The sequence below is a fragment of the Dolichospermum compactum NIES-806 genome (assembly GCF_002368115.1).
GTDB classification, from domain to species: domain Bacteria; phylum Cyanobacteriota; class Cyanobacteriia; order Cyanobacteriales; family Nostocaceae; genus Dolichospermum; species Dolichospermum compactum.
In genome coordinates this window covers 790486-848156 of the sequence record NZ_AP018316.1, presented here as the reverse complement: position 1 = coordinate 848156, position 57671 = coordinate 790486, and the positions used below count along the sequence as shown (strand labels likewise).

Sequence of the window (57671 nt, the reverse complement as noted above, 5' to 3'; positions counted from 1 at the left end):
CGCTCTAGCCGCTTCTACATAATCAGCTTTTAAGGTTTGTTTTAAATTAACTCTGACAATGCGTTCAAAAATGCCACTTAACAAAATTCCTAAAGTTAAACTTGGTAAAGCTAAATGATGTAAAGATGTGAAAAATTGACTTAAATTCCCACTTAATAAGCTATCAATTGTATATAAACCAGTAATATTTGTAGGTGCAGGAAGATTGGGTGGAAACCGATTGGAATTAGGAAACCAACCCAATTGAACTGAGAAAACTAATTGTAATAACATACCCGCCCAAAACATTGGTAGTGCGTAGGTAATAATCCCAAATAAACGCCCACCAATATCAAAACCAGTTCCCGGACGAGAGGCGGAAATAGTTCCCACTAAAACGCCGACAATCAGCGCCACAGCCATACTCGCAAATGCTAATTCTACTGTGGCTGGAAAATATTGACTAATTATTTCACCTATATTTTGCCCGCGACTGGTTAAGGAAGTTCCTAAATCAAAGCGTAGTAAATTACCTAAATAATTGAGATATTGTAACCAAATTGGTAAGTCTAAACCAAGTTGTTTTCTTAATTCTTCTTTGGCACTTTCTGGCGCTCTTCCTCCCAGAATTGCATCTGCTGGATCTCCTGGGGTGGCTCTAAGTAAAATAAAGACAATGGTGATAATAGTTAATAGTTGCAGTGGCGCAAATAGTAACCGGGAAACAATGTAATACTGTAATGCTTTAGAACGGGACATATTTTATGAGGAGTGCAGGAGTTCAGGAGTCAGGAGTCAGGAGTCAGGAGTCAGGAGTTAGGAGTTAGTATGAGGAATGAAAGAAGAAAACTTCTCCCTATCTCCTCTTAACTATCACCTGTCACCTGTCACCTAATTCCCTACTTTTTAATTGTTTTATAAATCAGGTTTTGGGTGGGATCAAGATTGACATTGGCTACGCCTTTTTGAGCAAATACAAAATCTTTATTTTGCCATAAGGGGATGTAGGGAACATCAGTTAATACTTGAGTTTGAATGTCGGCAAATATTTTTTTCCGGGCTTCAGGATTTTGTTCTTTGCGTTGTTGATCTATGAGTTTATTCATGGATTCACTATAATAAAATGCCCCCTGAGTTTGACTACCGCCGGTTTCGCAACCTTTAGCAACTGAACCTTTTTCACAGGCTAAAAATGGCTGCACGTAGTTGTCTGGATCTAAAAAGTCTGGATACCAATTAGTTAAGGTACTGGGATATAAACCTTTGGAAATTTCTTTATAGAAAGTTGCACCTTCGACGGTTTTAACTTCAAATTGCAACATCCCATCCATTTTAGTATCAGCGAGGGATTTTAAGGTTTGGGCAACTAAACTCCGAGTCATTGAACTTGCAGGATACCAAATTTGCACTTTTGCTGGATTTTCTTTGGAGAAACCAGCAGCGACTAAGGATTTTTTGGCTTCTTCAAATTTACCATCACCATATTTATCTTGAAACAGTGGTTGGGAAACGTTGAAGGTGGTGGGAATCATGCTGTAAAGAGGATCAGCCTGTGATAATAATACCCGATCATTTAATAGTTTACGATCAATTAATGATGCGATCGCTTGTCTCACCTCTACTTTATCTAAAGGTTTTTGATTGCGATTTAATGTCATATAAGTAACTACACTACCTTGAGCAGATATAGCTTGCCAATCTCCCTTTTTCGCACTTGCTTCTAAACTCTGAATTTGATCTGGTTGTAAGGATAGATAAGCCACGTCTATCGCACCAGTTTTAAAGGCATTAAATAAGTTGACTGGACTGGTTTGAATTTGGACATTTATACCTTTGTTTTCTGGTTTTGTTCCCCAATATTTATCAAATACATCAAACTTTAAGGAATCAGTTCCATATTTGGCTAATTTGTAAGCACCAGTCCCTACAAAAATATTTGGTTTAAACTTTCCAGCCCCAATTTCATAGGATTTTGGTGAAACCGCACAGACTCCAGAAAATGCTAATAATGAAGGAAAAGCTGCAAAGGGTTTTTTCAGTTTAATTGTTAATTCATACTCTCCTGTGGCTTTAACTGAAGCTACGGTATCAGAAAGTAGGAAAGATGGTTTACCTTTGTTTTCGATGAAGCGTTGCAGACTAAACTCCATTGCTTTGGCATTGAAGGGAGTATCATCATGAAATAGGACTCCTTGGCGAATAGGAATAATATAAGTTAAACCATCTGCACTCACTTTTGGTAATGCTGTTGCCAATTGTGGTTTAATTTCTGTACTACCTGGTTCATAAGTGTACAGGCGATCGCTCATATTAAATATTAAACTCAAAGACCCCAATTCATACGCATCAGCAGGATCAAGAGTTCTTGGCTTTTCCGTTGTCCCTACGGTAATCCGACCGTCACCCGCAGAATTATTCACAGCACTAGACTGTGGTGCGTTTGTTTGCTGTTTAGGAGTACAACTAACGACCAATAATAGACAAAGACAGAATAAAGATAGGAATTTTGTCATCCTACCCCATTGCTTCATTAGCAAGGAACACCAAGTGATCATTATTAAAATTTTTTCAATCAACGGTCAGTCATTATAGCAGGGAACAGGTAATATTGATCTTTTTCCCATAATTTAATTAAATAATTCATAATCTACTTAAATTTTCTAATAAGTTATGTATGTGAATTTGGTAATTTTCCTAAATCAAGATGGATTATTCTATTATTAGAAAAAATCCTGATCAAAACATTAAAAAAATTATGGTTTTAACCGCTTCCACCATGCTGCCTCTAGGCACGAAAGCACCAGATTTTCATCTACCAGAAGTAGTATCTGGAAAAACAATTTCTCTTGATAATTTTGCCAATAAAAAGGCATTGTTAATTATGTTTATTTGTCGGCACTGTCCATTTGTTAAGCATATTCAACAAGAATTAGCCAGATTAGATCAAGATTACAGCAATAGTGATTTAGGGATTATTGCCATTAGTGCTAATGATGCTAAAAATTACCCTAATGATGCCCCAGAATCATTAAAAGAAATGTGTATAGAATTGGGGTTTGATTTTACTTTCTGTTACGACGAAACTCAAGCAACAGCAAAAGCCTATACGGCAGCTTGTACACCGGATTTCTTTCTATTTGATGGCGACAGAACACTCGTTTATCGCGGACAATTAGATGATAGTCGTCCTAGCAATGATCAACCTGTAACAGGTAAAGATTTAAGAGCAGCTATTACCGCAGTTTTAAATAATCAACCTGTGACAAGTGAACAAAAACCTAGTATTGGTTGCAATATCAAATGGAAAGTAGGTAATGAACCTAATTATTAGTTATTGGTCATTGGTCATTGGTCATTGGTCATTGGTCATTGGTCATTGGTCATTGGTCATTGGTCATTGGTCATTGGTCATTGGTCATTCGTCATTCGTCATTCGTCATTCGTCATTCGTCATTCGTCATTCGTCATTCGTCATTCGTCATTCGTCAGTTGTTATTGGGAAGAAATATTTCCTTTGTTCCCTATTCCTTTTAATGCTGAATTTCTAAATTGAGAATATAATGACCTAATTGGACTTTTCCTGTCCAGAATTCGTATTCTAAACGGAGATGTTCTGGAAAAGGATTTCCGCTGAAAGTGAAACTTTTGGTAAAATTACGCAAACGAATGGGTTGATGGGGTTGTAATGATTCATTTGGCAACCAAAAACGACTAATGCCATATACACCTAACTCCCAAAAGTGACGGTAACTGACTTGTGCATTACCTTGCATGGTCATAATTAACCGCCGAGATGAAATTTCTAGCCATAAAATTCTGGGACTACTAGGAGGAGAAAAATTGTTTTTACTTGGGTAAATTGTATCTTCTGGATTGAAATAACTGCCTACCTCACAACTAATCAGAGGTGGTGCAGTTAATAGTAAATGAAATTTATCTGTATCCTTTTGAATTAAAGTTCCAGCAGTGTCAACCACAGACCAAATCGGTAAGTCAGTGGAAATCATTGATAAACATACGGGTTTGCGGTGGTGAGTTAGCATGAGAGTGTGAGAGGTTACAAATAAAGAATAAAAGTTGAGCGATTTTCTAAATTGCTGATTCTGCCTACTATTTAACGTTACGGCTGAAGTTTTTGGTGGTTGGAAGCAACAAAAAACAAGACATTCAAGCAAGATGTCTAATAAATAGTAAAACCTGGTTCATCGTCAGCAAATATTTTGATTTGTTAATCTAGACAATTCAATATGGTATTACCTGTCACCTGTTATCTACCAGAAGAAAGATTATAGTTGGCAAAAAGCGGTAGGATACTAAATTGGAAGTGAATAGTGATAAACAAGTCGCTGTTTAGCTTTTATTCTATTCAAAAGTCATTGTATCCTAATGTCGGCTATTGTTATTACTTTAGAAACTCAAGCAAACTCTTCGGATCACTTAATTATTCAGCGCCCTGCGGCTGGACTGTCTTTGCAGGGACGTATCCGAGTTCCTGGTGATAAGTCTATTTCCCATCGCGCTTTGATGTTGGGGGCGATCGCTGAAGGTGAAACTCAAATTCAAGGACTGCTGTTAGGTGAAGACCCCCGTAGCACTGCTGCCTGTTTTCGGGCGCTAGGGGCGGAAATTTCGGAATTAAATACAGAATTAGTCACAGTCAAAGGCATCGGTTTGGGAAATTTTCAAGAGCCTATAGATGTCTTGGACGCTGGTAATTCTGGGACAACGATGAGGTTGATGTTGGGCTTATTAGCATCCCATCCAGGGCGATTTTTCACGGTGACAGGTGATAGTTCTCTGCGATCGCGTCCCATGTCCCGTGTTGTCAAGCCTTTGCAACAAATGGGGGCGCAAATTTGGGGACGTAAGGGTAATACCTTAGCACCTCTAGCCATTCAAGGACAAGCCCTCCAACCCATTCATTATCATTCTCCCATTGCTTCGGCGCAAGTTAAATCCTGTATCCTCCTGGCGGGTTTAAACACCGAAGGACAAACCACCGTCACCGAACCTGCTTTATCACGGGATCACAGTGAACGAATGTTAAGGGCTTATGGCGCAGAATTAAGTATAGATCCAGACACAAATAGCGTCACGATCACAGGTGGGGCGAAACTCTACGGACAAACCGTAATTGTTCCCGGTGACATCAGTTCAGCGGCTTTTTGGTTAGTTGCGGGGGCGATCGTTCCCGGTTCAGATTTGGTAGTGGAAAATGTCGGTGTCAATCCTACCCGCACGGGGATTTTAGAAGCTTTGGCACTGATGGGGGCAGATATTCAACTAGAGAACCAGCGGGAAGTAGCGGGAGAACCTGTGGCTGATATTCGCGTGCGTTCCGGTGGTTTAAAAAGCTGTACCATCGCTGGTGATATTATTCCCAGATTAATTGATGAAATTCCCATTTTGGCAGTTGCAGCGGCTTTTGCTGAGGGGACAACAATTATTCGGGATGCGGAGGAGTTAAGAGTCAAAGAGAGCGATCGCATTACCGTGATGGCACAACAACTCAATAAAATGGGGGCAAAAATCAGCGAATTACCCGACGGAATGGAAATCACCGGCGGTACTCCCTTAGTCGGTGCGGCAGTAGATAGCCATACAGATCATCGCATTGCCATGAGTTTAGCGATCGCCGCCCTCAACGCCATCGGTACAACCACCATTCACCGCGCTGAAGCTGCTGCTATTTCTTATCCCAACTTCACAAACACATTACGGGAAATTTGTCAATAATTTTTAGGGACAGGGAATAGAGGACTGGGGTATAATTGATAAACAACAAATATTCTTAATCAGCATTATGACTACAGTTGCCATTTTACCTATATCAAATGCCCGTGGTGAAAGGTCTTATCGTGCCATTGCTGGAGATAAACAGTCTGTTGGCAAAACTGCCGGTCAAGCTTTAGATGCTTTGACTACACAGTTAGGTGAAGTTGAATTTCGGGCATTATTAATTATTGATAATTTTCATCCCGATCAATTCTTCACTGAAGATCAACAACAACGTTTATCCGAACTAATGACTATGTGGAGAATAGCACGAGATCAAGAACAGAAACTTCCGCCAGAAATACAAATTGAGTTAGATAATCTTGTTAATCTTGAACTCAATGCTGCTACTGCTAGAACCGCATCCTTAGCACAACAATGGAGTCAATGAATCAATTTTATCATCTTGTAGCAGATCGCGCCATTCATCGTTGTGAATATTGTCATGCACCTGAATTAGTATTTAATTTTCCCTTTGAAGTTGAACACATAGTTCCTACTTGTCGCGGAGGTACTAATGCTGAAATTAATCTAGCTCTTTCTTGTCGTTCTTGTAATCTTCGTAAAGGTTCTCGTATTAGTGAAATAGATCCTGAATCTAATATTGAAGTTCGTCTTTTTAATCCTAGAGAAGACCTATGGGAAGAGCATTTTCAAGTTAATTCTGAAACTGGTTTGATTACAGGTATAAAACCTATCGGCAGAGTAACTGTAAAGTGTTTAGAGTTAAATAGTCAATCACAAGTGATAGCAAGACAATTATGGATTCGTTTGGGACTATTTCCGTAAAATAAACAGAGTTAATAGTCATTGAAGAAAACGTTTAATCACTATTCAAGAGAAAATTATGCTAGATGTAACTATCACTAATGGTAATAAAAATCTAAGTACAGGACAAAAAATTGAGAGAGAGAAGAAAGTCGTCATATTTCAAATCTAAATCAGTAACAAGAGAACGCAGATAATCTAAACCGTAACGAAAAACACTTTTAGCAAAAGGTCCATGTTTCTTGATTTTGATAGGTTGGTGTTGATGCAACCATTCTCCAGTCTTGACAGCCCAACACATAGCTAATGACAGTAAAGCTAAGAGCTTACTCAATCGGTTAGAATCAATAAAATGTGTAGATTCCAAGCAAAAACCACGAGTTTTAAACATACCGAACAAAGTTTCAATCCCCCAAGGACGGCCATAGTCAGCAATCATGGTTTGGGGAGAAGTATCAGAAATCACGATTAATAACTTGCCATCATCAAGACGTAAACCAGCTACATAAACTGAACGACCCCAGACCCAACGACGAGTAGATAAAACCTGAGATTCACCCGCAGCCAGATGAGCAAAAATGACGCTACCTGGAAGAGTCTTTTCTGTATCACTAATTAAATCAGTGTGACGAATCCTGATTCGGAATGGAATATTTGGTTCAAGCAGTAAATAACTTAACCATTCTGCCCCCACGAATTCTCTGTCAGCACTGATATAGTCAACTTGTGCATCTGGGAACAGTTGTCCAAATCGGTCAAGTAAATCCATTCGTTCATCCGTGTTGGAGTTACCTTTCTTCTCCAATATCTGCCAAACTAGGGGGTAAGCGACACCATTATGTACTACTCCCAACATGAGGATATTTAACCATATTTGACCAAAACGCCATTCAGTCCGGTCAATACTTAACACCCAAGGCTGGGGAATGTTCATGATTTTTACAATCATTTTCGCTATGACTGCATAATCTATATCAAAATCTCGGAAAAATCTTTGCAACCGTTTGTAATTGGATTCGTTTTTAGCACAGTTGCGAAAACCAGTTGCTAATTCTACCAAGTTCACTGTCTTTACTCTTAATAAAGATATTAAAAATAACGCTAAAAAGCTTAGACGCGCTCCATGCCATTCCAAATGTGGTTTTAGTGTGTCTCGTAATAGGTTAATCTGGTTCATAGGGGTTTCTTTGATTGTGTGGTAACTTTCTATGAAACCCTTTCTCTGTTTCCTTTGCAAGCTTTTTCTCTATTTTTTGTCCTGTACAGAGTACAATCCTTACAACAACGGTATTTAATCACGAAAATCAAAGAAGATAAGATTCTGTTTAAATTGGCTCCAGTTTTTCAAGAATATGTGAGAACTTGTTGTTAATACGAAAATGTTAGCATCATAGGGAGAGCGATCGCATTACCGTGATGGCATAACAACTCAATAAAATGGGGGCAAAAATCACCGAACTACCCGACGGGATGGAAATCACTTGCGGTACTCCCTTAGTCGGTGCGGAAATTGACAATTAATAATCTTCTTTGACATTTACAGGTATCAAGACGAGAATCTGATTATACCTTTTTTTTGTTGGTTATCTCAACCCAAGTTACAAGTATTGCTCATTTTAGGCTAGACTGTACTTTGATGAAAATTTAATATAAATGTTGGGTTTCGTTACCTCAACTCAACCTACCATATAACGAATATGTTGCCAACGATTCCTATTTTTAATAAAATATTCTTAGTCTGAATGCTTACTATCGGAAACAGATGCTAAGGTAACATCAGTTGTAGTAATTGGAATAACTAGTCCTTCCTTCGCCATAATTGCACCGGGAAAACTCGCATAAGCATCTTCACCCACACGATCTAAATAATCATCATTGTGGGCTGGATCATGATGGTAAATTACTAAGGTTTTCACATTAGCAGCTTTAGCAACTTTTATAGCCTCTTGCCAAGTGGAATGTCCCCAACCAATTTTTGGGAATTTGGGGTTACTGTATTCTTCATCAGAATAGGTAGAATCATAAATGAGTACGTCAGCATTGCGAGCTAACCACAAGACATTTTCATCTAAATGATCAGGATAATGTTCAGTATCAGTGATATAAACAGCAGCACCACCTCGCCAATTAACTCGATATCCTACTGCTTCACCGGGATGATTTAAATGAGCGGTTTCTATAATAATGTCATCAATACTGATGGACTGTCCGATTTGCACGTTGTGAAAGGTCAAATTAGACTGCATAATCTGTAATGGTACAGGGAAGTTAGGATGCAGCATTTGGTCATTTAATCGCTGTTCTATGGTAGAACCATCTGGGGCGATCGCTCCATAAATATCAAATTTATTACCACTAATAAAAGCCGGGGTAAAAAAGGGAAATCCTTGAATATGATCCCAGTGGGAATGGGTAAAAAATAAATGCCCTTCTACTGGCATTTGGGACAATAAGGATTTACCTAAAATGTGCAATCCTGTCCCCGCATCAAAAATTAGTCGTTTACCGCCCACCTGCATGGAGACACAAGGAGTATTACCTCCGTAGCGGACGGTATCTAGCCCTGGACTTGGGATGCTGCCCCTAACGCCCCAAAACTGCACATTAAATTGGTTCTCTATCCTATACATGGGTTGGGTATTGTTGGCTGGCTGGACTGAGCAAAAGGATAATGAAAACACACGACTACTTATTTATTTAAGTGTATGCTGTTTTACAAATTTTGTTGCTGAAAACAACAGAGTCAGCTTTGAGACTTACAAACACTTTGGCGTAAGATGCAGCTAGTTTTAGCAGAGTTTAGTGAGAATCAGCAATCTAGGAATTATTATATATAGCAACCGTCAAGGTAGTTAGGACATGAATTGATAAGAAAATTCCTTCCACAACAGGTTTTTACTCCTGACTCGGTGACTCCTGCTATAACTGTTTTTTCATCAATGTCATTATATGTTACTACACTTACTTAAGTAATAGCTAGTCAAAATCCAGTAAAGTGACTGAAAATAATTTTTTCTAGCTGAGATGAAGATGCCTAAATCTACGGAAATTCAAATTCCCATCCAGATAGCTGATTAAGTCCATGCCCATAAGTCAAATTATATTGCAATGGAGTAATACTGATATATTTTTTTTGAATGGCATGAACATCAAGGGGAACGTGGGTTGGTAAGTTTAATTCTATAGGTGGTTCTACGTCTTCGATCACTTCTCCAGTTAACCAGTAGTAAGTTTTACCTCTGGGATCAGTTCGCTTGTCAAAAACATCTACGTAACGTCGTACTCCTTGTCTGGTAAAAGTAACTCCAGCTATTTCTTCCCAAGATAAGGGGGGGACGTTGACATTCAGTAACATCAATTCTGGGAGTGGTTGGACGGCAATTTTAGCAACTAGGATTTCGGCAAATTTAGCTGCTGCTTGAAAGTCTTTATGAGTATGACTGGTTAAACTAAAAGCAATACTAGGAATACCTTCGATTACTCCTTCCATTGCTGCGGAAACAGTCCCAGAGTAGAGGATTTCTGTCCCTAAATTTGCGCCTTGGTTAATTCCAGATAGCACTAAGTCGGGTGGAGAATCTAATAAAGCCCATAGTGCCAATTTTACACAATCTGAAGGCGTACCATCACAAGCCCAAGCTTTAATATGAGGATGAAAAACAGATTCTACTATTTCCGCGCGAATTGGTTGCATTAAGGTTAATCCGTGTCCTGTTGCCGATCGCTCTCGATCTGGACAAACTACTGTTACTTCATGACCCGCTGCTGCTAAAGTGTCGGCTAGGGTACGAATACCCAAAGCAGAAATTCCATCATCATTGCTAATTAGTAATTTCATTTGTCATTTGTCAGTTGTCAGTTGTTCGTTGTCAGTAGGAAAAATATTCCCCCTGTTCCCTGTTCCCTGTTCCCTGTTCCCTGTTCCCTGTTCCCTGTTCCCTGTTCCCTGTTCCCTGTTCCCTGTTCCCTGTTCCCTGTTCCCTGTTCCCTGTTCCCTGTTCCCTGTTCCCCGTCCCCCGTCCCCTACTATAGACTAATGACTAATGACTAATCACCAATAACTAATGACTAGCAATTTAGAGAATCAACTTTTAGCATTACGGCAAGAAGGAGAAACAGCGATCGCATCTGCTGATACCCTAGAACGCCTAGAAGAACTTAGAGTCAACTATTTAGGCAAAAAAGGGCAATTGGGGGCGCTATTGCGAAGTATGGGGCAAATGAGCGCGGAAGAACGGCCTAAAATTGGGGCGATCGCTAACACAGTCAAAGAAGCTATTCAAAACAGTCTTGACCAGCAACGCACAGCCTTAGAATCTGCTCAAATTCAGGTACAGCTAGAGGCAGAAACCATAGATGTTACCATGCCCGGTATTTACCGTCCCCAAGGTCGGATTCATCCCCTCAATGGCATTATTGACCAAACCCTAGATATCTTTGTCGGCATGGGTTACACCGTTGCCCAAGGATCAGAAATGGAAACAGATTACTACAATTTTGAAGCACTTAACACTCCCCCAGATCATCCAGCCCGTGATATGCAAGATACCTTCTATTTACCAGATGGTAATTTATTGCGGACTCATACTTCCTCAGTGCAAATTCGCTACATGGAAAAGGAAGAACCACCCATTCGAGTTGTTGCCCCAGGTCGAGTATATCGCAGAGATGATGTAGATGCGACTCACTCAGCAGTTTTCCATCAAATCGAACTTTTAGCCATAGATGAAGGACTAACTTTTACAGACCTCAAAGGAACTGTCAAAATCTTTTTACAATCAATATTTGGTGACTTACCAATTCGCTTTCGTGCCAGTTATTTTCCTTTTACTGAACCTTCAGCCGAGGTAGATTTACAGTGGAAAGGACGTTGGTTAGAAGTCATGGGTTGCGGAATGGTTGACCCCAATGTTTTAAAATCTGTCGGTTATGACCCCGAAGTTTATAGCGGCTTTGCTGCTGGTTTTGGTGTAGAACGTTTTGCTATGGTATTACACCAAATTGATGATATTCGCCGTTTATATAACAGCGATTTACGCTTCTTACAACAATTTTAATATCCGGGTGGGCATAAGTTCCGCCTGGGAATGATAGCGAAGCGTGGCGTTAGCCATATTCCCAGTCTCATAGCAAAAGTTGTCTTTTGATGACTGAATAATCTTGAGTCTACTAAAGTAGACTTTGGTTATTAGCCCTGAAATTCATTTCTGGGCGGGGTTTACCCGCCCTTGATAAAGTTTCTCATTCCCCTTTCCTTGCTACCGTTATGAACCAAAACTCAACCAACCAAAAATTTCCTTAACTGTTAATTCTAAATTGATATTTTCCAAAATTGGTAATTTATCATCACCTTCATATATTTCAATTTTTTGTCCAGGAAATACAGCCAATACACTTTCTTCTTCTGGGTTTAATAACCAAGCTAACTCAGTTCCATGTCGGGAACAATGCAATAATTTTGTTAATACTTTTTTCTGTGGTTGTTCAGGAGAAAGAATCTCTATTACCCAGTCAGGATGAATTTCAAAGCGGTTAGCAATTTTCCCAGATTCAGTTGTGGGAATTCTCTCCCACCGGAACACCGCAATATCAGGAACAATGGTACTACCACCAAAAGTACAGCGTAGTTCGGAGAAAGCTATGGCAATTTTTTGACTTCTGGTTAGTCCATTGACAACTTCAATAAAAGTAGTTTGAATTAAGCTATGTTCACCCTGTGGCATAGGTTTTTGTAGGATTTCCCCGTTAATAAATTCTGATGCTGGTTTAGTTTCTGGTAACTTGAGAAAATCTTCTAGTGTAATCTGGCGTTCAGTGGCTATAGTCATAATTGGTAACTAGAAAGCATAGTTATATTATCAACGATAACCATACCTGCGCCATTTTTTGTAGGTTGGATGAAGCGACAGCGCAATTATATTGGAATGTTTCTTGGTTCTACAATACACATTTTGGTTAGTTCACGTTTATACTCAAAACGGCTAAAACTTGGACTTTTTTATAATACAAATAACAGTCTCAAAGCCTCTCCCCGTTGCGGGGAGAGGTTTGGAGAGGGGTTCCATATTTAGTTAAACAATAAACCGTTTGCAGTATACCTACTTAGTGCCGCCAGGCGAAAATCAAAAGTCAAAAGTCAAAACAAACGCGGTATAAGCTTTTGGTAGATTTATAGTGGTTGGTTTATTTTCGCCGTGCTGTATTAATCTTTTTAAGATACAAATCTTTACAAAGATTTATTATTCGTCAGGAAAGTAAATCTAAAGAAATAGTTAAGGAATTATCAAATTCGCAAAAAATCAGAGATTATTAATTTCGATAACATCAGGGTCAGCCTAAAAAGACCCTAGCAGATAATAGATAAATATAAACCCGTACAGCGCCAACCTTCACCATAGAGGGATTGGCGCTGTATAATTTTTTGGGAATAACAACTGACCACTAACTAATGACCAAAACAATTGTTGTTAAAATCGGTACTTCTAGCCTTACTCAACCAGAAACAGGACAATTAGCCCTTTCTAGTATTGCTACTTTAGCGGAAACTCTCTGTGATTTGAGACGACAGGGACATCGGGTAATTTTAGTTTCTTCTGGCGCGGTGGGAGTCGGTTGTGCGCGGTTAGGGTTAACGGAACGTCCCAAAACTATAGCTTTAAAACAGGCTGTAGCAGCAGTTGGACAGGGTAGATTAATGCGTATATATGATGATTTATTTAGTATTCTCCAACAACCAATTGCTCAAGTATTGTTGACTAGGGCAGATTTGGTACAACGTAGCCGCTATCTTAATGTTAATAATACTTTTCAAGAATTACTAGGTTTGGGAGTAATTCCTATAGTTAATGAAAATGATACAGTAGCGGTAGAAGAATTAAAATTTGGGGATAATGATACCCTGTCTGCATTAGTAGCTAGTTTAGTAGAAGCAAACTGGTTATTTTTATTAACGGATGTTGATAGATTGTATTCAGCCGATCCTCGTTTCGTACCCGATGCTAAACCGATTAGTTTAGTTAGTAGTATGCAAGAACTGACAGATTTACAGATTCAAACTGGTGGACAGGGTTCTCAATGGGGGACTGGAGGGATGATGACTAAAATTTCGGCAGCGAGAATTGCGATCGCTGCTGGTATCCGTACAGTCATTACTCAAGGACAGTTTCCCCGAAACATTGAAAAAATTATTCAGGGGGAACTCATTGGTACACATTTTGCACCGCAACCAGAACCAACCTCAGCCCGCAAACGTTGGATAGCCTATGGTTTGATTCCTGGAGGAAAATTATATTTAGACGAGGGGGCGATCGCTGCCGTTGTCAAAGCGGGAAAATCCTTACTAGCAGCGGGAATTAAAGCCGTAGAAGGGGAATTTGACAATCAAGAAGCGGTGCAATTGTGTGATAGTAATGGTGATGAAATTGCTAGAGGATTAGTGAATTATAATAGTGAAGAATTGCAGAAAATTTGCGGACGACATTCACGGGAAATCCCCTCAATTCTGGGTTATGGAGGCGCAGATACTGTGATTCACCGAGATAACTTAGTTTTAATTTAAATACAGCATTTCTTGTAGTAGGGGCGGGGTTTCCCCACCCAGGAGTCAGGAGAAGAAAGAAGAAAATCACCAATTACCAGTTACCAAATTGTGAATCTACTCCGTTTAATCCCAATTTTTGATAATTCTGTTTCTAGCTGGGGTTTAGAAGCCCGATTGTTGCGCTGGCTAACATTAACGTGGATGTTTATTGGCTTAATCATCCTCTTTTCCGCATCCTATCCCGTTGCTGATGCCCGTCATGGTGACGGTTTGTATTATTTTAAACGGCAAATTCTTTGGGCTATAGCTTCCTTAATTATTTTCAACATCATTGTTAATCTGCCATTGCGAAAAATCTTGGGTGTATCTCATTGGTTTTTAATATTTTTCCTGATGTTGATTTTTCTGACATTAATACCAGGATTAGGAAAAAAAGCCTTTGATGCGGCTAGATGGATAGCCATTGGACCGATTCCTATCCAACCATCAGAATTAATTAAACCTTTTTTAGTTTTACAAAGTGCCACACTTTTTGGCCAGTGGGAAAAACGACCTTGGGGAATTCGATTATCTTGGTTAGGTGTTTTTGGTCTTGTGCTTTTAGGAATTCTTGCCCAACCTAACTTAAGTACCACAGCACTTTGCGGAATGACAATTTGGTTTATTGCCTTAGCCGCAGGAATACCATATAAATATTTGGTAGGAACAGCCTTTGGTGGCTTACTTTTAGCATTACTCAGTATTAGTATCAGAGAATATCAACGCAAACGCATTATGTCCTTTATGAATCCTTGGGCTGATGCCACAGGAGATGGTTATCAGTTAGTACAAAGTTTATTAGCTGTAGGTTCAGGTCAAACTTGGGGGTCTGGATTTGGACTTTCTCAACAGAAGTTATTTTATTTACCAATTCAAGATACTGATTTTATTTTCGCAATTTTTTCCGAAGAATTTGGTTTTATTGGCGGTATTTTACTATTAATAATGTTAGCCATATTTGCCACTTTAGGATTAATTATTGCTCTCAAATCCAAAAATATCACATCCAAATTAGTGGCAATTGGTGTAGTAGTTGTCATGATTGGACAATCATTATTACATATTGGTGTAACGACAGGTGCTTTACCAACTACAGGTTTACCCTTACCTATGTTTAGTTATGGTGGTAATTCGATGGTTGCCAGTTTGCTATCTTCTGCCTTATTAATTCGAGTAGCTAGAGAGGGTAGTGAAGCAGAAGTAGTTCTTTTACGAAAAACACCGTCTGAAACTCGGCCAAGAAGACGATTTTTTTAGCTTGATTATCTAGTTGATAATTCATCTTTTGGATTTAGTATCAACTTAACGTGAAACCTATAACCCGACTGGCAATGAATTCCCAGTCCATTGGTGACAAGTTAAGGCTGTAAGTCTTTTGTCAAGAGGTGCCAAGTGGCTTCCGTGACGTTCGTTATCTCTTGTGAGACAATTTCTTTGTTGAATTAAAAATAATTGTTAAATCTATGAGCAATCAAACTTCTATTCCGGTTATTGTCAATGGTGCTGCTGGTAAAATGGGACGTGAAGTAATTAAAGCAGTAGCAGAAGCATCTGATTTGACTTTAATGGGTGCAATTGACACAACTCCTGAACATCAAGGTAAGGATGCGGGGGAACTGGCGGGTTTAAGTGAACCCTTGGAAGTACCAATTACGAATCAATTAGAGCCAATGTTGGCGTATGTGGCTGGGGAGAGACAGATGCAACCGGGCGTATTGGTTGATTTTACTCATCCTGATGCAGTTTATAATAATATTCGGAGTGCGATCGCCTATGGAATTCGTCCAGTTGTGGGAACTACAGGTTTAAGTCCGGCACAACTCGAAGAATTAGCTGATTTTGCCGAAAAAGCCAGTACCGGTTGTTTGGTTATTCCTAACTTTTCCATTGGTATGGTACTACTCCAAGAAGCTGCCCTCAGAGCTTCCCAGTATTTTGATCATGTAGAAATTATTGAACTCCATCATAACCAAAAAGCTGATGCTCCTAGCGGTACAGCCATTCAAACTGCTCAACTATTAGCGGAAATGGGCAAGACTTTTAATACTGCTATTGTGGTAGAAACGGAGAAAATACCCGGAGCTAGAGGCAGTTTAGCAGACGAAGGGATTAGAATTCATAGTGTCCGGTTACCAGGACTAATTGCCCACCAAGAAGTCATTTTTGGGGCAGCAGGGCAAATTTATACCTTACGTCATGATACAAGCGATCGCGCCTGTTATATGCCAGGAGTAATATTAGCCATTCGCAAAGTTAATCAGCTAAAGTCATTAGTATATGGGCTAGAAAAAATACTTTAACTGTTAGCAATTTTCGATTGGTGATTTTCCAATCCAAAATCTAAAATCCAAAATCCAAAATGTAAAATATGCTCGTTCCCTTAACTCGCCAAAAATTTGAACAAATCATCCCCCTAATTGCCTCTGGACCACAATATAAATACTATTGGGGGAAAGTAAGCAGTTTTGTGCAACGGATACTAGTTTCTGTAGTTATCTTGGCTGTACTACTGCTGATACAATTCTTGTTTAGATTAGAATTTGGATTTATATTCTTTTTTGGAGTATTTGGTGCTTTCTTTTGGCTTTGGTATCCCATATTCCAAGCAAGTATCCGCAATAGAAAATGTCGCAGGTACAAATACAGTGGCTTTTTTCGGGGACGAGTGTTAAACTGGTGGATTACAGATAGGTTGATGGGTAAACAGGAAACCGTTAATAGTAAAGGTGAATTAGTCATCATCGAAAACCGCGAAAAGCGGATTAACTTAGAAATAGGCGACGACACGGGATTTACGGTGGAGTTTGAAGCTCCACTACGTAACGCTTATAAAGTCATTGCTCGTGGACAAATAGCTGAAATGATTGTCATGTCAAATACTGCTGATTTAAGCAGCATTGAAGAATTCAGCGATATATATATTCCTAGTCGTGATTTGTGGGTAAGTGATTACCCCTATGTCCGCAGAGATTTTTTCAATGAAGTTAGTGTGCGCTTACGTGCAGACCAAGAAAGAAGACCCCGCCGTCGTTCGGGAAATAGGAGGTAGGGGCGCAGGGCCTGCGCCCTTCGTCAGGAGTCAGGTTTCGCCGTGAGCGTCATCAGATCGAGTGAGCCTTCGCCGAACTCCTTCGCCGAACTCCGAACGGAGTCAGGAGTCAGGATAAAGAAGGAAGAATTACCCCTGCCCCCTGCCCCTCCTTCATCCCCCTACATTTCTATCTTGTCCGTATACTTGCCAAGCCAAATCCACTAAACCATCAACAATAGCAGCAGCTACGACAGCGCTACCCTTGCGACCTTCAACAGTAATATAAGGAACTAAGGATTCTTGTAATCGTTCTTTTACAATTTTTGAATTGATAAAACCTGCTGGGGTAGCAACTATTAAAGCGGGTCTAATTTCTTCCGCTTCAATTAATTCCACCAGTGCAGTTAAAGCTGTTTGTGCTTGACCAACTACAAATATCCCTTCTGGATAACGCCTAGCCAGAGTTTCAATACCCCAAGCTGCACGGGTTTTTTCCTTTTGGGGTCGTGTTAGTGCTTCCATACTGCAATACACTGGATTAGCAAACGTATTTTGAATATCGTGGGATATACCCACCTGTACCATTGGCGCATCTACCACAATAGTAGTTCGCGTAGCTAAGGCGGCTGCTCCAGCTTGTAATGCTTGTTCTGAAAACCGAATCAAGCATTTATACTCAAGATCGGCTGTAGCGTAAACTACGCGACGGACGATTTCATACTCTGCTGGTGAAAAAATATGATCACCAATTTCATTATCAATAATTGCCAAACTTTGAGCATCAGTTACGTGCCATTCCATTGCTATTTAGCTTCTTATATATTAGCCTTCAGCTTATCAGTATTTTGGATTTTGAACTGTAAAATTGCAAATTTCCCTTCCTAATCTCTATTCCCCAGTCACTTTTCAGGATTCAGCACCGGGGAAAGTCCGATTCAGCATCGGAGATAAATAAGCTACTAAAGCACCAATGGCAAAAGCGGAAATATTGCGGACTAGAGGCAACCAATCGGTTGTCCGGGTAATAACTGGAGCAATACCAAAGGCAATAAATAACATTCCCCATAAAGGTGAGAAAATTAATGCCCATTGCCAAGCAACTATTTTTTTATCGTCACGGGGTTGAGCGGCAAAACCACAAATAATCCCGCCAACAGCGGAGGTAACAAGGGTGAGTATCCATTGTTCTCTAGGTAGCCCAGGAACGACGTTACAGCCACCTTTAAGTAAACAACCTTTAACTGAATTTAGAGCCTGGAGAATGGCTTGATCTTCTCCTTCTTCACGAACAAAGTATAAGTTACCAAAGCGGGTTTGTAGTTCAATCCAGAAGGTGCGAGGTAAGAATTCATAAACTGCATCACCCACACTAAAACTGAGGATGTTACCACCACGGGCATCTGCTACCAAGAGAATACTCTTATCATCTAAACCCCAATATTTAATCACTGCTCTACCTGGGGTACGGTCGTACTGAGTTAAGACGCGCAGTTTCCAACCAGTGTCAGTTTCAAACTGTTCTAATTCTTTAACTAGCTTTTCTTCCTGGGGGTCAGGGAGAGTTTTTGCTAAATCTACTACTGGTGTGACAAAGCTGGGGAGTAAATCGGGATTTTCATAAGCTAGGGCTGATGGGGAATTAATTGCCCAAATTGAGCCAATAAAGCAAAATGCGGCAATTGATACTAAAATTCGTCGCCAAAAACACAGGTGCATGAACGTTTTTATACTATAAAATTCAGAAGGATAATGTAACAAGTGCTTTTTAAAGCGTAATGTAAAAATGATATTTCTTTACACTTCTTTACTTTACTCTAATATTTAGGTATCTCAACAAAATCTGATCGAGAAATTAGAACATACCTCAAACCATTTTCACTCCTGACTCCTGACTCCTGCTGTATATTTAGGTAGTTTCTCATTCGATTTTTGGATTGATAAGTGTTTTTGGATTTTTCCTGGTATTTTTTGGGCGTGTGAAACTTTTCCAAGCGGCTTTCAAGCCAACTAGGACGCTACGAGTGCCGATTTGCATACTTTCTGCTTGTTTTTTGGCATTGTCCAGGCTTTGATCAAATTGTTTAACAACTTGACTAGCACTTTTGACACCTTCACTAACATCTTCAGTTAAGTCCGTTATTTCTATGCTGGTGTTGCGAATGGCGTTGAGAGTGGGTGGTAACTCCCGTGAAAGGGTGTCAAAGAATTTCTCGGCACTACGAGCAGCACGGGCTAATTCCTGCAAAGCGGGGATGGCTGCCACTAAAACGGTTGTTACACTGGCAGTAACTAGGAGGATGGATAGTCCCAGCCAAAATAAAGGATCAATCACGGTTATGGCATTTATGAACGTTCTAGTTTTTCAGTCAGGGAATCGGTATCGTCTGGGGTGCTGCTGATATCAACAGTATTTTGTTTGTTGAAACTTTGGCTTTCGCGCTGGGTAGCATCTATGCCAACTGCGATCGCTTCTCGCAATCTATCTACAGTTTCTTCCCAGTTTTCCAGGGTACTACTAGAAAGACGATCTGCCTGAATTTGCACACTGGTAGAAATATCTTCCGCTAATTCGGGGATAGCATTGGCAGATTTTTTAATTAGTTTACGGGTTTCGCGTCCTGTACGCGGTGCAACTAGTAAACCTGCTAAAGTACCTATAGCTGCTCCTAACATCAAACCACCAATAAAGATTCCAGAACGGTTGTTAGACATTTTTTTATTTTCCTACTCCATAAAATTTAATTTTATACAGGAGTATAGTTTTCTTTTAAGTATGTACTTAAATTAATGAGGTACAGGATCTAAATTTAAAGCCGTACAGTCAGTTTTACTTCTGACTCCTGACTCCTGACTCCTAACTCCTGCCATATTTTAACTATAAGTTGCCACTTTCTTCGCTACCAGCCAAAGATTAGAGATAGCATATTTCAAACATACTGTTTCTTTGGTGGCATGACAAGAAACCTTTACTGTTTGTGTTTTCACATCATCTTTGATAAGTTTGGCGTGATAAGTGTAGAGAGTACCGTCAGGTTGTTCAAAACTTAACTCACCAATAATTGTATGATTATCTAAGCTTTTTTCGATGATTTTACCTGTTATTTGATAGTTAAACCAATCCCAACCTAAACGCAGCATGAGTTCTCTTTCCAAGATTTGGAGAGGATTTGGCAATATTCCCCAACCACGATAAACTTTATGTAAACATTGTATATCCCCAGTATGGGTGAGAATTGATTTCAGGGTATCTTGATCGAGGATACCATAATATCTTCCTTGGGGAAAATCTATGGCTGTAGGAGCAAATCTATGTCCTCCAAAATGACTTGATTTCCAAATTCTGATGTGATTTAACTGTAAATCAGCAATTGTATTTTGAGAGTAAAAGTAAAAAGGATTGCCATATCTAGCACAACATTGATCATGGCTACCATGAGTACATATTAAGATATCTCTGGTAATACTGGATTCTATTTCATAATCAACACTCATCCCTGCTAACCATTTACTGACAATTCCGGCGACTTGTTCAATATTTGGTAATTTAAATTCTTGTTTTCGGTATCCTTGACTTAATCCCTGTTGCTGTTGATAAATTAATAGGGTTGTTTCTTGGACTTTATGGGATTCATCATTGGCAATTAATAGAAACCGAATTGGTAGTTGGGCGCGGTTTACATCTTCTATTAAAGTGCGTAAGTTATCTGGTACCCATTTAGATTCAAAGGCTTCATAAACCCAAGGGGTAGGACATTCTATTAAAATGTAGGTTTGGTAGTTGGTGGCACTACCAATTATATCTTCTTGGATTTCCCGTGAATTATCTGCACAAAAAAGTTTATTCATTTACACTTACTCAAGTAAAAATTTAATGGTCAATGTTTAGATAAAATCCTGATTTTTAAAGTTGCGTATGCTTAAATAAATCCTATTCAAAAAAATATCTCAAAAACTATTCAAAAAGATACAATAATTAAAAATACAGTATTATTTTATAATTTATAGAAGTTATTTCTAGAATGGTTACGGCTAATTTATGACTTGTTTGATGGATACCGAATGGCATAGATTTAGCAGTTAGTAAATTATATCTTAATTTATCCATATTGCGAAATATTCTCAATTGGTTGCTAAAAAAATATAAAGATGTAGATTTTTATCTTAAACTAATCATGTATTTTGATTCCAGTCTAACCTAATTAATTAGGTGAATTCTACAAAAATACATCTTTGTATTAATTTATTCTTCATGAAATTTAACAATGTCCATAGTCTAACAGAAATTGAGGATGACTATGATTGTATTTACAAATGTAATGAATTAGGTTACATATAGGACATAAGCATGATGGATATACAAATATTTTATATCCAAATAGCGAAGACGGTTTCATAATGAACTACAGCAAAATTGTTATTAAGTAATAATGGTGAATGGTTGATGGTTGTTTCGTAAACCTCTTATTTTTAATAATATGACATTAATTTTAGCTCTAGACTTTGGCGGGACAAAATTGGCAGCAGCAACAGTTAAGGCTGGTGGGAAGGAGTGGTTGGATCATGAATCACGATTTTCTCCTACAAATGGTGATGCTTTGACTGATTTGGAAATTATGCGATCGCTTATTGATTCCGTGCTAAAAGGAAGGAAACCGGATACTATTGGTGTCAGCTTTGGTGGTCCAGTGGATGCCACCACAGGTTTAGTCCGCTTATCTCATCACGTTCCTGGCTGGGAAAATGTTCCCCTGAAACAAATCCTCGAAGAGGATTATCACGCACCCGCCAGTATAGATAATGATGCTAACGTTGCTGCTGTTGGTGAACATCGTTTTGGGGCTGGTCAAGGATATGATAGCTTATTTTACATTACCATTAGTACAGGTGTCGGTGGAGGCTGGATACTTGACGGTAAACCCTGGCGAGGCGCATTAGGCATGGCGGGAGAAATTGGACACATGGTGGTTGATCCTAGAGGTCCATTATGCTTATGTGGAAAACGGGGATGTGTAGAACGTTTAGCTTCTGGTCCCTACATGGCGCAAAATGCCCGGGAAATGTTGGAGAAAGAACCACCCAGCACTAACGGTAAAATCAGGGGAGACGTACTCAGGTATTTGACTGGTAATGATCTTAACTTACTTACAGGCAAAGTCGTCAGCACCGCAGCAGCCAACGGAGATGAAATAGCACAAGAAGTATTATATAGGGGTGCTTGGGCTTTGGGGGTCGGTATTGGTAATGTCGCCAACCTCATGAACCCCCAACGGTTTGTTTTAGGTGGTGGTGTCACCAAAGCTGGGGATAATTTCTGGACTGTGGTGCGAAAAGTGGCTAGGGAAACCGCACTCCCAGAGGTAAATTTTGAGGTTGTGCGGGCATTATTGGGTGATGATGCACCTTTATGGGGGGCTGTAGCTTTGGGTTTGAATGTTTTGGATTAAATTTCTTTCTCATGCAGAGGCGCGGAGACGCGGAGATAAATCTTAAATATTCGCTTGTTGTCTTTGATAAAGTGACCAATACAAACCTTTTTGTTTTAAGAGTTCTAAATGTGTTCCTCTTTCGGCTATTACTCCTTTTTCCATGACTAAGATTAAATCAGCACGTTTGAGGGGGGCAAAGCGGTGGGCAATTAAGAACACTGTGCGGTTAGAGGAAACATTTTTGAGGTTTTGTAATACTTGTTGTTCGGTTTCACTATCTAAGGCGCTGGTGGCTTCATCTAAGATGAGAATTGGTGCAGATGCTAGGAATAATCTGGCTAATGCTATGCGTTGTCTTTGCCCTCCAGATAATGCTGTTCCTCTTTCTCCCACGTTGTTTTCATAGCCGTAAGGTAGTTGACTAATGAAGTCATGGGCTACTGCTAATCTGGCGGCTTCGACAACTTGTTCTGAGGTAATATCTGTATTTCCTAATGTGATGTTTTCCAAGATTGAACCATTAAATAAAAAGTCTTCTTGGAGAACTACGCCTATTTGTTGTCTTAAAGATGCTAAGTCAGCACTTTTGATGTCAAATCCATCAATGAGGATTCTTCCTGACTCAATTTGATAGAGTCTTTGCAGAAGTTTAGAAAGGGTACTTTTCCCTGAACCACTTCTGCCGACAATGCCTACAAATTGTCCTGGTTCAATATTAAAGGAAATGCCTTTTAATACTGGTTCGGTGTTGGCATGATAACGAAAGAAAACTTGGTCGAAATTAACTTCACCTTTGAGGGGTGGCAATACTAATCCTGTGCCGGCTTCTGTTTCTGGGGCAGCGTTGAGAATATCACCAATTCTATCTACTGATAATAACACTTGTTGGAGATTCTGCCACAACTGGACTAGCCTTAATAAGGGACTAGTAACTCTTCCTGATAACATTTGAAAGGCGATTAATTGACCAATTGTCAATTGATGATCTATGACTAATTTTGCCCCAAACCACAGGATAATTAAGGTGGAAAAGTTAGTGAGAAAGTCACCAATATTACTGCTAATATTAGATGTGGTGGAAGCTTTAAAACTGGTACGAATGAAGCGGGCAAATAAACCTTCCCACCGTTCTCTCGCTACTGGTTCTGCGGCATGGGCTTTAACAGAATGAATGCCAGTGATTGTCTCTACTAAAAACGATTGACTGTCCGCACTCCGGTTAAAAGTTTCATTTAGCCAATTTCGCAAAATTGGTGTGGCGATAATGGTTAAAGTGGCAAATAATGGTAATACGGCTAAGGCTACAAATGTTAAGGGAATGTTGTAATAAAACATCAATCCCAGATAAACTACGGCAAAGATACTGTCAAGAATGACGGTTAAAGCTGTACCTGTGAGAAATTGGCGAATTTGTTCTAATTCCTGGACTCTAGCAACTGTATCACCCACTCTCCGCGATTCAAAATAAGCCAAGGGTAAACGCATTAAATGGCGGAAAAGTTGAGCCGATAAACTCAAGTCTAAACGTCGGGCTGTGTGGGTAAATATGAATAGCCGCAGCATACCCAGGATAGATTCAAATGTCGCCACGAACAAGAGGGCGATCGCCATCACATCCAAAGTAGCTAAACTCTCCTGCACCATCACTTTATCAATGATGACTTGGGTAATTAATGGAGAAGCTAAACCCAATAATTGCAAAGTAAATGAAGCTAATAAAACCTCACCTAATAAACCTCGATATTTCCAAACTGCGGGAGTAAACCAAGCTAAATTAAATTTCTCTTGTTGGGAAATTAATTCAGTTTGCCATAATGTACCATCCCAACAATTATCTACCACAGATTGAGGTAAATGTTCACAAATATAATCAGGATTTTGGGGATTGGCAATAATTAAAAAATTGCCTTTCATTCCATAGGCTACAACCCAATTTAATTGGGAATTTTTATCTTTCTGATTCCCTTGATTCCACAACAATAATGCCGGAAAAGATAATTGACGTAATTCACTACAATTAACTTTTAATTTCCGCAATACTAATCCTAATTTCTCCCCTGCTTCTACCAGATTTTTCGGCTTTTGTCCTCGCAACTGACGTTGTACCCATTCTAATTGCACAGGATTTTGTAAATATTGCGCCACCATTGTTAAACAAGCTGCACCTGTATTTCCACTTCCCACAAAAGGATAATTAGAAATTGTGGTTTGTTCCCATTTAGCAGGATGTGAAGGTGGAGACATGGGAGAATTAGGAACTGGTGAAATAGTTTCAATCTCTTCTACCTCTGTTGAATTATTCCAAAATTCATCAACTTGAGGATTTAAAAACTTTTTCCACAAAGCTGAATTCCAACACACAACTATAACTTCCTTACTAGCAGCTACAGCTTTACAGTCAGCAAATAATGGTTGACAGTTACCAAACCAATCTCCTGTTTGTAAAGTAGCTACGGTTTTATTTTCTTCTTCCTCTCGTAAACGCACTTTACCAGCGACAATAAAAAATTGGTCACCACCTAATTTTTGTGACCAAATTTTTTCGCCAAGTTTGTAGTTATGTATTTCTGCTTGCTGTTTTAATTCGCGTTGTTCTTCAGCATTTAGCCAGGATAGTGGCGGTTCATTCCAGGGTAAATTGTTTAACACATTTATTCGTTAAAATTGATTATTTAGAAGTTTTAATCCAATTGAATTTTGACTGTCAGATTTTGAATCTTATCCCCTAGCCATTTCTCAAATAGCTCATTTTTTAGTGATTGTTGTAATTGAGGATCTTCTAAGGAGGCTGGAAGAATTTGTTCTAATCTAAATAAAGCAAAACGTCCTTCTATTTCTATGGGATTGATCAATTTTCCAGGGCTGGTTGAGTCTACAGCCGCACGTAATATGTCTGGTATAGTCCCCCGACTAATTGGTCCCATCATGCCATTAAATACTCTTTCATCGGCTAATGAATACTCTTTTGCCAGTTGTTCAAAACTACTTCCTTCTTCAATTTGAGTTTGTAGTTCTTCTGCTAATTCCCGACTGTCAACTAGAATCCGCGAAAGTATAACTCTATCCAAGTAAATCTTCTTTTCAATAAAGTATTCTGGTAATTTTGATTCTGTGATTAATGCTTTGAGTTTCTCCAACTGAAAGCTCAAGGTAATAGATGTATGAAAAGTTGTATAATCTGTACCATTATTTGTTAGCCATTCTTGAAATTTTTGGGCATCAGTTAGTTGATTTTTCAGACGAAAATCAATAATTGTCTGTTCAATTAATGTGGAACTAATCTCAATATCTGTTCTGGCACTAATTTCTTGTTCAATTACGTGCTGACGCAGTACGTCACTCATAAAATTTCCCAGTCTACCAGATATTTGTAAGTATTTGACTACTTCAGCTAGGGTAATTTCCTGGTCATTTACAGTTAAAAAAGATGAAGATTCCATGAAGTAATTCTCAGGATAATACTAAAACATCTATAAGACTTTCCATTGAATAATGGAGAAAACAGTAGAAAAATATATCTAGGAATCATAAAGATTCGATAAATTAAATATGTAATTAATATCTGGTAATTAAATATGCTATCTTTTTATTAAGAGTAAACTAAATGATTTTAAATGATAACTATTTTTAAGTCTGTAAGCAAGATGACAATATCCCCAAATTATTCAAGAAGTTGGGGATATAAAAATTTTAATTTGAGTCAATAGTTAAACAAAGATACTTTGGTAAATTAATGCCAATATTATCGCCGCAGTTGCACCAATCAGGGTATTGAAGATATTAACAACCTCATTAGTCAGCCACGTATATTTAGATTGCAAAGTTGCACCAATAACACTTTCTAAATTTGTAGCGATAAATGCAGCTATTACACTCCAAATAATACCCAGGGGATTAATTAAATTTACACTCCAGCCAATGAGTGCGATCGCTATTGATGCTACCATACCAGCTAAAGTCCCTTCTAAACTTACCGCCCCTTCTGTCCCTCTCGGAACTGGTTGCAATGTGGTAATTAAAAAGGTACTTTTACCATAAGCTTTACCAACTTCACTGGCTGTAGTATCCGATAGTTTAGTGCTAAAACTGGCAACATAACCCAAACATAGTAAATATTTAAACTCAGGTAAAAACAAGACTCCCAACGCACACAAAGCCGCTATTAATGCTGAACCCCAAACGTTCTCAGGGCCTCTTGCACCGGCACGTTTTTCCGCAATTCCGGCGGCTTCTTTTTCTGCCATACCAATGCGCGTTACCCCAGAACCAACAATAAAATAAAATACCACCACTAGATATCCCTGCCAACCTAGTGTTCCCCAAATGATTATTCCTAATAATCCAGCATTAAGTATACCTGCCGGGGTGAGCAATTTTTTGGGAATAATTGCGACTATTCCTAGTAAAATTGCATTTAAGCCTACTCCCACTAACCAGGGATTAACAGAATCTATTAAAGATAACATCTGTGATAAATTATGAGTTTTTTCAGATTTTTATGCTAACAAAATGATTTTATCCTCTTTTACCGCAGATTTATCGTAATTTTACTCCTTCACTTTTATTTGTCAAATAGCTTAGAATTATTCTCTACTTTGCTGTTTCATTGCTTGTTGTACTACTTCAATTTTTAATTCTAGGGCTTCGGCAATTTGTTCTACACTCAACCCCATTTTCAAAAGACGAGGAGTTGTTTCTAACTTAGTTTCTTTCTGTACTTCTTCCTTAACTTCTTGATAAAATCTGGTTTGTCGCCATTCTGTTAATCCAAACATTACTTCTAACTCCTGACGGCTATAGGTGAAAAACTTGTAAATTAAGACTCTTTGACACATTGTGTTTTCATAGCTTGTTGCACTATTTCAATATCTAATTCCAGTGCTTCCGCAATTTGTTCTACACTCAAACCCATTTTCAAAAGACGAGGAATTGCTTCTAACTTAGTTTCTTCCTTAACTTCTTGATAAAATCGAGTTTGTCGCCATTCTGTTAATCCAAACATCGCTTCTAACTCCTGACGGCTATAAGTGGAAAACTTGTAAATTAGCATCCTTTCTACTAATTCTAAAAGATAACGACTGTTTGCCGCATCTGCTTGTTGTACTAAATTAATTAAACTTCTTGCTGTTTGTATTGCTTCATCTTCAGGCGCAACTACTAATTGAATAATTCCTAAACCAATTGAAGATGATGTATCAGTTCATTCATCTAAATAAACTACATGAATTTGTCCTGCAGCTAGTGAACTTTGATATGTCAAGGGTATTCCAGGATCAAGACTCCGTTTAGCCCACAATACTACAGCTTGCCATTTTTTATCAGGTTTATACTGGTTTAAATACAGAAATACTTCCGTAATCAACCGCCAGTATAAGTTATCATCATCTTGAAATTGAACTTCGACAAAATAAATCGGATCTTCTGGGTACTCAGCTTTGGGTAAAAATACACCATCAATACGTCGTGCTAGTTCTTTGATTTCTACTGATGACAATTCATAGTGTGCAGTATTAAGTCACTGGCTGATAAAACAACGTTAGTTTGTCATGCCGGGTATAAAAAGTATGCTTCTGTGAAAGTTTTAAATATGCGATCGCTTGACAATCAAGTTAGTTCCCACACAGGATGAGCGATCGCATTAGTTACATATATAACCATAATAGTCAGTTTATTTGCTATGGGTAGAAGTTCTTAAACCAAGATTTTACGAACGTTACCAGCCATTCCATTATGCTCTAATTTTATACAGTCCTGAGCCTCCAAGATGAACTTCTCAATTTTGCGGTTCAGACGATCTCTAAATATCTCATTACCCATAACATCAAACTCGAAATTATTGATTATTTTACTATTATTGATAATAAACCTACAGAGAAATTAACTAAATCCTACTTTTATTCTCCAACTCACCCCCACCATGAACCAAACCATATTTCACCTCGCCTTTCCCGTCACCAATATCCCCCAAACCAAAGCCTATTATGTTGATGGTTTAGGCTGCATACCCGGACGCGAAAACCCCCACGCTTTGATTCTCAACCTTTATGGACATCAATTAGTAGCACACATAACAAAAGACATCCTCACACCTCAAAAAGCAATTTATCCTCGACATTTTGGACTAATTTTCACCCAAGAACAAGATTGGCAAGAATTACTAGAAAAGGCAAAAAACAAAGATTTAAAGTTTAGAGAAGAACCCAAATACCGCTTTACCGATTCCCTTCTAGAACATCAAACTTTTTTCTTAGAAGACCCATTTTATAACTTAATGGAATTTAAGTATTATCGTCATCCAGAAGCGATTTTTGGCAATGCTGAACATACCCTCATTGGGGATACACATTAATCGGTTCTACTAAAGCTGCGGCTACTTTTTCTAAAGTCCGATCATCTGTTAACATCCAAGAATGAAATGCAACTCGTAAAATAACGTCCTTACTTACAGGGATTTTTGAACTACTAGCCGGTAAAATCATCAAATCATAAGGTGTCCAAATAGATGTAAAATTCAACTGCTTTAACATCTCGACATCAGCATTTAAATCATTGAGAAAATCACTATGAGGACGCATTTGCAAAGCACCAGCCAGCCAAGTACCATAAGCAACTATAGTTCCATAATGAGGTGAAGAAATTGTCATAAATCGCTGGACTCTATTTATTCCCCCCAACCGCTGAATATAATAACGGCTGACAATTCCTCCCATACTAAAACCCACTATATCCAGTGGTTGCGCTGCTGCAAAGATATTATTTACATAATCAGCTACTTGCTGGGCTAATTTCTCCAAAACCTCAGAACCATTGTTAGGGATTAAATCCACCGTATACACGGACAAACCTTGTTTTCGCAGATAAAATGCCATTTTATTGAAAACCGCCCCAGTATCGTTAATACCATGCACTAATAAAACGGGATTTTGCTGTTTTGTTGTCATGATCTTAATTAGTTAGTATTGTTAATAATTTAACTCAGTATTGTAATACTAAATATACAGTATGTGACAGTTGTGAAACTGAGTGGAGATTATTAAGATTTATTAAATAAGTTCTCATAATCTTATAGTTATAATAAAATTTAATAATTAATTTGCGTTATTTACTAAATACTGTTTTAGACAAAAAAGACCTACAAATACTTGCCAGTAGTAATTATAGGCTTTTAATCAGCGAACAGTAGGTCTAATGATTGACCGTAGATAACGCAATCAAATGTAATATTACACCGTAATTTTTAACAATTTCGGTAAAAATCCCGACTATTCAAACCAGGAGCATTTTTTATGGGCTTTATCAAAAATATCATTGCAGGTATTGTGGGTTTTATTACTGGATTGTTTAGCAAAAAGGGTGATAGCTACTACCTAGAATTAAAGGAAGAAGCTAATGTTACTCAATCTCCAGCAACAGTAGCAGCCAAATCTACACCAAAAGTTGAACCAAAAGCTACACCGACAGCCGTAAAAGCTACTAAGCCTGAACCAGTTAAAATATCAGTCCCCACTGAAGCCAATTTTGCCACCAAATATCTCATTCCTACTAATAGTCCTCGTCGTCGTCCCGGCGTAAATATGAATGTCTTCTTAGACATGGCGCGTCAAGTTAAAACTCCTGGATAAGTTTTTTAATTGGGATTATCTTTTTTAAAGGATGTTTGAAAAGTTTTTAATGTATAAATAAACCCCTCTGCAAACCTCTCCCCGACCCCTCCCTGACCTCTCCCTGACCCCTCCCTGACCGAAAAATTTTGGATTTTAGATTTTGGATTGGGAATTTTCGGTACAAGCCCCGCCCCTCCAGGGCGGAATTAATCAAAAACCGCCAATCTAAAATCCTCAAGCTCCACACTTTAGGTTGGAGTCAATCCAAAATCTGTTGACCCTCCCCTAAAAGGGGCTACCGTGTACACACATCCTTACCCAAAGCGAGTTTTCTACAACGAGAAAGAATCTATTGAAAATCCAGTTCCCCTCTCGAAAAGCGGGGAGGGGCTAGGGGTGGGGTTTTATGGCAACCAACAGGAAATTTCCGACTTGTGTGTACACCGTAGGTAGGGAAGGGGGGAAGGGGGTTAGGTTTCTAGAAATTATCGGTTTCATCTAATACTTTTCAAACAACCTCTTAGACTTTTTGTAATTGGGCTACTCTGGGGTCTACAATTTTTTGTCCTAAACTCAGGAATTTAATCGCTACAGACACCTTATTTCCTTCTCCGAAAACGTGAGTAATTTCCCCAAGTCCAAAGGACTTATGTAATACTCTGTCACCTACTTGCCAAATTCCGGGAGTGCTTTGTTTACTAGTGGTTGCAGAAGTGGTTTTAGTCGAACTCCGGGTAACTTTATTTTGGGTGGTTAACAATTCTGTGGGTATTTCATCGAGAAATTGCGATCGCATTGCCGGTTCTCTAGACCCATATAAACGCCGTTCTCTGGCATGAGATAAAAACAACCGTTCTTGAGCGCGGGTAATTCCCACATAACACAAACGCCGTTCCTCTTCTAACAATGAAGGATCTTGTAAAGAACGATAACCCGGAAAAAGTCCCTGTTCTAATCCCACTAAAAAGACAACAGGAAACTCCAACCCTTTAGAAGCGTGTAAAGTCATTAAAGAAACCGCTGTTTGTCCCTCTTTTAAATTATCTAAATCAGAACTCAAAGCCGCACTTTGCAAAAATGCCTGTAAAGAAATATCTTCTCCAGCATTTTCTTCTTGAAATTGCAGCATAGCATTATATAATTCATTGACGTTACTAATTCTATTATCAGCTTCATCTGTAGCTTGATCTTGCAATTCCTTAATATAACGAGAATCTTCTAAAATGCCTTGTAAAATTTCCGAACCGGGAACAACTTTGACTTGTTCTTGACGATTTTGAATCATGGCGGCGAAATTATTCACAGCTTTCGCCGAACGTCCTGCTAAAGTATTTACAGATGTTTCATCACTTAATATTTCCCATAATGTTGTTCCTAACTGCTGGGAAGCATTCACCAAAGCATCAACAGTAGATTTACCAATTCCCCGTCGAGGTGTGTTGATAACTCTTAATAAACTTACAGTATCCGCTGGGTTATTAATCGCCCTTAAATATGCCACAGCATCTTTAATTTCTTTGCGATCATAAAATTTCATGCCTCCCACAACCGTATAAGGAATTTGATATTTTACTAATAATTCTTCAAAAGGTCGAGATTGAGCATTTGTTCGATATAAAATTGCAAAGTTACCCCAATTTAATTCCGGGTTTTGATGCTCTAAATTTCTAATTTGGTTAATCACAAAAGCTGCTTCTGCCATTTCTTCATCAGCTTTATGACAATAAATTTCTTCCCCTGGTTCTCTTGTGGCTTTGAGGATTTTATCAATCCGTTGAGTATTATTTTCAATTAATTCATTAGCAGCTTGGAGAATGTTTTCACATGAGCGATAATTTTCTTCTAATTTCACCATAGAACGAGTATCATCATCTGCTAAACCATCCCCAAAATTTTCCTGAAACTCTAGCAAAATGGTAAAATCTGCCATTCTAAAACTATAAATTGACTGGTCAGCATCACCAACCACAAACACAGATCGATTTTGCCATTTCCATTCATTTTTCCGGCTTTCCCCATTTGTTACCAAAAGCTGAATTAAATCATATTGAGTTCGGTTAGTATCTTGATATTCATCAACTAGAATATGACAAAATTTTTGATGCCAATAACCTAAAACTTGTTCGTTTTGTTGAAATAATCGAGTAGGAATTAAAATTAAATCATCAAAATCTAAAGCATTATTTTGGGCAAGTTTATCTTGATAGCGATTATAAACATCAGCAATCACCCTACCTCGATAGTCTGGTTGTTCACTTTCAAATTGTTGGGGAGAAAGTCCTTGATTTTTAGCATTACTAATAGCGTAGCGAATAGATTTAGGTTCAAATTTTTTACTATCTAAATTTAAATCTTTGGTAACAATTTCTTTAATCACACTTTGGACATCCGATTCATCAAAGATAGAAAAGTTTTTATTCCATTTTCTGCCTTTTTCATCTTGATATTTTTCGATATCCCAGCGCAGAATCCGCGAGAATAAACTATGAAAAGTTCCACACCACATATCTTTAATAGTAGTGCGGTAAACCTGTGTTTTTAGTAAGCTTTGTTCATATTCTGTCAGTAAATCAAATTTTTTACCATGTTGTGATATTGCTAATGGTTCAGTAAATATCCTTTGAATTCGTTCCTTCATTTCCTTTGCAGCTTTATTCGTAAATGTCACCGCGAGGATATTTTCAGGATTAACACGATGTTTAATAATCAAATTAGCAATGCGGTAAGTCAGCGCCCGGGTTTTCCCTGAACCAGCACCAGCTACCACTAATAATGGTCCGCAGTAGTGTTCGACCGCTTGACGTTGACTAGGATTAAGATGAGTCAGAAAATCAATATTTGTGGTCATAAAATATAACAATGATGAAAAGGACAATTTGTTATCGGGTTATTCTGTCAGCGTCAAACTCAGTACGAATAATAAAACAAAATCAGCATAACCAAGCAAAAATGATAAAAATTTACTTAAATTGCTAAACTTTGAGAAAATTTGATATAGTGTTGGATTATTTAGTTTTATCCTTGCTTCCTAACTAGCAACTTAATGTTACTGGATTTTGTGTAAAGTTTTATCATACTTGTGAAGAACTCTAGATGTAAGATAAACCAATAATCTCTAATCTCTCACCCTGATTAGCGAGGGAAAGTACCGATTAACAGCCTTTTGGTTGTAAATATCTAAGTAAGAAACTCAACTTTCAAAATCATGGAAACGAAAATGCAAGAACCAGAATTTAAAGAAACCCAGTCTAAAGAAACAACCATACCCGAAATTAACACCCAAACCGGGAATTTGACGAAACTTCAACCTCCTATGCAGTCTCAAGAACAATGGCTGAAATACGGACAACAAATTTCTGGGTTTTTGGGGACATTACCAGACTATGTAGGTAAATTTTTCGGTCAATATCAGCAGCCCATCGTTAGTATTGGTTTAGTCGTGACAGCAGTAGTCACAGTTAAGGTACTATTGGCTGTATTAGATGCTCTTAATGATGTTCCTTTGGTAGCACCTACCTTTGAATTAATTGGCATTGGTTATTCTGTGTGGTTTGTTTATCGCTATTTACTCAAAGCTTCTAGCAGACAGGAGTTATCTGGAGAAATTAACACCCTCAAATCCCAAGTTGTGGGTAAGCACACTCCTAAATCTTAACTCACAAATTTAGATAATCTTAGATACCCGACTCTTTAAAGAAATCGGGTATCTTTTTTCTTTTTTACTTTTTTATATACTCAAAACGGCTAGAAGCTGGACTTTTTTATCATACAAAGAACAAGTTCAAAGCCTCTCCCCGTTGCGGGGAGAGGTTTGGAGAGGGGTTTCATATTTGGTTAAACTATGAACCGTTTTCAGTATAAATATGGTTTGCTGATAGCGTAGCGTAAGCCATAAAAGTTGTCTGTGAGGGTAGGGAACAAGGAACTTTCTAACAGGTAATAAATTGGTGTGTACTTCATGAGAATGGGAAACGCTATAAAGCCAAGAGTTCGTTGTTTTTTGTGAATTTAGAATATGTTACTTATGTGACACTAAGTATATGTAGTAAAAAGATTATTTATAACTGAAAAATCACGGTTGTGTTTATAAATAACACATCCTAGCATCATATACATATTTAACCTGTTTGGATAATAATTTGTAAACGTTTACTACTGCTCAACAGTGTCAAGTACCTTCAAGCCAGGGAATTAATTCCCTGTCTAATAGCTCAAGTCGGTTGAAACCGACTATTTTGGCGGTATTTATTCTATAAATAGGATAATTTTTGATTTTGATGTCATCAGAGTGCGTTTCAACGCACTTTAGATATTAGACCGGAACTTCAGTTCCAGGTGGGTATAAAAGCTTAGTTACCAAGCGCAAAGGAAAAAAATATGTCTAACAACTCTTTTCTCCCTCAAACCGCGACAACCATTGTTTTTATAGATGCCTCCGTTTCCGACTATCAGACCCTACAAACAGGAGTTGTAGAGGGTGTAAAATCAATTATTATTTCCCCAGATCCAATACTGTAGCCAAAACATTGAAACCCTATTGATATCGTCACGATTTTCTTGGTTTTCAGACCTAGTTTGGGAAAATTGGCAATAGTATTGAGATCAAGACGGGATTAAATTACCCAAATTTTACAATAACATCCTCAAATAGATTATTTATATCAGTTGCATAAGTTCTGAAAAAATTAAGGACATAAAATCATGGCTACTCGTAACGTCATTGCAGATGGTAACTACAGCGACTCGACTATCTGGTTTGAGGGGATTTTGCCTGGCGCTGGGGATGATGTGGTGATTAATCTGAGTGATAGTGATATCACGGTTACTTTGACTAATAACACCACAATTAAAAGTTTGTCCCAGTTTGAGACTTTTCAGTGGAATTCAGGAACGATTAATGTTTCTGATGGATTTACAAATAATGGCAATTTATCCATTGGTTATGGGGATAAATATATAACAGGAGTGCTACAGAATAAGGGAGTAGTTACTCAATCCGACTATTATTCACCCTGGTGGACATACTACGGCAATATCTACCTGAATAACAGCAGTCAAATCATCAACCAAATCGGTGCTACCTATGACTTGCAAGGGGGAAATATCCGTCCAAACTTCCCCGCAGATTATCAAGGTGCAGAAGCAAAATTTGATAACAAAGGTACATTTACCAAAACCAGTGGCTATAGTGCCAGTATCTATGTAGACTTTGATAACTCTAGCACCGTAAATATCAACGCAGGGAATCTAGGTTTAACCAATGATTTTATTAACACAGGAATAGTTAACGTTAATGCTGGAACCCTAGCAGTCACAGGTAAAACCACAAATAGCAACAAAATAAATGTCGAAGGTGGCAGCTTATCTCTCACAGGGGGAGGGACAAACACCAACGGTACTATTTACGTAGACATAGATGCAGCTTTGACATTAGAAGGAATCTTCAACTTTGGGGTGGGGAGTCAAATCACAGGACGTGGAGGTGTAACTCTCAACTCAGGACAATTGAACTTCAATCTCAATCAAACCAGTATCAGACAACAACTTCACCACCACACCCCAACAAGATATCATCAATGCTGAATATGGAGACAACATCATCACCAGCACCTTTGCCAATTTACAACAAAACGATACCATTAATAGTGGTACAGGCACAGATACCTTAATTATCACAGGAGGGACAGTTGATGATACTATCTCCATTGATACTAGTAACACCACCAATCAATTAGATATTCCAGGGACAACAGTATTCGGATTTGAATGCTTTGATTTAACTAGCTTTATAGGTACAGTCAGCTTTAACGGTACATTTGGTAATAATTGGATTAAAGGTGGTACAGGAAACGACGATTTAAGCGGTGGAAGTGGTGATGATTATCTCAATGGGGGAAAGGGTGCAGATTTATTAATCGGTGGTAGTGGCAATGACACTTATGTGGTAGACAATGTGGGAGATATCATTGCTGAAAGTTTAAATAGTGGTATTGATACCGTTGAATCTTCTATCACTTGGACATTAAAAACCAACTTAGAAAACCTCACCTTAACTGGTACAACTTCTATTAACGGTACAGGTAACACCCTCAATAATACCCTCATCGGTAATACTGGCAACAACACTCTTAATGGTGGCGCTGGTGCGGATACCCTCATTGGTGGTATAGGTAACGATTCTTATTATGTGGATAATGTAGCAGATACCATCATAGAAAATATCAATGAAGGAACAGACAGCGTTTCCAGCACTATCAGTTACACTCTAACCGCCAACGTAGAAAACCTGACTCTAACCAGAATAGACGCGATTAACGGTACAGGTAACAGCCTCAATAATAGCATTGCAGGTAATATAGCCGCAAATATTCTCACCGGTGGTGCTGGTAATGATATCCTCAATGGTGGCGCTGGTGCAGATACCCTCATTGGTGGTATAGGTAACGATTCCTATTATGTAGATAATGTAGCAGATACCATCATAGAAAATATCAATGAAGGAATAGATAACGTTTTCAGTGGTGTAACTTACACCCTAACTACCAACCTAGAAAACTTGAACCTAACCGGAATAAACGCAATTAACGGTACAGGTAACAGCCTCAATAATAGTATTACGGGAAATATAGCAGCTAACATTCTCACAGGTGGAGATGGTAATGATTACTTAAATGGAGTAACTGGTGCAGATACCCTCATTGGTGGAATTGGTAATGATAGCCTGTATTTGGGTTTAAACGATAATGTTGTAGATAACGTTAACTACGCTTTTGGTGATGGTACGGATACAATTTACCAATTTGTGCGCGGTGTCGGTGGCGATAAACTGAACTTTACAGGTATTGCCAATTTTGATGTTAGGACATTGGGTACTTCTACATTAGTAAGAGTTGGTGATGGGATTGGTGGTAATACTGGTTTTGGTACTGGTCAGTTATTAGTGACCTTATCAGGGACATCTGGATTTACCAGCGCCAATGCGAATATCAACCTCTTTGGTGGTAATTTCTTGTTCAATTAAAACGAACTTTAGCTAGAAGACAGGGAATCAATTCTCTGTCTTCCTGATTTACATCATCAGCCCATGATGTTTCGCTAAAAAACGCAAAAACGCCAACCGAAAAAAAGAGATTTATGGTATTGACAAACAAGTTTTAAAATGTTATCATGAAAGCGATAAGGAAGAACTATCTTGTTGTCATTAAACAACAAGACCCCCGACCTCTTAGGGATCACCAAAAAATAAATTACCCAATTTTGTGGGATGGGCATCCTGCCTGTCCTTGGTAATTAGCGGGCAAGATGCCCGCACCACAAGAAACTTTTGGGGATTTTTTTAATTGGAAGTCCCTTAGAGAACTCCACAAAAAAGATGAACTGCTTGCAGCAGCGCCTCGCTATCCAATCTTGTGGGATGTGGGATGGGCATCTTGCCCGTCCTTGTATTATTAGCGGGCTTTTCGTCCCGCACCACAAGAAATTTTGGGATATTTTTTTAATTGGAAGTCTCTTAAAAAAGTCGGGGATATTTTTATTTGTTAAAGCACTCGCAACACGCTAGGAATACTATCTATTGATTCCATAGCTTGAATTTCTGCCAAAGCTTTTCTAAAGTCCCCTTCCCGGACATTGTGGGTAACAACAACAATTTCTGCTAGTTCTCCCTGAAAACCAGTTTGGACAACTGACTCTAAACTCACGCCATAATTGCCAAAACAAGTTCCCAATCTACCAATAACTCCCGCTTGGTCTTTGCTGAGGAAACGGGCATAAAACCGGGTTACTAACTCAGAAATGGGGGTAATTTGCGAGTAATGTTGATGTCTACAGGCTAGAAGTGAATTCGGTTTAGCTGTATTAGTTTTAAGGGTAGCGACAAGATTTAATATATCTGATGATACAGCACTGGCGGTAGCACCAGCCCCAGCCCCAGGACCGAATAACATCACCTGTCCTATAGGTTCTCCTTCCACAAGAATGGCATTGTAAACACCGTTAATACTAGCTAAAGGATGGGTTTGGGGAACTAGGGTAGGATGAACTCTCACGGAAAGTCGGGAATTATCTTGATCTAAGTGTTGAGCTATCCCCAATAGTTTAATCACAAATCCTAATTTAGCGCTGTATGCAATATCTGTTTTTGTAACTTGGCGAATTCCTTCACAATGGACATCTTCCCGATTAATTCGTCCATCAAATCCTAAAGATGCCAAAATAGCAATCTTATCTCCGGCATCCAAACCATCAACATCCGCTGTGGGGTCAGCTTCAGCATAACCCAATTTTTGGGCATCTGCTAAAACATCATCAAATTCACTACCTTCTGTTTGCATCCTGGTGAGGATGTAGTTGGTTGTACCATTGACAATGCCCATGATAGCGCTAATGCGGTTGACGCTTAAGGATTGCTTCAGGGGTTGAATTACAGGAATACCACCACCAACGGCGGCTTCTAGCAGCACATAAACACCTGTTTGGTTAGCAGCGGTGAATATTTCAGCACCAAATCGAGAAATTACGGCTTTATTGGCGGTAACTACGTGCTTACCATTTTTAATAGCTGTCAGGATGAGTGTGCGTGCGGGTTCTAATCCCCCCATCAACTCTACAACTATATCTACGGCTGGATCATTAACAATGGCTTCTAAATCCGTAGTTATTACCTCTGGGGATAATTCTACAGCACGGGGTTTCGTGAGCGATCGCACACCCACTCGATATATTTCAATTTCCTGTAACAGCGGATGACGACCTACTTTGTCTTGCAACAGTTGCACTGTCCCCGTTCCCACCGTACCTAATCCAAGTATTCCTAATTTGACAGCCACAGATTTTGCACCCACATTAAATTTACATAAAACAATTGTAGGCAGAGCCATAAGCCCTACCTACTAATTATCTGCTTTTAATTGTCTAATAACCAATGACCAATGACCACTCACCATTGACCAATAACAAATTAGTATGTTTCTACGTGCCAGCGGTGAGCTTTTTTTAGATCCTTTTGGTAATCACTCCAAACTACACCTTCTTTAGCCGCAGCAGCGCTTAAAGCAGCATCAATGCCATCTTCCATACCGCGCAAACCGCAGATGTAAGTGTGAGTTTTTTCATTTTTAATTAACTGCCACAATTCATCAGCGTGTTCCGCAACCCGGTCTTGGATGTACATTCTGCCACCTGCGGGGTTATTTTGTTCCCGGCTGATAGCATAGGTGAGACGGAAGTTTTCCGGATATTTCTCTTGCATTGCTTCCAATTCTTCTTTGTAGAGAATATTGGGAGATGTTGGCACACCAAACAACAACCAGGAAAATCCTTTAAATTGATATTCTGGGTTAGCTTTTCTTTCTGCATCCTTAAACATCCGCCACAGGTAAGTCCGCATAGGCGCAATACCCGTACCTGTTGCTAACATGATCACATTAGCTTCAGGATCTTCCGGCAATAACATTTCCTTACCAACAGGACCAGTGATTTTGACATCATCACCTGGTTTAATTTTAGTCAGATAGGTAGAACAAACACCATAAACCGTTTCACCTGTTTCTGGATGCTTATACTCTAACTGACGAACACACAGAGATATTGTTTTATCATCTAGATTATCGCCGTGACGAGTAGAAGCAATGGAGTACAGTCTGAGTTTTTCAGGCTTACCATTCTTATCTACACCAGGAGGAATAATCCCAATACTTTGTCCTTCTAAATACCTCAGGTTGCCAGCAGACAGGTCAAACTTGAGATGTTGAACAATCCCAATTCCACCCTCTTTAACTAATGTTTCATTAGAAATACACTTACCAATAAACGGAGCATTAGGACGATAAATGTTCACAGGAACATCAGCATGAGCATCTTTTTTGGCTTTTGCTTGAGTCATGGAGTTGCCTTTCTTATCCTTAACTGGTGTTTTAGCAAAGCCTTTAGCTTCACTAACATTACTTACAGGTGTGGATTTACCATGTTCATCTTTGTTAGCACTTACTTCAGCCGCGACTTCGCTGCTAACTTTAATGTCAGCAGTTGCCAATTCAACTTTTTCGTTAACTGCTAAGTCAACTTTGCGATTGAGTTGCTGTAAAGCTGTAACAGATTGGATACTAACAATTTTACCGCCCAGGCGAGTGATCCGTCGCATTTCTTGATTCATGCGGTTGTAAGGTACTCTGATGAATACACTGCCACTTCTACGAATTTGGTAGTTGGTTTGATCAGTTTCTTCAACCTGACGCAGACCCACCACTTCGTAAACGAAGACGCGGCTACCTGATTCTATATTGGCAGCACCCTCAACAGCACCTTGATTGTACATTCCTTCTAACACTCCGATATTTACTTAACCGTTTATCAAAAAAAAATCATTCCCATCCTTATGCGAGGTTTAGTTTACCGGATTTTCGGATCACAAAACTAGCCATCTGGGAAAACGACATCATTTATGATGATGCCTTGCTCAGTACACCCGCCCAAGACCAGTAGGCATTGCAAAAAACACACCTGTTCACCTTCTAAATTAGAGGATAAGTCTTTGCGAGAATGTTAATAGTGAATCACTTTAATCTTTTTTCTCGAACTACATAGTTTTAGGCTTGTTGATCAAATATTTTACTATATATTGATCATGCAAAAATCCTGGGTTTGCAAAAAAAGCCCTTTCATTTGTGAAAATACCCCTAAAGAGCATATTTTGACACTCTCAGCGGCTAAAGCCGCTGAGATTCTTGGTTCAACGAGTCCACTTAGTTTAGATCCCTTGCAGTATCTAAACCAGAGGTGGTTCTCTCCCCAAGCGTTGACTTTCCCTCTGCCCGAAGGTAGTTGCATTAACTGCAAATTTTGATTGAGTTTAAATTCTGTGTCGTGTTTCGACTTCGCTCAACACAAGTGTAGCTCCCATGAAGATTTTACCTATTCCTGGGGTAGGAACTAGAACTATGGAATAGAACTTATATCTTCAATTGTCAAGGTACAGATTGCCGTTAGGCAGCTAGGTTTTTAGACAGGTTGATTACCATTCCTGTTGTCAACATTATAACACCATAAGTTACCCAGAAGGTGATATATTATGATTTTTCAACCCACTTTTTTGTAGTTCTTTGATAGTGCATGACTCTATGCGGTTAAAACTGACCGTGTCGCTTATATCTCAGCACTGAAGTGACTGAGCTTTACGCTTACCGGGCATTCCTGTAACCGACCTTATTAATAATCAATTTTATATGTACAGTAGATTCCAGGTAAATTAAGTACACTGTACTATCAAACACTAACATGCCTTTATTCTTTCTTCTTCATCCTGACTCCTGACTCCTGACTCCTGACTCCTATTTTCTCTCAAATCTAAAAAAAAATGTATCATCTATGGCAGAATGTTAAACAGATAATTGCTAGGGAACTAGATTCGTTCTCAAGGTAAATCTTGTGAGAGTACACCCCATTCTGTTAAAATCTAGTGCAACACTAAGATTAAATACTTACCAGCGATAAAATTAGACTAAATTAGGACGAGTAACTGCTATAGGCGTATAAGTTATTTGTTGAAATCTGTCATCGTTATGCTGGGTAGCCAGAACGTAGGAATATACCGTTGGGTTAAGCTCCTGGATTCAAAATCTGTTGTGAGAAAAATTATTGATTGACACATTTAGTATTTAGAGGAAATTTATGACTAAGCCGGAACGCGTGGTACTAATTGGAGTAGCCGGAGACTCTGGGTGCGGTAAATCTACGTTTTTACGTCGGTTGATTGATTTATTTGGCGAAGAATTTATGACAGTTATCTGTTTAGATGACTATCATTGCCTAGATCGTAAACAACGTAAAGAAACAGGAATAACTGCACTTGACCCCAGAGCAAATAATTTTGACTTAATGTATGAGCAAATTAAAGCTCTTAAAGAAGGTCAAGCAATTCATAAGCCGATTTATAACCACGAAACCGGCATGATTGACCCACCAGAATGGATTGAGCCAAATCATATTATTGTTGTAGAAGGACTACATCCCCTATATGACGAACGAGTAAGAGATCTTCTAGATTTCAGCGTTTATTTTGATATCAGCGATGAAGTCAAAATTGCTTGGAAGATTCAACGGGATATGGCTGAAAGAGGCCACCGCTATGAAGATGTTTTGGCACAAATCAATTCTCGTAAACCTGATTTTGAAAAATTCATCGAACCACAAAGAGAATTTGCTGACGTGGTTCTGCAAGTATTACCCACAAACTTAATTAAAAACGATACAGAACGTAAAGTTTTACGGGTACGGATGTTACAACGGGAAGGTAAAGAAGGCTTTGAGCCAAGCTACCTGTTTGACGAAGGTTCAACGATTCAGTGGACTCCTTGCGGACGCAAACTGACCTGTTCTTACCCCGGTATGCAGCTTTACTACGGTACTGATGTTTACTATGGTCGTTACGTCTCTGTTTTGGAAGTAGACGGTCAATTTGATAACCTCGATGAAATTATTTACATCGAAACTCATTTGAGCAAAACATCCACTAAATATCAAGGTGAGATGACTCACTTGTTATTACAACACCGTGAATATCCAGGTTCTAACAATGGTACTGGTTTATTCCAAGTATTGACAGGTTTGAAAATGCGTGATGCTTATGAGCGATTGACAGCTAAAGAAGCAAAACTAGCAGTCCAAGTCTAAAACAGCAGTTTGTGTCAAAGATCAGGGGGGACAGTTGAATATGTTCCCTCTTTTTTTTGTCAGAATCAGGATGTCCAGGATTTGAGGATTTGCAGGATTGTTATTTGCATATTATTTGATTGTGGCAGAATTAAGTGAATATTTTGTCTGAATCAGGATTTCCAGGATTTGAGGATTTGCAGGATTGTTATTTGTAGATTATTTGTTTGTCGCATAATTCAGGATTATGATGATAAGTGGAAAAGAATAAGCTGTTGTACATTTAGTTTGTATAATTCTAGCGGGCAAGATGCCCGCACTACAAAGTTCAAGTAAATTATGGTTATCAAATTTAGCTGCGTAACAGCTTATCTAGTAAATGCCTAAAATAAACAACATTCTCTAAACACTATAAATTGCGGAAGATTCCTAGACTAATTCAAAAATAACATCCTGTAAATCCTTTAATCGGTGGATATCCTGATTCTGACAAAATTTATTTCTGATTAAATTTACATTTAACAGTAATTTTAATATTACTGCTAGTTTTTCCTGTGACAATATAAGGGATTCCTGTCATTCCTCCGACATTAACGCCAAATTCTAAAGTAACTTCAGCAACTTCGGCTAGAGCTAAATCTTTGAAGGATTGAATAATATGTTTTGAATAGGATTGAATAGTTTTTTGGAGTTTGTCTCCCTGTTCTTTAATATTCAGTTTTTCGTTCAGTTTTTCTAAGCCAAAACTGCGGTCTGCTTGTTCAGGGGTGGGAATTAGAAAATCTAGGTTCTCATTTTCTGGAGGTTGGGGAATAGATACAGCAATATTTTCTGATGCTTCAATATAAATAATTGTTCCGTCTTCTAGTTGAATCGGCGTTAGTTGTGACATAAAGGTAAATTATTTTTTACAATGTAACCGTCATCTGATGCCACGACCAAAGCGCGACTCAATACCAGGATACAGTTATCATATTACCACTCGTTGTAATAACCGTGAATTTTAATTAACTCGTCACAAAAGCCGTCAGGTGTTTCTCTATACTCAGATATATTTATGCTAACCCAAAGGCTGCGGAAATGCAAAAAGGCTTTTTGAATAACGAATAATCACCTATTCAAGCAGTAGCAAATTCTGTTAAACTGCGTTTACTGGGATGCTGGAAACCTAAAATAATATCGCTTTGAGGTATTCCTGTTGATAGCAAATCATCAACAACACATAAATTAGTTGCATCTTCTTCTACCCAAACTTTACCGTTTTTGATGCAAAGATAGATGATAATATGCTGTATTTGTTTTTTGTCATCCCAGCCAAACCTAAACCAAATATATTGATCTCTTTTTTCATCAAAAGCTAAACGTTCACTAGCCTCCATTTTGCCATTTTCAACATTTTGAGGATTACTCATTTCGTAATATTCTGTCAATATCTTTTTGATAGCATGACGATATTGTTCTAGTTTATCCATTGTTCAATTTCCTCCTTTTCTGTATTCACAACTATTAATAAAAGTTGATTTTCTTGGATGACTGCTTGTACAGACTTACGTTGAAAAAACTTTTCATACACAACATCATCAATAGCTAAATAAAGTTTATATTCTGGTGCAGTAAGTTGAATAAGTTTCCGATAAACTATGTATTGTCCCAAGGCATTATGAAAATCATACATCTGCGACTTACCCACAAAACTCTTGATTTCTACCACAATTTTCTGTCCCTGACGTTCTGCTGCTATAGGTTTTTCTGCTGCTAGGTCTGCGTAAAGTTCAGCATCTTCATATTTAATAAAGTAAGGGTCATCCGTGATAGTCCAACCGTCTTTTATTAAAGCCGTTTTGACTTCATTATGGTATATATCTTTTGCTGGCATGATGTAACTATTGAGTAAAATTTCATTATGACATCTAATGCCACGACAAAAGCGCGACTCAATACCAGGATACAGTTATCATATTACCACTCGCTGCAATAACTGTGAATTTTGATTAACTCGTCACGAATGCCGTCAGGTATTCCTCTATACTCTCAAAAAGGCATTGGCTAAATTCCAATTTAAGCTTTATGCCGTCTGTGGGTATTAAATACGCTTATATATATTTACTCTAACTCAAAAGCGGCGGGAATGCAAGAAGGCTTTTTGAATAACGGGAAGCTTTCAACTGGGAGATTGTGCTATAATTTGCCAATGATTAAATTGTCAGAGATTTTATGATAACGTTGCAAGAAATTATTAATTCACTGGCCAGTTTATCAAAAGAAGATCAAGATTTTCTATTTGAAATACTCCGCAAAAGAAGAGAAGAGGAAACTAAGCAAGTTATAATTCATTCATTACGAGGGAAGTATTCTAATCTGGCAACAAGTAGCGATGATTTTGCAGGTAAGAAACAGATAGAGATTGCTTTGGAAAATTAGCAAGATGAATATTATTTTAGATGCTTGTGCTTTAATTGCTTTTTTCAGAAATGAGTTTAGCAGATTGTTTTGCATTAACTCTGGCTAATCGAGAAAGTAGTATTTTAGTTACTTCAGATCGTAAGGAGTTTGAACCTGTTGTTCCTCTTAATATTTGTCAAATTAATTTTATTCGTTAGGACTTGTGCGAGGTATCGAATTTCTGAAAAGCCTATTCTTTCCTGGAAAATGGGTGCTAAAAAAATATTTACAAAAATCCTGATCTGCTACACTCTACAAATCTAACCAAGAATGTCGAACCATAATCAATTGGTAACGATCCGTTTACGAATGAATCCATTCGCTCATCCAAAACCACTTCCCCATAGCTCTTCCATTCACCCCCCACCTTTATCCTGAATGTAACCCCATTCCTGTCCCATCCCACCCTTTTGGCAAAACTCTTATATTCTGTTGTATGAAATATACTTCCTTTTTCCCAGTCAAAATCTAAAGAATTGCCTGTTTCCAGATATATCCTTTTTTGGACGCTATAACCGAATTTTCCTTTTGAGTTAGTAACCCATAATTTATCTACTTCTTTTAAATCCTTACATTGAAAGTTTTTAATATCATAGTCTCTTAAAGAAAGTTCTTTTTCTTTTTTAGCGGAAATAAAAAGAAACTGATCATGTTTTAAAGCTGCATCTTTCCATCTATTTTCCTTCATTAAATAGTCTAATTCATTTAATAAATGTGTTTTTAAAGATTCATAATAAACTGTATTTGATTTATCTAAATCATTAAGTTGACGATAAAGAGAAGCAACAATATCAGCATTACCATTGTAGAGAATATTGAGATCTAACTTAAATAAATTAGTATTAGAAGATTTTAATTGAGATTTGAGAAGATTATATTTATCTGAGGCTATTTTGTAATTATTTAATGATTTTCCTAATTTACCTTTTACATAGTAAATATAAACTAAAGTAGCTAAATAACTAGAATCATTTTTATCAAAATTATTTTCTTTTGGTAATTTTTCAAAACTTTTATTCAAATCTTCTTTAGCTTTATTATATTGTGATTCTAGTTCTGTATTTTTTTTCTCCTCTGTTTTTAAAGATTCATATCCTGAAACTAAAGAACTATCCAATAAAGCTTCTTTAAGTTCTTGATTTTTGATTTTATCTTGTAAAACCAAACCTGCAATATTTAAAAATTGATTAGCTTCATTATTTTGTCCTGTTTGTTGAAGTTGAGAAGCTACTGCTGATAGTTCTCTGATTTTAGAAACATTTTGTTCCATTTTTTCAATATTTTGTTTTGCTATAAATGCAGTTATTCCAAAAACTACAGCAAAAACTACACTAATAGATAAAACTAATCCTCCTGTTTTTAATTGTTTTTCTGCTTTTTTTCTAGCTTCTTCCTCAATAATTCTCGTTCTTTCTGCTGCTTCTTTTTCCTTTCTTTCCCTTTTTAACTCAGCTTCCTTTTCCTTTTCAATAATTTCTTCTTCAATTTCCTGCTTACGAGAAGCTGCTAAAAATTGTTTATCCTGAAAACTTACATTCTTAGATTCTGCCCATACTTCTGCCGTTTTTAAAGCATTTCCTCGTAATAACCAAGAACTATCCTGACAACCTGAATTATACCATGCCCTAAACGCTTCAGAATAGGGACGTAATGCAGCTAATTGATTATCAATCCATTGTTGATTAAAAACTTCTCGATAAATGGGATTATAAACTTGTAAATGATTATTTCTTTTCACAACTAAACCCGATAACTGTAACTTTCCTTCCTCTCCAGTATTCTGACTAATTACTTCTCCCTGTTGATAAATCTTTTGATAAATATCTAATAATTCACCTGCCATTTGTTCATCAATTAAAATCCGTCTTTCAATGGTGCGTAAATGTTCCGGGTCATCTTTTGCTTGCCAATTTTCAATAATATTAGTTCTAATTAAATTCTCTAACCATTCTGCATACTCCCCACTTTCCAAGGGGGGTTGGTGGGGATCATTTAAAACTAAATTACAGACCTTTTGAGTTAAAAAAGGTTGTCCTCCAGTCCAATTTAAAATTAATTCTAATAACTTTTCCGGTTGATTGGTTTTAACACTTAATCCCTTTGCTAATGCTTGAGATTCTGGAAATGTAAAACCTGTTAATTCCACCCCATAACCAATATTAAAAGGAGTCCGCGTTTTATCTTGAATTAAATCACTGGGAGTCGCTACACCTAATAATACAAAACTCAGACGATTATATTCAATATTATCAACTCGACGATTATAAAAAGAGCGAATCAAAGCGAAAAAATCATCAACATTAAACTTTAAACTAATGATACTATCAATTTCATCTATAAAAATAACGATATTTGACTCAACATATTTTAAAAGAATATCTCGGAGAAAATTACCAAAGAAATTTACCGCAGATAAAGATTCTTGGTCATATTTATCCCACCAACTATCTATATCACATTTTTCATTTAATTCAAAGGTATTAATTAATTCATTAATAATTCCTGCATACCATTGTAAAGGGGTAATATTAGCTGAACCAATATCAGTTAAATCAATAGCAGCACAAGCAAATCCATCTACTTCTTTAAGTCGTTTCATTGTTTGAACTCTTAAAGAAGATTTACCCATTTGTCGGGAGTTTAAAACATAACAAAATTCTCCCTTTTTTATAGCCTGATATAGTTCATTATCGGCTTTTCTGGTAACATAAGTAGGAGCAGAAGCTGGGAGCGAACCACCTACTTGATATTCATAATTCACTGAGTCTATATTTTCCATTTTTATGTCCTTGCAAAATACCAAAATTAAAGATTTTGTAAGTGTTCATTAAAATTATCAACAGTTAATTCAATTTCTTTTAAAATTTCTCTTAACAGTGGTCTTGCTAAATCTCTCCCTTGATGATTAGGTACAGTTGTTGTTCTTCCATCAGAATGACGATAAAAGACATGACTTCCTTTTTGTCTAACTACGGAAAAACCCAACTTTATTAAAAGTTGATTCAGCGTTTTATAGTTAACAATAGGTAAGCGACTCATGAAGCCACCTCAATTTGTTGAATACCGATAAATTGAGGTAATTGACTTAAATCTTCTTGAGATTCTTCCAAACATAATTCTAAGACTTCTTTTAAATTCTGTTGTAATTCGTCTAAAGTCGCTCCTTGAGTATGAACTCCTCGAATAGCGGGAATAATTCCTACATATAATTTGGTATCGGCATCATATTCAATATAAGCGGTGAAAATTTTAGTCATAATCTTAAATTAGGGGAGGTTAAGATCCCCGACTTCTTCCTTGATGATGTCAATCAATTATAAACCAATGTCAGAAGTCAGGGATCTACTTTGTTATATTTTAAATGACATCAATTAATCTTGCAAGCGATCGCCAAAATAAAGCCGATATAAATTACATAGTGGAATTACCTTATTACCTTTTGATTCTGCCAATCCCATGCTTTTTAATTTAAAAGCATAAATCGGTTCTAAGGTAACGGCATCATCACTATTAACCAATTTTAACATAGCTGATTTTAGTTCTTGATTTTCTTCCAAAATCAAAAGATGACGATACAAATGATCTTCATATAATCCTTCTTCAGTGGGGGCAATTTCTAAAAATTGCTTTAAAGTTAAGTCGTTATTAGCAATATGATATAATGCTGTTCTCACCAAATAAGGATGACCGTCAATCATCCCCATTAATTGATTAATTTCTGTATTTGACCATTGCAATCCATGTCGTTTAACTAAATCCTGAACCTGTGCTGAACTAAACTTATTTAAATCAATTGGTAAACCCACATTAAAAGGAGATTTATTCACATCCAAAGAAATATAAACTTCTTGAGAATGGGAAAGAACTAATCTCAGTTTTTGCCAAGTTTCATTATTTTTGCCTTTTTCATGCCATGAACGTAACATAGTGAAAAATTCATCAGCAATTTCACTATATTGAAAGATTCTATCTACCTCATCTAATCCTAGAATCACAGGCTGTTTCAATTCTTTTAAAAGATAGGATTGGAAATAATTTGTACAATTAGTTTGACTGCTATAACGTTGAGGTTTCCAATATTGATCTATCTTTTCTTCAATCCCTAATTCTAAACTGACATTTGCACAAAAAGACTCTAAAAAACTATCGAGATTTTTAAATAATTCTCGACTCCATAAATTAATAAATCCTGTTTGATAACCTTGCTTTTCTCCTTGATCTAAAATCCTACTCATTAATGAAGTTTTCCCCATTTGTCGAGGTGCTTTAATCCTAATTAATGCCCCAGGTTTTACAATAGCAGTGTAACAGGTAGCTTCAATGGGAGGACGTTCAACATAGAAAGGAGAATTTAGGGGGACTTGGCCATCTAAATTTTCAAAAGGAATATTAATATCTCTTGGTTGAATAGGTTTAGATTTCGACTCAGGTACACCCTGAATAATAGCTTTTTTAGTCGTTGCATCTTTTGTCCTCAAAATCGGAGTTAAATGCTCTGGAATATGTTCCATTTCAATCGCATTACATCCTAAATAAAAAGCACTTTTAATTGATTGTCCTGCAAATAAAGTATCGTAGAAACCAATAGCAAATTGTTTAGCGGCTTGATCACCAATTTTTTGATTCATTCCGACGACATAATTAACATAAGGATAAATACCTTCTGCTTGTACATCTGAATAACAAGCATTGAGAAAAACACAATCAATAAAAAAGATTTCTTGTAATGCTTTAAACAATTTGGCTAAAGGAGCAACTTTGACTAAAAAGGCTTCTCCATTATCTGTCATTAAAGCTAAACCCTGTTCTCCTCCACCATGTCCTGAGAAATGCACAATATCTGGCTTATGACCTAATAGGGTACGACGAAGTTCTTGAGGACGGACTGCCTCTTCTACAATAATTGTAAATTGTTCACGGTTGAGCGATCGCTCCCAAGCACTTTTGATTTCCCTCACTTCCTCACTTACACGCAACGGTTTTGTGTTAGTAGGGTTAGCGGTTAAAATAAGAATTCTTTTCATCACCATCATTTTGTGAAGATATTACCAATACTGTGTATATGAAGTATTGTATCCTTTATAGTTACCAAAACCGTAACGGTGATCCAATCTCAGGTTACTGAGGACTTTTCTGGTAGATACTCTCAACAACAAGATCCCCGACTTCTCAAAGAAGTCGGGGATCTGAGTGCTTCTTGTTATACATATAAGCCTTTAAACACTGGGATAAAAGATACTTATTCCAAAAACTGTAAATATTGTTATGATTTCAGAAATTAGTAACTGATGTATCTCATCAGTGAAAACATTCTTTCAGGAGGAAATTCCTTTGTCTCGACGCTATTTATTTACTTCCGAGTCAGTTACAGAAGGTCATCCCGATAAAATTTGTGATCAAATTTCGGATACCATTATTGACGCGCTATTAGCAGAAGACCCTAATAGCCGTGTGGCAGCAGAAGTTGTAGTTAATACTGGTTTGGTGCTAATTACTGGAGAAATTACCACTAAAGCTCATGTTAATTACGTCAATCTTGCCCGTAAAAAAATTGCGGAAATCGGCTATACTGACGCTGATAATGGCTTTTCTGCGGATAGTGCCAGTGTTCTAATTGCCTTGGATGAACAATCAGCGGATATTGCTCAAGGTGTGAATATTGCTAAAGAAGCCAGAACTGAGGATAGTGAAGAGCTATTCGATAAAATTGGTGCTGGTGATCAAGGTATCATGTTTGGTTTCGCTTGTAACGAAACACCGGAACTTATGCCCTTACCTATCAGTTTAGCGCACCGCATTGCGCGAAGATTGGCAGGAGTTCGTAAGGCTGGTATTCTTCCTTATTTGCGTCCTGACGGTAAAACCCAAGTTACTGTGGTTTATGAAGATGGCAAACCTGTGGGTATTGACACCATCTTAATTTCCACCCAACATACAGCTACCATTGGGGATATTAGCGATGATGCTGGGGTACAGGCTAAGATTAAGGCTGACCTGTGGGCAGAAGTAGTAGAACCTATATTTGGTGATATTACTGTTAAACCAAGTGAGGCAACAAAGTTTTTGGTTAACCCCACTGGTAAGTTTGTGATTGGTGGACCACAAGGAGATTCCGGTTTAACGGGACGGAAAATTATTGTTGATACCTACGGTGGTTATTCTCGACATGGTGGCGGTGCTTTTTCTGGCAAAGACCCCACAAAAGTAGACCGTTCCGCAGCTTATGCGGCTCGTTATGCAGCAAAAAATATTGTTGCGGCTGGTTTAGCAGAAAAATGTGAAGTGCAGCTAAGTTACGCCATTGGTGTGGCGCGTCCTGTGAGTATCTTTGTTGATACTTTTGGTACAGGTAAGGTTGATGATGAAATTCTGTTGAATTTGGTCAAGGATAACTTTGAACTCCGGCCAGCGGGAATTATCCATGTGTTCAATTTACGTAACTTACCAAGTGAAAGAGGCGGACGTTTTTATCAGGACGTTGCGGCTTATGGTCATTTGGGAAGAACGGATTTGGATTTACCTTGGGAACACACTGATAAGGTGGATGTTTTAAAGAAAGCGGCCTTTGCTTAATCAGTTAGTTTGATAACAAGATATAAGTTGAGGTTATAGACAATTTAATTATCTATAGCCTCTTTTTTTTAGAGTTTTATAAGTTAATAGGACTTACGCATTGACAACTTTTACTAAAGATGGATTGCGGTTTTTCGCCTCTTGTAGGGTGCGTCAGACCCGATAATTTAACCACATTAGCCATATTTTTCCATCTGACGCACCCTACGCATAAAACATATCAGGTCTAATTTGTATAGTGCGTAAGTCCTAGTTAATCTACTTAGTCCCAATCAGGAAAGTTAGCTCCATCTTCGCCACCAATACCAATTCCTGTGTTATATATACCAGCATCGGTAATGTTAAGATTGTCCATTGATGCTTGATAGACGTTGGAATCATTAACTGTGGCGCGGGTAAGGTTTGCGCCGTTTAAGTTGGCTTTTTTCAAATTGACGTTGGTAACAAAGGCTGATGTTAAGTTAGCACCGGCTAAGTTTGCTCCAGTTAAGTCAGCACCTTCTAAGTTAGCATTTGTTAGGTTAGCGCCCTGAAGGTTTGCGCCTCGTAAGTCTGCACCAATTAGATGAGTACCACTGAGGTTGAGTCCTGATAGGTTACACTGGATACATTCTCTAGTTGACAAAAGTTTCTGTAGATCTTTTTGGCTTCCAGCTTGAACTGAATTAGCTAGAAACAGGGGAGTTATCAAGGCCATGGCGGCTAATAGTTGAAGTCTCATAAAGTTTCCCCCTCTCACAATATAGTTATGTCCGTTCTTTACCTCACGAATTCATTATCTCACTAATTTGCGGAAAAATGTTGATTTAAACTACAAGCTTGATATTTCTTTTTCTAGATTCTGGATTAGGGAATAGACAAGGGGGATAATGAAGCCGAATAAGTAGATTGGTGGTAAAGTTCTTTAGTTCGTAAGTCCTAGTTTTTTGTGGTGGTTTTTGTTAAGATTAATGAAATTTTCCTGGTGAAATACCACTATGGCTTTATACGCAGAATTGCATCGGCATCTAGGTGGTTCAGTTGTACCTCGTGTACTATGGCGGTATTTCCAGCGTCATAATGCTGAGTTGATTTCTCGCTTTGGTGAATATGCAGAGTTTGAAGATTTTTATACTCGTCCTCGTAATACTTTAGATGAATATCTAGAATTGCATACTCTTGTGGAAAGTGTGCAAACTGTGGAGACTTTACCTTACTTTATTTACCGGTTATTACGTGGTGCTTATATTTTTGAGAATTTGGCTTATTTGGAATTACGCTATACTCCCTATTTACGAACTCCTGAACATTTAAGTCAAGATGAAAGAATTGATAAAATGGCGGAAATTGTGGATATTGTGGGTAAATCGAGTTATGTACCGGAATATCCGATTGTTACTAGTCAAATTCTTTGTATGCACTCCCGTTTGTCTTTTGAGGTAAATAAGGCAATTATTGATTTGGCGGCGCAAAATAGAAAGTATGTTTGTGCGATAGATGTGGCTGGTGGCGATCGCTATTATGCTGAAAGAATGGAAGAATGGATTAGTTTATATAATTATGCCCATTCATTGGGTATTAACACTACAGGGCATATTTATGAAACTAAGGATGGTTGTTATCCAGAATTGTTGCCCTATTTAATGCGAATTGGTCACGGTATCCAAATTCCGCTTTTGTATCCTGAATTGCTGCCAGAAGTTGCTAGAAGAGGACAATGCTTAGAAGTTTGTCCGACAACTTATTTAAAAACAGGGACTTTACAGGATATTCGGCAACTGAAGTTGGTTTTTGACCGCTGTTTTGAAGCTGGGGTGGATATCGCTATTTGTACGGATAACGCGGGCTTACATAATGTGCGTCTCCCGTTTGAATATGAAAATCTTTTGACTTACGACATTATCAATTTTCAACAGTTACAAGCTTGTCAAGATGCAGCTTTCCGTCATGCTTTTGCTTGGCCTCACAGTCAACGTCCAGCATCTTTGTTAACTGGGTTGTTGAGGTAGGGAACAGGTGACAGGTGACAGGTGACAGGTGACAGGTGACAGGTGACAGGTGACAGGTGACAGGGAAGCAGGGAAGCAGGGAAGCAGGGAAGCAGGGAAGCAAGGAACAGGTAATTGGTGAAAAAAAACTATTACTATTCTTCTTCCTCCTGAACTCCTGATAGCGCAGCGTGGCGTTAGCCATACTCCTGACTGGGCGCAGGCCCTGCGCCCCTACTTCCTGACTCCTGAATATCTAACAGTCTGTTCCTTCTGTAGCGCCATTGATGGATTTCCAGGCTGGTAAGCCACCGCTGAGTTCAGCTACGGCTGTAAAACCGAGAAATTGTAGGGTTCTCACAGCTTGGGCTGATTGGCTGTCATTTTCGCCGTAAATGTAGATTTGGCGTTCTCTGGATAGGGAGGTTTGGGCGCGAGATTCCAAGTCATTGAGGGGGATGGAAATTGCTCCGGTGATGCGGCTATAATTGTACTTTGAGCGATCGCGCACATCAATAATTGTAAAAGCAGGTTGACCCCATTCGAGACTGGTTTTTAAGTCTTGAACATCAGCAACTAAATTAATACTCATAAGCTTTTTCTGGGGATAATCTAATCAGAAATTTACCAAATATCCCTTCTTAATTCGTATTTCTTTAGGATCACAGCAGATTTTAGGAATGATAATTTTGTGATCATAATATTGTAAGCTAATTCTCTGCACAGTAAGACAAGTTTTAATTTTTAATTTTTAATTATTCATAATGGCATCTACTATTCAAGCTTTACCAACAGAAGTTGTATATTTGATTACGGCAGGAGAAGTAATTGATTCTTTGGTGGCTGTTGTCAGGGAGTTGGTGGAAAATTCCCTAGATGCTGGAGCAACGCGCATTGTCGTTTCTTTATGGCCGCAATTATGGCGAGTTCGTGTGGCGGATAATGGTTGTGGCATGAATTTGGATGATTTACAACAAGCTGCAACCGCCCACAGTACGAGTAAGATTCATTCTAGTGCAGATTTATGGAAAATCAGCAGTTTGGGGTTTCGTGGTGAGGCGCTACATAGTTTAACAACTTTGGCAGATTTAGAAGTTTTAAGTCGTCCTTTGGGGGGAAGTGAAGGTTGGCGAGTTGCTTATAATAATGAAGGAAAAGTATCACAAGTAGAAGTGGTAGCGATCGCACCGGGTACGGTAGTAACAGTTAATAATTTATTTGCTAATTGTGAGGCTCGTCGGCAAGGTTTACCGGCGACAAATCAACAATTAAAGGCTGTACAAAATGTCATTCAACAGATAGCTTTGTGTCATCCTCATGTGAATTATCAAGTTTGGCAAAATGACAAAGAATGGTTTACGATTTCTCCCGCACCAACTGTGGGAAAACTCATTCCTCAAATTCTCCCCCAGGTGCGACAAGGTGATTTACATGAAGTGAATTTACAAATACCAAATCGGGAAAATTCATCTTTGCATTTGGTGATAGGATTACCCGATAGATGCCATCGTCATCGTCCTGATTGGGTGAAGGTGGCAATTAATGGCAGGATGATTAAAGCACCAGAATTAGAGCAGACAATACTTGCAGCTTTTCATAAAACATTACCACGCGATCGCTATCCCGTTTGTTTTCTCCATTTAACTATTTCCCCAGAACAAATTAACTGGAATCGCAACCCAGCTAAAACAGAAATTTATCTCAATGAACTAACTTTTTGGCAAGAACAAATTACTGAAGCTATTAACAAATCTCTACGGATTTCGCAAAATAATATTAAAGAATCCATTCACACAACTAGAGTTAGTAATTTACTAAAAGTCGCAGAATCAAAAGGTGAATATAATTTCAATTCTCAAAATTCTCAAAAATCCCAAAGTAGTGAAAATCAAAATTATTTAAAAGCCATTGCTCAACTGAGTAATACTTATATTGTTGCTGAACATTCTGGAGGAATGTGGTTAGTAGAACAACATATAGCCCATGAACGAGTATTATATGAACAATTATGTGATAGTTGGCAATTAGTAGCTGTAGAAACCCCAATTATTATTTATCAATTATCACCAGCCCAGGTTTCCCAATTACAACGGATTGGTTTAGATATAGAACCATTTGGTGATAATCTTTGGGCAGTACGTAACATTCCTATCATGTTAAAACAACGAGAAGATTGTGCTGAAGCAATTTTAGAATTAAGTTGGGGAGGAGATTTACAAACTGCTCAAGTTGCTGTTGCTTGTCGGAGTGCAATTCGCAATGGCACAAAAATGAGTTTACCAGAAATGCAGACCTTATTAGATAATTGGCAACGTACCCGCAACCCGCGCACCTGTCCTCATGGTAGACCAATTTATTTATCTTTGGAAGAATCAGCACTAGCACGGTTTTTCCGACGTAATTGGGTAATTGGCAAAAGTCATGGAATTTGAAATATTTTGTTTTTTATGCGGCTGAATCTTCATACAATATTTCATGGTTAATTAGTCTAAACTCCAGAATTAATGAAATTGTATATAGAACAACTCAATCCCACAGAAAGAATAATCTTAGCGGGAGATCATACAGCTTGGGCGAGAATAGATGCACCGACGTTAAAGGACAGAACCTATGAGCATCAAGAACAACCAATGTCAGGAACAAAACCCGTAACCTTGGGACAAGGCTACAGCACAATTGCAGTCATCCCAGAGACATCTGGAAGTTGGGCTTTACCGCTATTACATCAACGCATTACCAGTTTTGAGAATCCAATTCAAAAAGCCTCTGCACAGCTAAAGCTGGTGTGCGAAAATCTACCTACACGTCCGATTAGCTTGTGGGATTTGTGAATATGGCTGTGCTAGTTTTATCAATCAAACTAGTGATATCCCCGCAGATAAGTTAATGCGGTTACGTCCCAATCGAGTGGTATATGATGCACCACCACCTTATAGCGGCAGAGGTCGTCCCCGTTCTCATGGTGCAAAATTTAAGTTGAATGACTCAAGTACATGGTGGACACCAGATGAAACTAGCGACGTTAACGACCCAGAAATGGAACGATTGTCGTCCTTGCCAGCCAAGATCGAGAATTTGATAATGATCATGTTCTGTATCAAAAATGAGTTGACATTCAATATTTGGCTCGTTTGTCGTCGCATGAGAAATTAGTAACTCGCGGACAATTTGACGATATTTAGCTAGTTTTTCCATGCGATTATCTCCTTTTGATTTGGTTCGTAAGCTATTAAAATGTACCGACAGAGTTTAGGCACGGATATTTGATAAAATAAAGTGAAATCCCACTAATTTCTTGATAAACATTGACTAAGTATTCAATGTCTTTAAGTTTTTACTAATTAAATCGTATGCTTACGTATAATTACTGTATACGCGATAGCAGATAATTTGTATTCTTATTAAAGAACGTATAACTACACCATAGGATAAGACAATTAAGCTTACTAATTGTTCCTGCTCCAATTTATCATGACGTAACTACTACATAGCAATAAAATGTATACTCTTGAACAACTAAAAAACCAATACAAAAAATTTAAGGCAGCTAAAGAGCATTTTGGAGTCAAGTCTGCTAGTTGGCAGAAATTATGTGACAAGCTAAATGGTGAATTTCTAAAAGATGCTCTTATTAAAGAACTTGAAGGTAAAGTTGCAAGTTTACAGGCACAGTTAGTTAAATCATCAGCAAAAAGTGATCTAGACCTAATGTTGATGGATATCGTTTATAAACGTGGGGTTGGTGCAGATGAAATATTTGAGTCACAAGAAGCAATAAAGGATGAATCTGAAGGAACAGGAAGAGATGATTGGGCTTATTTTGAGTCAGTATTAAAGCGTCGCTATTATAGATTATAGGACTTACGCAAGTGTCACACT

General features: G+C 38.1%; 53 protein-coding genes and 4 pseudogenes (1 of these 57 running past the window's edge). 26 read left to right on the top strand and 31 right to left on the bottom strand.

Going from position 1 to position 57671, the window contains the following annotated elements; translation table 11 throughout:
- Together CA730_RS03975 and CA730_RS03970 are read right to left on the bottom strand one after the other, a co-directional pair.
- Window positions 1–738, bottom strand: partial view of an ABC transporter permease gene (locus tag CA730_RS03975; RefSeq protein WP_096664253.1) — the 5' portion only. It extends 288 nt beyond the left edge of the window; only the first 738 of its 1026 coding nucleotides appear in the window; it begins with the start codon at window positions 736–738; its stop codon lies off the left edge, out of view.
- A 140-nt stretch (window positions 739–878) separates the two neighbouring features.
- Window positions 879–2492, bottom strand: coding sequence for an ABC transporter substrate-binding protein (locus tag CA730_RS03970; RefSeq protein WP_231939969.1), 1614 nt, complete (start codon window positions 2490–2492; stop codon window positions 879–881).
- A gap of 242 nt (window positions 2493–2734) precedes the next feature.
- Here CA730_RS03970 and CA730_RS03965 point away from each other — a divergent pair, with 242 nt between their 5' ends.
- On the top strand, window positions 2735–3310 hold the full coding sequence (locus tag CA730_RS03965) for a thioredoxin family protein (protein ID WP_096671269.1): 576 nt from the start codon (window positions 2735–2737) through the stop codon (window positions 3308–3310).
- Between the two features lie 199 nt (window positions 3311–3509).
- On the opposite strand, the gene CA730_RS03955 is transcribed toward CA730_RS03965, so the two are convergent.
- Window positions 3510–4022: a hypothetical protein gene (locus CA730_RS03955; RefSeq protein ID WP_096664244.1), complete on the bottom strand. Its 513-nt coding sequence runs from the start codon at window positions 4020–4022 to the stop codon at window positions 3510–3512.
- Window positions 4023–4365: 343 nt separating this feature from the next.
- Between CA730_RS03955 and aroA the strand changes: the two genes are divergently transcribed.
- From aroA to CA730_RS03940, 3 genes are all read left to right on the top strand, one after another.
- Complete coding sequence (aroA, locus tag CA730_RS03950) at window positions 4366–5715, top strand: 3-phosphoshikimate 1-carboxyvinyltransferase (protein WP_096664241.1); 1350 nt, start codon at window positions 4366–4368, stop codon at window positions 5713–5715.
- 67 nt (window positions 5716–5782) lie between these two features.
- On the top strand, window positions 5783–6145 hold the full coding sequence (locus CA730_RS03945; protein WP_096664238.1) for a hypothetical protein: 363 nt from the start codon (window positions 5783–5785) through the stop codon (window positions 6143–6145).
- Entirely contained in the window at window positions 6142–6543 is a 402-nt protein-coding gene (locus tag CA730_RS03940) for an HNH endonuclease (RefSeq protein ID WP_096664235.1), read from the top strand. Before CA730_RS03945 ends, CA730_RS03940 begins: the two co-directional genes overlap by 4 nt.
- Window positions 6544–6637: 94 nt before the next feature.
- Here the strand turns inward: CA730_RS03940 and CA730_RS03935 are convergent, their stop codons facing one another.
- The 3 genes from CA730_RS03935 to surE all read right to left on the bottom strand — a co-directional run bounded on the left by CA730_RS03935 (window position 6638) and on the right by surE (window position 10360).
- Window positions 6638–7699, bottom strand: a complete 1062-nt coding sequence (locus tag CA730_RS03935; RefSeq protein WP_096664232.1) for an IS4 family transposase — start codon at window positions 7697–7699, stop codon at window positions 6638–6640.
- Window positions 7700–8255: 556 nt separating this feature from the next.
- Window positions 8256–9152: an MBL fold metallo-hydrolase gene (locus CA730_RS03930; protein ID WP_096664229.1), complete on the bottom strand. Its 897-nt coding sequence runs from the start codon at window positions 9150–9152 to the stop codon at window positions 8256–8258.
- 410 nt (window positions 9153–9562) lie between these two features.
- Window positions 9563–10360, bottom strand: coding sequence for a 5'/3'-nucleotidase SurE (gene surE / locus CA730_RS03925; RefSeq protein WP_096664226.1), 798 nt, complete (start codon window positions 10358–10360; stop codon window positions 9563–9565).
- A gap of 226 nt (window positions 10361–10586) precedes the next feature.
- Here surE and pheS point away from each other — a divergent pair, with 226 nt between their 5' ends.
- The gene (pheS, locus tag CA730_RS03920; RefSeq protein ID WP_096664223.1) at window positions 10587–11579 is read left to right on the top strand and encodes a phenylalanine--tRNA ligase subunit alpha; all 993 of its coding nucleotides are present in this window, start codon (window positions 10587–10589) and stop codon (window positions 11577–11579) included.
- A 207-nt stretch (window positions 11580–11786) separates the two neighbouring features.
- Here the strand turns inward: pheS and CA730_RS03915 are convergent, their stop codons facing one another.
- Window positions 11787–12350, bottom strand: coding sequence for a Uma2 family endonuclease (locus CA730_RS03915; RefSeq protein WP_096664220.1), 564 nt, complete (start codon window positions 12348–12350; stop codon window positions 11787–11789).
- 620 nt (window positions 12351–12970) lie between these two features.
- Between CA730_RS03915 and proB the strand changes: the two genes are divergently transcribed.
- The 4 genes from proB to CA730_RS03895 all read left to right on the top strand — a co-directional run bounded on the left by proB (window position 12971) and on the right by CA730_RS03895 (window position 17150).
- Window positions 12971–14080 (top strand): glutamate 5-kinase, encoded by a 1110-nt coding sequence (proB, locus tag CA730_RS03910; RefSeq protein WP_096664217.1) that lies wholly within the window; start codon window positions 12971–12973, stop codon window positions 14078–14080.
- Between the two features lie 90 nt (window positions 14081–14170).
- Complete coding sequence (locus CA730_RS03905) at window positions 14171–15358, top strand: FtsW/RodA/SpoVE family cell cycle protein (protein WP_096664214.1); 1188 nt, start codon at window positions 14171–14173, stop codon at window positions 15356–15358.
- Between the two features lie 206 nt (window positions 15359–15564).
- The gene (gene dapB, locus CA730_RS03900) at window positions 15565–16401 is read left to right on the top strand and encodes a 4-hydroxy-tetrahydrodipicolinate reductase (RefSeq protein ID WP_096664211.1); all 837 of its coding nucleotides are present in this window, start codon (window positions 15565–15567) and stop codon (window positions 16399–16401) included.
- A 68-nt stretch (window positions 16402–16469) separates the two neighbouring features.
- Entirely contained in the window at window positions 16470–17150 is a 681-nt protein-coding gene (locus tag CA730_RS03895; RefSeq protein WP_096664208.1) for a phosphate ABC transporter permease, read from the top strand.
- Between the two features lie 153 nt (window positions 17151–17303).
- Here CA730_RS03895 and CA730_RS03890 read toward each other — a convergent pair whose 3' ends face one another.
- The 5 genes and pseudogenes from CA730_RS03890 to CA730_RS03870 all read right to left on the bottom strand — a co-directional run bounded on the left by CA730_RS03890 (window position 17304) and on the right by CA730_RS03870 (window position 20978).
- A complete protein-coding gene (locus tag CA730_RS03890; protein WP_096664205.1) occupies window positions 17304–17933 on the bottom strand; it encodes a precorrin-8X methylmutase in 630 nt (209 codons plus the stop codon).
- A 105-nt stretch (window positions 17934–18038) separates the two neighbouring features.
- Window positions 18039–18848, bottom strand: coding sequence for a TPM domain-containing protein (locus tag CA730_RS03885; RefSeq protein WP_096664202.1), 810 nt, complete (start codon window positions 18846–18848; stop codon window positions 18039–18041).
- A gap of 223 nt (window positions 18849–19071) precedes the next feature.
- Window positions 19072–19464 (bottom strand): annotated as a pseudogene (locus tag CA730_RS03880) (DUF948 domain-containing protein); the annotation flags it as partial.
- 11 nt (window positions 19465–19475) lie between these two features.
- Entirely contained in the window at window positions 19476–19844 is a 369-nt protein-coding gene (locus CA730_RS03875; RefSeq protein ID WP_096664196.1) for a YtxH domain-containing protein, read from the bottom strand.
- Window positions 19845–20003: 159 nt separating this feature from the next.
- Window positions 20004–20978, bottom strand: a complete 975-nt coding sequence (locus tag CA730_RS03870) for a sucrase ferredoxin (RefSeq protein ID WP_096664193.1) — start codon at window positions 20976–20978, stop codon at window positions 20004–20006.
- Between the two features lie 629 nt (window positions 20979–21607).
- On the opposite strand from CA730_RS03870, the gene CA730_RS03865 reads away from it, so the two are divergent.
- Entirely contained in the window at window positions 21608–22576 is a 969-nt protein-coding gene (locus tag CA730_RS03865; protein ID WP_096664190.1) for an ROK family protein, read from the top strand.
- Between the two features lie 42 nt (window positions 22577–22618).
- Here the strand turns inward: CA730_RS03865 and CA730_RS03860 are convergent, their stop codons facing one another.
- From CA730_RS03860 to CA730_RS25960, 5 genes and pseudogenes are all read right to left on the bottom strand, one after another.
- Window positions 22619–25207, bottom strand: a complete 2589-nt coding sequence (locus CA730_RS03860) for a type I secretion system permease/ATPase (protein ID WP_096664187.1) — start codon at window positions 25205–25207, stop codon at window positions 22619–22621.
- A 32-nt stretch (window positions 25208–25239) separates the two neighbouring features.
- Window positions 25240–25998 (bottom strand): peptidylprolyl isomerase, encoded by a 759-nt coding sequence (locus tag CA730_RS03855; protein WP_096664183.1) that lies wholly within the window; start codon window positions 25996–25998, stop codon window positions 25240–25242.
- Between the two features lie 267 nt (window positions 25999–26265).
- On the bottom strand, window positions 26266–27024 hold the full coding sequence (locus tag CA730_RS03850) for a TIGR00297 family protein (RefSeq protein ID WP_096664180.1): 759 nt from the start codon (window positions 27022–27024) through the stop codon (window positions 26266–26268).
- A 117-nt stretch (window positions 27025–27141) separates the two neighbouring features.
- Window positions 27142–27393: a hypothetical protein gene (locus CA730_RS03845; protein ID WP_096664177.1), complete on the bottom strand. Its 252-nt coding sequence runs from the start codon at window positions 27391–27393 to the stop codon at window positions 27142–27144.
- A pseudogene (locus tag CA730_RS25960) lies at window positions 27375–28055 on the bottom strand (Rpn family recombination-promoting nuclease/putative transposase); the annotation flags it as partial. The gene CA730_RS03845 and the pseudogene CA730_RS25960, both read right to left, overlap by 19 nt.
- Window positions 28056–28475: 420 nt before the next feature.
- Between CA730_RS25960 and CA730_RS03835 the strand changes: the two are divergent.
- Window positions 28476–28907 (top strand): VOC family protein, encoded by a 432-nt coding sequence (locus CA730_RS03835; RefSeq protein ID WP_096664174.1) that lies wholly within the window; start codon window positions 28476–28478, stop codon window positions 28905–28907.
- Here CA730_RS03835 and CA730_RS03830 read toward each other — a convergent pair.
- Window positions 28888–29499, bottom strand: a complete 612-nt coding sequence (locus tag CA730_RS03830) for an esterase/lipase family protein (RefSeq protein ID WP_096664171.1) — start codon at window positions 29497–29499, stop codon at window positions 28888–28890. The two genes, CA730_RS03835 and CA730_RS03830, sit on opposite strands and share 20 nt — an antisense overlap.
- A gap of 345 nt (window positions 29500–29844) precedes the next feature.
- Here CA730_RS03830 and CA730_RS03825 point away from each other — a divergent pair, with 345 nt between their 5' ends.
- Window positions 29845–30180: a hypothetical protein gene (locus CA730_RS03825; RefSeq protein ID WP_096664168.1), complete on the top strand. Its 336-nt coding sequence runs from the start codon at window positions 29845–29847 to the stop codon at window positions 30178–30180.
- Between the two features lie 502 nt (window positions 30181–30682).
- On the opposite strand, the gene pcrA is transcribed toward CA730_RS03825, so the two are convergent.
- A complete protein-coding gene (gene pcrA, locus CA730_RS03820) occupies window positions 30683–33010 on the bottom strand; it encodes a DNA helicase PcrA (protein ID WP_096664164.1) in 2328 nt (775 codons plus the stop codon).
- A gap of 369 nt (window positions 33011–33379) precedes the next feature.
- Between pcrA and CA730_RS03815 the strand changes: the two genes are divergently transcribed.
- From CA730_RS03815 to CA730_RS03805, 5 genes and pseudogenes are all read left to right on the top strand, one after another.
- The gene (locus tag CA730_RS03815) at window positions 33380–33817 is read left to right on the top strand and encodes a CAAD domain-containing protein (RefSeq protein WP_096671267.1); all 438 of its coding nucleotides are present in this window, start codon (window positions 33380–33382) and stop codon (window positions 33815–33817) included.
- Window positions 33818–34539: 722 nt separating this feature from the next.
- A complete protein-coding gene (locus tag CA730_RS24110; RefSeq protein WP_157749911.1) occupies window positions 34540–34680 on the top strand; it encodes a hypothetical protein in 141 nt (46 codons plus the stop codon).
- 183 nt (window positions 34681–34863) lie between these two features.
- A complete protein-coding gene (locus CA730_RS03810; protein ID WP_096664161.1) occupies window positions 34864–35745 on the top strand; it encodes a hypothetical protein in 882 nt (293 codons plus the stop codon).
- Window positions 35678–36094, top strand: a pseudogene (locus CA730_RS26225) (calcium-binding protein); the annotation flags it as partial. The gene CA730_RS03810 and the pseudogene CA730_RS26225, both read left to right, overlap by 68 nt.
- Before the next feature lie 9 nt (window positions 36095–36103).
- Window positions 36104–37183, top strand: a complete 1080-nt coding sequence (locus CA730_RS03805) for a calcium-binding protein (protein ID WP_231939968.1) — start codon at window positions 36104–36106, stop codon at window positions 37181–37183.
- 517 nt (window positions 37184–37700) lie between these two features.
- Here CA730_RS03805 and CA730_RS03800 read toward each other — a convergent pair.
- Entirely contained in the window at window positions 37701–38990 is a 1290-nt protein-coding gene (locus CA730_RS03800; RefSeq protein WP_096671265.1) for a homoserine dehydrogenase, read from the bottom strand.
- Window positions 38991–39121: 131 nt separating this feature from the next.
- The gene (petH, locus tag CA730_RS03795; RefSeq protein ID WP_096664158.1) at window positions 39122–40477 is read right to left on the bottom strand and encodes a ferredoxin--NADP reductase; all 1356 of its coding nucleotides are present in this window, start codon (window positions 40475–40477) and stop codon (window positions 39122–39124) included.
- A gap of 1352 nt (window positions 40478–41829) precedes the next feature.
- Here petH and CA730_RS03785 point away from each other — a divergent pair.
- Window positions 41830–42831, top strand: coding sequence for a phosphoribulokinase (locus CA730_RS03785; RefSeq protein ID WP_096664152.1), 1002 nt, complete (start codon window positions 41830–41832; stop codon window positions 42829–42831).
- 475 nt (window positions 42832–43306) lie between these two features.
- Here the strand turns inward: CA730_RS03785 and CA730_RS03780 are convergent, their stop codons facing one another.
- From CA730_RS03780 to CA730_RS03765, 3 genes are all read right to left on the bottom strand, one after another.
- Window positions 43307–43702 (bottom strand): CU044_2847 family protein, encoded by a 396-nt coding sequence (locus CA730_RS03780; protein ID WP_027403288.1) that lies wholly within the window; start codon window positions 43700–43702, stop codon window positions 43307–43309.
- A 226-nt stretch (window positions 43703–43928) separates the two neighbouring features.
- Window positions 43929–44282, bottom strand: coding sequence for a XisI protein (locus tag CA730_RS03770; RefSeq protein WP_096664149.1), 354 nt, complete (start codon window positions 44280–44282; stop codon window positions 43929–43931).
- Window positions 44270–44686 carry a XisH family protein gene (locus CA730_RS03765; RefSeq protein ID WP_053541168.1) on the bottom strand — a complete coding sequence of 139 codons (417 nt, stop codon included), beginning with the start codon at window positions 44684–44686 and terminating at the stop codon, window positions 44270–44272. The genes CA730_RS03770 and CA730_RS03765 overlap by 13 nt, the downstream gene beginning before the upstream one ends.
- A 338-nt stretch (window positions 44687–45024) precedes the next feature.
- Between CA730_RS03765 and CA730_RS03755 the strand changes: the two genes are divergently transcribed.
- On the top strand, window positions 45025–45231 hold the full coding sequence (locus tag CA730_RS03755; RefSeq protein WP_096664146.1) for a hypothetical protein: 207 nt from the start codon (window positions 45025–45027) through the stop codon (window positions 45229–45231).
- Window positions 45232–45281: 50 nt separating this feature from the next.
- On the top strand, window positions 45282–45410 hold the full coding sequence (locus tag CA730_RS25950; protein ID WP_269076495.1) for a PIN domain-containing protein: 129 nt from the start codon (window positions 45282–45284) through the stop codon (window positions 45408–45410).
- Window positions 45411–45478: 68 nt separating this feature from the next.
- On the opposite strand, the gene CA730_RS03745 is transcribed toward CA730_RS25950, so the two are convergent.
- From CA730_RS03745 to CA730_RS03730, 4 genes are all read right to left on the bottom strand, one after another.
- The gene (locus CA730_RS03745; protein WP_096664143.1) at window positions 45479–48031 is read right to left on the bottom strand and encodes an AAA-like domain-containing protein; all 2553 of its coding nucleotides are present in this window, start codon (window positions 48029–48031) and stop codon (window positions 45479–45481) included.
- A 26-nt stretch (window positions 48032–48057) separates the two neighbouring features.
- Entirely contained in the window at window positions 48058–48291 is a 234-nt protein-coding gene (locus CA730_RS03740; protein ID WP_096664140.1) for a type II toxin-antitoxin system HicA family toxin, read from the bottom strand.
- Window positions 48288–48509 carry a type II toxin-antitoxin system HicB family antitoxin gene (locus tag CA730_RS03735; RefSeq protein ID WP_096664137.1) on the bottom strand — a complete coding sequence of 74 codons (222 nt, stop codon included), beginning with the start codon at window positions 48507–48509 and terminating at the stop codon, window positions 48288–48290. The genes CA730_RS03740 and CA730_RS03735 overlap by 4 nt, the downstream gene beginning before the upstream one ends.
- 114 nt (window positions 48510–48623) lie before the next feature.
- The gene (locus tag CA730_RS03730; RefSeq protein WP_096671263.1) at window positions 48624–50276 is read right to left on the bottom strand and encodes an AAA-like domain-containing protein; all 1653 of its coding nucleotides are present in this window, start codon (window positions 50274–50276) and stop codon (window positions 48624–48626) included.
- Between the two features lie 307 nt (window positions 50277–50583).
- Here CA730_RS03730 and metK point away from each other — a divergent pair, with 307 nt between their 5' ends.
- Window positions 50584–51825: a methionine adenosyltransferase gene (gene metK, locus CA730_RS03725; RefSeq protein ID WP_096671261.1), complete on the top strand. Its 1242-nt coding sequence runs from the start codon at window positions 50584–50586 to the stop codon at window positions 51823–51825.
- 262 nt (window positions 51826–52087) lie between these two features.
- Here metK and CA730_RS03720 read toward each other — a convergent pair whose 3' ends face one another.
- Window positions 52088–52546 carry a pentapeptide repeat-containing protein gene (locus CA730_RS03720; RefSeq protein ID WP_096664132.1) on the bottom strand — a complete coding sequence of 153 codons (459 nt, stop codon included), beginning with the start codon at window positions 52544–52546 and terminating at the stop codon, window positions 52088–52090.
- Between the two features lie 256 nt (window positions 52547–52802).
- On the opposite strand from CA730_RS03720, the gene CA730_RS03715 reads away from it, so the two are divergent.
- Window positions 52803–53813, top strand: coding sequence for an adenosine deaminase (locus tag CA730_RS03715; protein WP_096664129.1), 1011 nt, complete (start codon window positions 52803–52805; stop codon window positions 53811–53813).
- 235 nt (window positions 53814–54048) lie between these two features.
- Here CA730_RS03715 and CA730_RS03710 read toward each other — a convergent pair whose 3' ends face one another.
- Window positions 54049–54384 carry a rhodanese-like domain-containing protein gene (locus CA730_RS03710; protein WP_096664126.1) on the bottom strand — a complete coding sequence of 112 codons (336 nt, stop codon included), beginning with the start codon at window positions 54382–54384 and terminating at the stop codon, window positions 54049–54051.
- A gap of 172 nt (window positions 54385–54556) precedes the next feature.
- Between CA730_RS03710 and mutL the strand changes: the two genes are divergently transcribed.
- The 3 genes and pseudogenes from mutL to CA730_RS26375 form a co-directional block, all read left to right on the top strand.
- Window positions 54557–56224: a DNA mismatch repair endonuclease MutL gene (gene mutL / locus CA730_RS03705; protein ID WP_096664123.1), complete on the top strand. Its 1668-nt coding sequence runs from the start codon at window positions 54557–54559 to the stop codon at window positions 56222–56224.
- Window positions 56225–56296: 72 nt separating this feature from the next.
- Window positions 56297–56623 (top strand): hypothetical protein, encoded by a 327-nt coding sequence (locus CA730_RS25400; protein ID WP_096664120.1) that lies wholly within the window; start codon window positions 56297–56299, stop codon window positions 56621–56623.
- Window positions 56586–56798, top strand: a pseudogene (locus CA730_RS26375) (transposase); the annotation flags it as partial. The gene CA730_RS25400 and the pseudogene CA730_RS26375, both read left to right, overlap by 38 nt.
- On the opposite strand, the gene CA730_RS25390 reads toward CA730_RS26375, so the two are convergent.
- On the bottom strand, window positions 56778–56987 hold the full coding sequence (locus tag CA730_RS25390) for an element excision factor XisI family protein (protein WP_096664117.1): 210 nt from the start codon (window positions 56985–56987) through the stop codon (window positions 56778–56780). The pseudogene CA730_RS26375 and the gene CA730_RS25390 overlap by 21 nt on opposite strands.
- Before the next feature lie 303 nt (window positions 56988–57290).
- Here CA730_RS25390 and CA730_RS03690 point away from each other — a divergent pair, with 303 nt between their 5' ends.
- Window positions 57291–57650 carry a hypothetical protein gene (locus tag CA730_RS03690; RefSeq protein WP_096664114.1) on the top strand — a complete coding sequence of 120 codons (360 nt, stop codon included), beginning with the start codon at window positions 57291–57293 and terminating at the stop codon, window positions 57648–57650.
- Window positions 57651–57671 lie beyond the last annotated feature (21 nt).

What these genes read in the sequence shown, in the direction of transcription:
- CA730_RS03970 (WP_231939969.1), bottom strand. Translation starts at nt 2,492, where the DNA reads ATGACAAAATTCCTATCTTTATTCTGTCTTTGTCTATTATTGGTCGTT.
- CA730_RS03965 (WP_096671269.1), top strand. Translation starts at nt 2,735, where the DNA reads ATGGTTTTAACCGCTTCCACCATGCTGCCTCTAGGCACGAAAGCACCA.
- CA730_RS03955 (WP_096664244.1), bottom strand. Translation starts at nt 4,022, where the DNA reads ATGCTAACTCACCACCGCAAACCCGTATGTTTATCAATGATTTCCACT.
- aroA (WP_096664241.1), top strand. Translation starts at nt 4,366, where the DNA reads ATGTCGGCTATTGTTATTACTTTAGAAACTCAAGCAAACTCTTCGGAT.
- CA730_RS03945 (WP_096664238.1), top strand. Translation starts at nt 5,783, where the DNA reads ATGACTACAGTTGCCATTTTACCTATATCAAATGCCCGTGGTGAAAGG.
- CA730_RS03940 (WP_096664235.1), top strand. Translation starts at nt 6,142, where the DNA reads ATGAATCAATTTTATCATCTTGTAGCAGATCGCGCCATTCATCGTTGT.
- CA730_RS03935 (WP_096664232.1), bottom strand. Translation starts at nt 7,699, where the DNA reads ATGAACCAGATTAACCTATTACGAGACACACTAAAACCACATTTGGAA.
- CA730_RS03930 (WP_096664229.1), bottom strand. Translation starts at nt 9,152, where the DNA reads ATGTATAGGATAGAGAACCAATTTAATGTGCAGTTTTGGGGCGTTAGG.
- surE (WP_096664226.1), bottom strand. Translation starts at nt 10,360, where the DNA reads ATGAAATTACTAATTAGCAATGATGATGGAATTTCTGCTTTGGGTATT.
- pheS (WP_096664223.1), top strand. Translation starts at nt 10,587, where the DNA reads ATGACTAGCAATTTAGAGAATCAACTTTTAGCATTACGGCAAGAAGGA.
- CA730_RS03915 (WP_096664220.1), bottom strand. Translation starts at nt 12,350, where the DNA reads ATGACTATAGCCACTGAACGCCAGATTACACTAGAAGATTTTCTCAAG.
- proB (WP_096664217.1), top strand. Translation starts at nt 12,971, where the DNA reads ATGACCAAAACAATTGTTGTTAAAATCGGTACTTCTAGCCTTACTCAA.
- dapB (WP_096664211.1), top strand. Translation starts at nt 15,565, where the DNA reads ATGAGCAATCAAACTTCTATTCCGGTTATTGTCAATGGTGCTGCTGGT.
- CA730_RS03895 (WP_096664208.1), top strand. Translation starts at nt 16,470, where the DNA reads ATGCTCGTTCCCTTAACTCGCCAAAAATTTGAACAAATCATCCCCCTA.
- CA730_RS03890 (WP_096664205.1), bottom strand. Translation starts at nt 17,933, where the DNA reads ATGGAATGGCACGTAACTGATGCTCAAAGTTTGGCAATTATTGATAAT.
- CA730_RS03885 (WP_096664202.1), bottom strand. Translation starts at nt 18,848, where the DNA reads ATGCACCTGTGTTTTTGGCGACGAATTTTAGTATCAATTGCCGCATTT.
- CA730_RS03875 (WP_096664196.1), bottom strand. Translation starts at nt 19,844, where the DNA reads ATGTCTAACAACCGTTCTGGAATCTTTATTGGTGGTTTGATGTTAGGA.
- CA730_RS03870 (WP_096664193.1), bottom strand. Translation starts at nt 20,978, where the DNA reads ATGAATAAACTTTTTTGTGCAGATAATTCACGGGAAATCCAAGAAGAT.
- CA730_RS03865 (WP_096664190.1), top strand. Translation starts at nt 21,608, where the DNA reads ATGACATTAATTTTAGCTCTAGACTTTGGCGGGACAAAATTGGCAGCA.
- CA730_RS03855 (WP_096664183.1), bottom strand. Translation starts at nt 25,998, where the DNA reads ATGGAATCTTCATCTTTTTTAACTGTAAATGACCAGGAAATTACCCTA.
- CA730_RS03850 (WP_096664180.1), bottom strand. Translation starts at nt 27,024, where the DNA reads ATGTTATCTTTAATAGATTCTGTTAATCCCTGGTTAGTGGGAGTAGGC.
- CA730_RS03845 (WP_096664177.1), bottom strand. Translation starts at nt 27,393, where the DNA reads ATGTGTCAAAGAGTCTTAATTTACAAGTTTTTCACCTATAGCCGTCAG.
- CA730_RS03835 (WP_096664174.1), top strand. Translation starts at nt 28,476, where the DNA reads ATGAACCAAACCATATTTCACCTCGCCTTTCCCGTCACCAATATCCCC.
- CA730_RS03830 (WP_096664171.1), bottom strand. Translation starts at nt 29,499, where the DNA reads ATGACAACAAAACAGCAAAATCCCGTTTTATTAGTGCATGGTATTAAC.
- CA730_RS03825 (WP_096664168.1), top strand. Translation starts at nt 29,845, where the DNA reads ATGGGCTTTATCAAAAATATCATTGCAGGTATTGTGGGTTTTATTACT.
- pcrA (WP_096664164.1), bottom strand. Translation starts at nt 33,010, where the DNA reads ATGACCACAAATATTGATTTTCTGACTCATCTTAATCCTAGTCAACGT.
- CA730_RS03815 (WP_096671267.1), top strand. Translation starts at nt 33,380, where the DNA reads ATGCAAGAACCAGAATTTAAAGAAACCCAGTCTAAAGAAACAACCATA.
- CA730_RS24110 (WP_157749911.1), top strand. Translation starts at nt 34,540, where the DNA reads ATGTCTAACAACTCTTTTCTCCCTCAAACCGCGACAACCATTGTTTTT.
- CA730_RS03810 (WP_096664161.1), top strand. Translation starts at nt 34,864, where the DNA reads ATGGCTACTCGTAACGTCATTGCAGATGGTAACTACAGCGACTCGACT.
- petH (WP_096664158.1), bottom strand. Translation starts at nt 40,477, where the DNA reads ATGTACAATCAAGGTGCTGTTGAGGGTGCTGCCAATATAGAATCAGGT.
- CA730_RS03785 (WP_096664152.1), top strand. Translation starts at nt 41,830, where the DNA reads ATGACTAAGCCGGAACGCGTGGTACTAATTGGAGTAGCCGGAGACTCT.
- CA730_RS03780 (WP_027403288.1), bottom strand. Translation starts at nt 43,702, where the DNA reads ATGTCACAACTAACGCCGATTCAACTAGAAGACGGAACAATTATTTAT.
- CA730_RS03770 (WP_096664149.1), bottom strand. Translation starts at nt 44,282, where the DNA reads ATGGATAAACTAGAACAATATCGTCATGCTATCAAAAAGATATTGACA.
- CA730_RS03765 (WP_053541168.1), bottom strand. Translation starts at nt 44,686, where the DNA reads ATGCCAGCAAAAGATATATACCATAATGAAGTCAAAACGGCTTTAATA.
- CA730_RS03755 (WP_096664146.1), top strand. Translation starts at nt 45,025, where the DNA reads ATGATAACGTTGCAAGAAATTATTAATTCACTGGCCAGTTTATCAAAA.
- CA730_RS25950 (WP_269076495.1), top strand. Translation starts at nt 45,282, where the DNA reads ATGAGTTTAGCAGATTGTTTTGCATTAACTCTGGCTAATCGAGAAAGT.
- CA730_RS03745 (WP_096664143.1), bottom strand. Translation starts at nt 48,031, where the DNA reads ATGGAAAATATAGACTCAGTGAATTATGAATATCAAGTAGGTGGTTCG.
- CA730_RS03740 (WP_096664140.1), bottom strand. Translation starts at nt 48,291, where the DNA reads ATGAGTCGCTTACCTATTGTTAACTATAAAACGCTGAATCAACTTTTA.
- CA730_RS03735 (WP_096664137.1), bottom strand. Translation starts at nt 48,509, where the DNA reads ATGACTAAAATTTTCACCGCTTATATTGAATATGATGCCGATACCAAA.
- CA730_RS03730 (WP_096671263.1), bottom strand. Translation starts at nt 50,276, where the DNA reads ATGAAAAGAATTCTTATTTTAACCGCTAACCCTACTAACACAAAACCG.
- CA730_RS03720 (WP_096664132.1), bottom strand. Translation starts at nt 52,546, where the DNA reads ATGAGACTTCAACTATTAGCCGCCATGGCCTTGATAACTCCCCTGTTT.
- CA730_RS03715 (WP_096664129.1), top strand. Translation starts at nt 52,803, where the DNA reads ATGGCTTTATACGCAGAATTGCATCGGCATCTAGGTGGTTCAGTTGTA.
- CA730_RS03710 (WP_096664126.1), bottom strand. Translation starts at nt 54,384, where the DNA reads ATGAGTATTAATTTAGTTGCTGATGTTCAAGACTTAAAAACCAGTCTC.
- mutL (WP_096664123.1), top strand. Translation starts at nt 54,557, where the DNA reads ATGGCATCTACTATTCAAGCTTTACCAACAGAAGTTGTATATTTGATT.
- CA730_RS25400 (WP_096664120.1), top strand. Translation starts at nt 56,297, where the DNA reads ATGAAATTGTATATAGAACAACTCAATCCCACAGAAAGAATAATCTTA.
- CA730_RS25390 (WP_096664117.1), bottom strand. Translation starts at nt 56,987, where the DNA reads ATGGAAAAACTAGCTAAATATCGTCAAATTGTCCGCGAGTTACTAATT.
- CA730_RS03690 (WP_096664114.1), top strand. Translation starts at nt 57,291, where the DNA reads ATGTATACTCTTGAACAACTAAAAAACCAATACAAAAAATTTAAGGCA.